Annotated in this window: 53 protein-coding genes; 22 read left to right on the forward strand and 31 right to left on the reverse strand. The window is 67.3% G+C overall.

The window, feature by feature from the left end; all coding sequences use genetic code 11:
* From ABY44_RS11960 to dapF, 8 genes are all read left to right on the forward strand, one after another.
* On the forward strand, positions 1-210 hold a 210-nt coding region (locus tag ABY44_RS11960), incomplete at its 5' end, for a hypothetical protein (RefSeq protein ID WP_431641230.1).
* Entirely contained in the window at positions 207-695 is a 489-nt protein-coding gene (locus ABY44_RS11965) for a type II secretion system protein (RefSeq protein WP_060174044.1), read from the forward strand. The genes ABY44_RS11960 and ABY44_RS11965, both read left to right, overlap by 4 nt.
* Positions 670-1,065, forward strand: a complete 396-nt coding sequence (locus tag ABY44_RS11970; RefSeq protein ID WP_047902183.1) for a type II secretion system protein — start codon at positions 670-672, stop codon at positions 1,063-1,065. Before ABY44_RS11965 ends, ABY44_RS11970 begins: the two co-directional genes overlap by 26 nt.
* Positions 1,052-1,585 carry a type II secretion system protein gene (locus tag ABY44_RS11975; protein WP_027790287.1) on the forward strand — a complete coding sequence of 178 codons (534 nt, stop codon included), beginning with the start codon at positions 1,052-1,054 and terminating at the stop codon, positions 1,583-1,585. Before ABY44_RS11970 ends, ABY44_RS11975 begins: the two co-directional genes overlap by 14 nt.
* A 13-nt stretch (positions 1,586-1,598) precedes the next feature.
* Positions 1,599-2,282, forward strand: coding sequence for a response regulator transcription factor (locus ABY44_RS11980; protein WP_027790286.1), 684 nt, complete (start codon positions 1,599-1,601; stop codon positions 2,280-2,282).
* Positions 2,283-2,444: 162 nt separating this feature from the next.
* Positions 2,445-2,996: a cytochrome b gene (locus ABY44_RS11985; protein ID WP_053059963.1), complete on the forward strand. Its 552-nt coding sequence runs from the start codon at positions 2,445-2,447 to the stop codon at positions 2,994-2,996.
* Positions 2,997-3,066: 70 nt separating this feature from the next.
* Entirely contained in the window at positions 3,067-3,489 is a 423-nt protein-coding gene (locus ABY44_RS11990) for a hypothetical protein (RefSeq protein WP_155637978.1), read from the forward strand.
* Positions 3,490-3,759: 270 nt separating this feature from the next.
* A complete protein-coding gene (gene dapF, locus ABY44_RS11995; RefSeq protein ID WP_060174046.1) occupies positions 3,760-4,590 on the forward strand; it encodes a diaminopimelate epimerase in 831 nt (276 codons plus the stop codon).
* Between the two features lie 219 nt (positions 4,591-4,809).
* On the opposite strand, the gene ABY44_RS12000 is transcribed toward dapF, so the two are convergent.
* Together ABY44_RS12000 and cblR are read right to left on the reverse strand one after the other, a co-directional pair.
* Positions 4,810-5,238 (reverse strand): PRC-barrel domain-containing protein, encoded by a 429-nt coding sequence (locus ABY44_RS12000; RefSeq protein WP_059693130.1) that lies wholly within the window; start codon positions 5,236-5,238, stop codon positions 4,810-4,812.
* A gap of 291 nt (positions 5,239-5,529) precedes the next feature.
* On the reverse strand, positions 5,530-6,243 hold the full coding sequence (cblR, locus tag ABY44_RS12005) for a cable pilus system response regulator transcription factor CblR (RefSeq protein ID WP_059693132.1): 714 nt from the start codon (positions 6,241-6,243) through the stop codon (positions 5,530-5,532).
* A 395-nt stretch (positions 6,244-6,638) separates the two neighbouring features.
* Between cblR and ABY44_RS12010 the strand changes: the two genes are divergently transcribed.
* The gene (locus ABY44_RS12010; RefSeq protein WP_060174048.1) at positions 6,639-9,173 is read left to right on the forward strand and encodes an ATP-binding protein; all 2,535 of its coding nucleotides are present in this window, start codon (positions 6,639-6,641) and stop codon (positions 9,171-9,173) included.
* 53 nt (positions 9,174-9,226) lie between these two features.
* Here the strand turns inward: ABY44_RS12010 and ABY44_RS12015 are convergent, their stop codons facing one another.
* From ABY44_RS12015 to ABY44_RS12045, 7 genes are all read right to left on the reverse strand, one after another.
* Positions 9,227-11,380, reverse strand: a complete 2,154-nt coding sequence (locus ABY44_RS12015) for an ATP-binding protein (RefSeq protein ID WP_060174049.1) — start codon at positions 11,378-11,380, stop codon at positions 9,227-9,229.
* Positions 11,381-11,435: 55 nt separating this feature from the next.
* A complete protein-coding gene (locus ABY44_RS12020) occupies positions 11,436-12,602 on the reverse strand; it encodes a CfaE/CblD family pilus tip adhesin (protein WP_060174050.1) in 1,167 nt (388 codons plus the stop codon).
* 66 nt (positions 12,603-12,668) lie between these two features.
* Positions 12,669-15,371 carry a cable pilus usher protein CblC gene (cblC, locus tag ABY44_RS12025; protein ID WP_059693139.1) on the reverse strand — a complete coding sequence of 901 codons (2,703 nt, stop codon included), beginning with the start codon at positions 15,369-15,371 and terminating at the stop codon, positions 12,669-12,671.
* 84 nt (positions 15,372-15,455) lie between these two features.
* The gene (gene cblA / locus ABY44_RS12030; RefSeq protein ID WP_060174051.1) at positions 15,456-15,956 is read right to left on the reverse strand and encodes a cable pilus major pilin CblA; all 501 of its coding nucleotides are present in this window, start codon (positions 15,954-15,956) and stop codon (positions 15,456-15,458) included.
* Between the two features lie 3 nt (positions 15,957-15,959).
* Positions 15,960-16,781 carry a cable pilus chaperone CblB gene (cblB, locus tag ABY44_RS12035; protein ID WP_060174052.1) on the reverse strand — a complete coding sequence of 274 codons (822 nt, stop codon included), beginning with the start codon at positions 16,779-16,781 and terminating at the stop codon, positions 15,960-15,962.
* 700 nt (positions 16,782-17,481) lie between these two features.
* Positions 17,482-18,612, reverse strand: a complete 1,131-nt coding sequence (locus ABY44_RS12040) for a 3-deoxy-7-phosphoheptulonate synthase (RefSeq protein WP_060174053.1) — start codon at positions 18,610-18,612, stop codon at positions 17,482-17,484.
* A gap of 230 nt (positions 18,613-18,842) precedes the next feature.
* Positions 18,843-20,159 carry a lipase family protein gene (locus ABY44_RS12045; protein WP_059693147.1) on the reverse strand — a complete coding sequence of 439 codons (1,317 nt, stop codon included), beginning with the start codon at positions 20,157-20,159 and terminating at the stop codon, positions 18,843-18,845.
* 405 nt (positions 20,160-20,564) lie between these two features.
* Here ABY44_RS12045 and ABY44_RS12050 point away from each other — a divergent pair, with 405 nt between their 5' ends.
* From ABY44_RS12050 to ABY44_RS12060, 3 genes are read left to right on the forward strand one after another with little or no spacing between them, the layout of a single operon-like run.
* Positions 20,565-21,119, forward strand: a complete 555-nt coding sequence (locus ABY44_RS12050; RefSeq protein ID WP_059693149.1) for a hypothetical protein — start codon at positions 20,565-20,567, stop codon at positions 21,117-21,119.
* A gap of 28 nt (positions 21,120-21,147) precedes the next feature.
* Complete coding sequence (locus tag ABY44_RS12055) at positions 21,148-21,570, forward strand: hypothetical protein (protein ID WP_060083866.1); 423 nt, start codon at positions 21,148-21,150, stop codon at positions 21,568-21,570.
* Positions 21,570-22,835, forward strand: a complete 1,266-nt coding sequence (locus ABY44_RS12060) for a hypothetical protein (RefSeq protein ID WP_060174118.1) — start codon at positions 21,570-21,572, stop codon at positions 22,833-22,835. The genes ABY44_RS12055 and ABY44_RS12060 overlap by 1 nt, the downstream gene beginning before the upstream one ends.
* Positions 22,836-22,925: 90 nt before the next feature.
* On the opposite strand, the gene ABY44_RS12065 is transcribed toward ABY44_RS12060, so the two are convergent.
* Positions 22,926-23,633 (reverse strand): YceH family protein, encoded by a 708-nt coding sequence (locus ABY44_RS12065; protein WP_027790275.1) that lies wholly within the window; start codon positions 23,631-23,633, stop codon positions 22,926-22,928.
* Positions 23,634-24,042: 409 nt separating this feature from the next.
* Here ABY44_RS12065 and ABY44_RS12070 point away from each other — a divergent pair, with 409 nt between their 5' ends.
* Positions 24,043-24,807, forward strand: a complete 765-nt coding sequence (locus tag ABY44_RS12070) for an SDR family oxidoreductase (protein WP_060174119.1) — start codon at positions 24,043-24,045, stop codon at positions 24,805-24,807.
* 13 nt (positions 24,808-24,820) lie between these two features.
* On the opposite strand, the gene ABY44_RS12075 is transcribed toward ABY44_RS12070, so the two are convergent.
* Genes ABY44_RS12075 through ABY44_RS12085 form a run of 3 tightly spaced genes read right to left on the reverse strand, consistent with a single transcriptional unit; the run spans position 24,821 to position 27,254 of the window.
* A complete protein-coding gene (locus ABY44_RS12075; RefSeq protein ID WP_060174054.1) occupies positions 24,821-25,528 on the reverse strand; it encodes an MOSC domain-containing protein in 708 nt (235 codons plus the stop codon).
* Entirely contained in the window at positions 25,525-26,421 is an 897-nt protein-coding gene (locus ABY44_RS12080) for a dihydrodipicolinate synthase family protein (protein ID WP_060174055.1), read from the reverse strand. Before ABY44_RS12080 ends, ABY44_RS12075 begins: the two co-directional genes overlap by 4 nt.
* A 50-nt stretch (positions 26,422-26,471) precedes the next feature.
* Positions 26,472-27,254 carry an aldolase gene (locus ABY44_RS12085; RefSeq protein WP_048023762.1) on the reverse strand — a complete coding sequence of 261 codons (783 nt, stop codon included), beginning with the start codon at positions 27,252-27,254 and terminating at the stop codon, positions 26,472-26,474.
* 133 nt (positions 27,255-27,387) lie between these two features.
* Here ABY44_RS12085 and ABY44_RS12090 point away from each other — a divergent pair, with 133 nt between their 5' ends.
* On the forward strand, positions 27,388-27,930 hold the full coding sequence (locus tag ABY44_RS12090; RefSeq protein WP_021158662.1) for a helix-turn-helix domain-containing protein: 543 nt from the start codon (positions 27,388-27,390) through the stop codon (positions 27,928-27,930).
* A 30-nt stretch (positions 27,931-27,960) separates the two neighbouring features.
* Entirely contained in the window at positions 27,961-28,698 is a 738-nt protein-coding gene (hutC, locus tag ABY44_RS12095; protein ID WP_048023760.1) for a histidine utilization repressor, read from the forward strand.
* A gap of 86 nt (positions 28,699-28,784) precedes the next feature.
* On the opposite strand, the gene ABY44_RS12100 is transcribed toward hutC, so the two are convergent.
* The 3 genes from ABY44_RS12100 to ABY44_RS12110 all read right to left on the reverse strand — a co-directional run bounded on the left by ABY44_RS12100 (position 28,785) and on the right by ABY44_RS12110 (position 31,454).
* Entirely contained in the window at positions 28,785-29,633 is an 849-nt protein-coding gene (locus ABY44_RS12100; RefSeq protein WP_060174056.1) for a phytanoyl-CoA dioxygenase family protein, read from the reverse strand.
* Between the two features lie 39 nt (positions 29,634-29,672).
* Positions 29,673-30,476: an ABC transporter substrate-binding protein gene (locus tag ABY44_RS12105; RefSeq protein WP_060174057.1), complete on the reverse strand. Its 804-nt coding sequence runs from the start codon at positions 30,474-30,476 to the stop codon at positions 29,673-29,675.
* A 318-nt stretch (positions 30,477-30,794) separates the two neighbouring features.
* A complete protein-coding gene (locus tag ABY44_RS12110) occupies positions 30,795-31,454 on the reverse strand; it encodes an ankyrin repeat domain-containing protein (protein ID WP_155637979.1) in 660 nt (219 codons plus the stop codon).
* A 185-nt stretch (positions 31,455-31,639) separates the two neighbouring features.
* Between ABY44_RS12110 and ABY44_RS12115 the strand changes: the two genes are divergently transcribed.
* On the forward strand, positions 31,640-32,500 hold the full coding sequence (locus ABY44_RS12115; RefSeq protein ID WP_027790266.1) for a LysR family transcriptional regulator: 861 nt from the start codon (positions 31,640-31,642) through the stop codon (positions 32,498-32,500).
* Between the two features lie 98 nt (positions 32,501-32,598).
* Here ABY44_RS12115 and ABY44_RS12120 read toward each other — a convergent pair whose 3' ends face one another.
* The 3 genes from ABY44_RS12120 to ABY44_RS12130 form a co-directional block, all read right to left on the reverse strand.
* Positions 32,599-33,072 (reverse strand): nuclear transport factor 2 family protein, encoded by a 474-nt coding sequence (locus tag ABY44_RS12120; protein ID WP_060174058.1) that lies wholly within the window; start codon positions 33,070-33,072, stop codon positions 32,599-32,601.
* A 67-nt stretch (positions 33,073-33,139) separates the two neighbouring features.
* Positions 33,140-34,324 carry an amidohydrolase family protein gene (locus tag ABY44_RS12125; protein WP_060174059.1) on the reverse strand — a complete coding sequence of 395 codons (1,185 nt, stop codon included), beginning with the start codon at positions 34,322-34,324 and terminating at the stop codon, positions 33,140-33,142.
* A gap of 84 nt (positions 34,325-34,408) precedes the next feature.
* Entirely contained in the window at positions 34,409-35,608 is a 1,200-nt protein-coding gene (locus ABY44_RS12130) for an amidohydrolase family protein (RefSeq protein ID WP_060174060.1), read from the reverse strand.
* 539 nt (positions 35,609-36,147) lie between these two features.
* Here ABY44_RS12130 and ABY44_RS12135 point away from each other — a divergent pair.
* From ABY44_RS12135 to ABY44_RS12145, 3 genes are all read left to right on the forward strand, one after another.
* On the forward strand, positions 36,148-36,792 hold the full coding sequence (locus ABY44_RS12135; protein ID WP_060174061.1) for a glycine zipper 2TM domain-containing protein: 645 nt from the start codon (positions 36,148-36,150) through the stop codon (positions 36,790-36,792).
* 212 nt (positions 36,793-37,004) lie between these two features.
* The gene (locus ABY44_RS12140) at positions 37,005-37,613 is read left to right on the forward strand and encodes a helix-turn-helix domain-containing protein (protein WP_060174062.1); all 609 of its coding nucleotides are present in this window, start codon (positions 37,005-37,007) and stop codon (positions 37,611-37,613) included.
* Between the two features lie 148 nt (positions 37,614-37,761).
* The gene (locus tag ABY44_RS12145; protein WP_027790260.1) at positions 37,762-38,271 is read left to right on the forward strand and encodes a GNAT family N-acetyltransferase; all 510 of its coding nucleotides are present in this window, start codon (positions 37,762-37,764) and stop codon (positions 38,269-38,271) included.
* A gap of 215 nt (positions 38,272-38,486) precedes the next feature.
* Here the strand turns inward: ABY44_RS12145 and ABY44_RS12150 are convergent, their stop codons facing one another.
* Positions 38,487-39,101 (reverse strand): hypothetical protein, encoded by a 615-nt coding sequence (locus ABY44_RS12150; protein ID WP_226230484.1) that lies wholly within the window; start codon positions 39,099-39,101, stop codon positions 38,487-38,489.
* Positions 39,102-39,513: 412 nt separating this feature from the next.
* Between ABY44_RS12150 and ABY44_RS12155 the strand changes: the two genes are divergently transcribed.
* Positions 39,514-40,872 carry an aspartate aminotransferase family protein gene (locus ABY44_RS12155; protein ID WP_060174063.1) on the forward strand — a complete coding sequence of 453 codons (1,359 nt, stop codon included), beginning with the start codon at positions 39,514-39,516 and terminating at the stop codon, positions 40,870-40,872.
* A gap of 132 nt (positions 40,873-41,004) precedes the next feature.
* On the opposite strand, the gene ABY44_RS12160 is transcribed toward ABY44_RS12155, so the two are convergent.
* The 5 genes from ABY44_RS12160 to ABY44_RS12180 form a co-directional block, all read right to left on the reverse strand.
* Positions 41,005-42,222, reverse strand: a complete 1,218-nt coding sequence (locus tag ABY44_RS12160; protein WP_060174121.1) for a serine hydrolase domain-containing protein — start codon at positions 42,220-42,222, stop codon at positions 41,005-41,007.
* Positions 42,223-42,299: 77 nt separating this feature from the next.
* Positions 42,300-43,496, reverse strand: coding sequence for a serine hydrolase domain-containing protein (locus ABY44_RS12165; RefSeq protein WP_060174064.1), 1,197 nt, complete (start codon positions 43,494-43,496; stop codon positions 42,300-42,302).
* Between the two features lie 58 nt (positions 43,497-43,554).
* On the reverse strand, positions 43,555-44,967 hold the full coding sequence (gene hydA / locus ABY44_RS12170) for a dihydropyrimidinase (protein ID WP_060174065.1): 1,413 nt from the start codon (positions 44,965-44,967) through the stop codon (positions 43,555-43,557).
* A 10-nt stretch (positions 44,968-44,977) separates the two neighbouring features.
* Positions 44,978-45,706 carry a maleate cis-trans isomerase family protein gene (locus ABY44_RS12175; protein WP_059693176.1) on the reverse strand — a complete coding sequence of 243 codons (729 nt, stop codon included), beginning with the start codon at positions 45,704-45,706 and terminating at the stop codon, positions 44,978-44,980.
* A gap of 51 nt (positions 45,707-45,757) precedes the next feature.
* Complete coding sequence (locus ABY44_RS12180; RefSeq protein ID WP_059693178.1) at positions 45,758-47,056, reverse strand: MFS transporter; 1,299 nt, start codon at positions 47,054-47,056, stop codon at positions 45,758-45,760.
* 172 nt (positions 47,057-47,228) lie between these two features.
* Here ABY44_RS12180 and ABY44_RS12185 point away from each other — a divergent pair, with 172 nt between their 5' ends.
* Positions 47,229-47,957: a GntR family transcriptional regulator gene (locus ABY44_RS12185; RefSeq protein WP_059693180.1), complete on the forward strand. Its 729-nt coding sequence runs from the start codon at positions 47,229-47,231 to the stop codon at positions 47,955-47,957.
* 7 nt (positions 47,958-47,964) lie between these two features.
* Here the strand turns inward: ABY44_RS12185 and ABY44_RS12190 are convergent, their stop codons facing one another.
* Positions 47,965-49,140, reverse strand: a complete 1,176-nt coding sequence (locus ABY44_RS12190) for a M20 aminoacylase family protein (RefSeq protein WP_200056992.1) — start codon at positions 49,138-49,140, stop codon at positions 47,965-47,967.
* Between the two features lie 49 nt (positions 49,141-49,189).
* Positions 49,190-50,422 carry a diaminopropionate ammonia-lyase gene (locus tag ABY44_RS12195; protein WP_431641242.1) on the reverse strand — a complete coding sequence of 411 codons (1,233 nt, stop codon included), beginning with the start codon at positions 50,420-50,422 and terminating at the stop codon, positions 49,190-49,192.
* A 180-nt stretch (positions 50,423-50,602) separates the two neighbouring features.
* Between ABY44_RS12195 and ABY44_RS12200 the strand changes: the two genes are divergently transcribed.
* The gene (locus ABY44_RS12200) at positions 50,603-51,079 is read left to right on the forward strand and encodes an Lrp/AsnC family transcriptional regulator (protein ID WP_027790255.1); all 477 of its coding nucleotides are present in this window, start codon (positions 50,603-50,605) and stop codon (positions 51,077-51,079) included.
* 83 nt (positions 51,080-51,162) lie between these two features.
* Here ABY44_RS12200 and ABY44_RS12205 read toward each other — a convergent pair whose 3' ends face one another.
* From ABY44_RS12205 to ABY44_RS12220, 4 genes are all read right to left on the reverse strand, one after another.
* Entirely contained in the window at positions 51,163-52,887 is a 1,725-nt protein-coding gene (locus ABY44_RS12205) for a tannase/feruloyl esterase family alpha/beta hydrolase (RefSeq protein WP_431641244.1), read from the reverse strand.
* A 28-nt stretch (positions 52,888-52,915) separates the two neighbouring features.
* Positions 52,916-54,055, reverse strand: coding sequence for a porin (locus ABY44_RS12210; protein ID WP_027790253.1), 1,140 nt, complete (start codon positions 54,053-54,055; stop codon positions 52,916-52,918).
* A 67-nt stretch (positions 54,056-54,122) separates the two neighbouring features.
* Complete coding sequence (mhpT, locus tag ABY44_RS12215) at positions 54,123-55,328, reverse strand: 3-(3-hydroxy-phenyl)propionate transporter MhpT (RefSeq protein ID WP_059651509.1); 1,206 nt, start codon at positions 55,326-55,328, stop codon at positions 54,123-54,125.
* Positions 55,329-55,601: 273 nt separating this feature from the next.
* A complete protein-coding gene (locus ABY44_RS12220; RefSeq protein WP_060068076.1) occupies positions 55,602-56,096 on the reverse strand; it encodes a MarR family winged helix-turn-helix transcriptional regulator in 495 nt (164 codons plus the stop codon).
* Positions 56,097-56,160: the final 64 nt, after the last annotated feature.

Consider the following 56,160-nt stretch of genomic DNA (forward strand, 5'->3'; position numbering starts at 1 on the left):
AAGGCCGAGGCCGCCGTCGTCGCGGCGGCGGACCTGCCGGCCGACGCGGCGGCGTCCGCGACCGAAAAGCGCGGGCTGCTGGCCATGGTGCGCTCGCTGATCGGCTCGCTGGTGTCGTTCATGGCGTCCGTCAACGGCGGCGCCGTGCCCGGATCGACCCTGCACGCCGACGCGTCCGGACGGCTGCCCAGCCCCTGGAGCGTCGCATGAGCGCCGCACGGCGCCGCCGCGCGCGCGGCTTCACGCTGATCGAGATGATGGTCGCGCTGACGCTGCTTGCGCTGCTCGCCACCGTCGCCTTGCCGCTGACCGATCTCGCCAGGCGCCGCGCCGACGAAACCGAGCTGCGCCGCGCGCTGGTCGTCATCCGGTCGGCGCTCGATGCCTACAAGGCGGCGGCCGGCGAAGGACGGATCGAGCACAGCGCCGACGCGAGCGGCTATCCGCCGGATCTGCGCACGCTGGTCGAGGGCGTCGAGGACAAGACGTCCCCGAACGGCACGCGGCTGTATTTCCTGCGCAAGATTCCCGCCGATCCGATGTGCGAATGCGACGGCAAGGCGCCCGACGAGATGTGGGAAACGCGCAGTTACGCGAGCGATCCGGCATCCTTTTCGTCGGGCGAGGACGTGTTCGACATCCGTTCCACCAACCGCAAGGAGGGCATCAATGGCGTCCCGTACAACCAATGGTAGACGTGCGCGTCGCACCGCCGGCTTCACGCTCGTCGAACTGCTCGTCGTCATGGCGATCATCGCAGCGCTGACCGCGTTCGTCGCGCCCGGCTATCTGAAGCAGGGCGACCGCGCGAAGGAAACCGTGCTGCGCCACAACCTGAATACGCTGCGCCAGTCGATCGACGATTATCGCGCCGACCACGGCCGCGACCCGGCCTCGCTCGAGGCGCTCGTCGAAAATCGCTACCTGCGTGAAGTGCCGCTCGACCCGGTGACGGGCAAGCGCAATTCGTGGCGCGCTCTGGCCGGCGACAGCGGCGGCGTGGCCGACATCAAGAGCGGTGCAAAGGGAAACGCGCTCGACGGAAGCAGCTATGAGACGTGGTAACCTGCGGCAACGCCCGCGCACCCAACGCGGCATCGCGTATCTCGGCGTGCTGATGCTCGTCGCGGCGCTCGGCCTCGGGATGACCGAGGCGACGCGCATCTGGAGCACCGTTCAGCAACGCGACCGCGAAGCCGAGCTGCTGTTCGTCGGCGACCAGTATCGCGCGGCGATCGAACGCTACTACGGCGCAGCGGGGCAAAACCGCTATCCCGAGTCGCTCGACGCGTTGCTGGAGGATCGGCGGACCTTGCCGACCCAGCGCCATTTGCGACGCCTGTATGCCGACCCGCTGACCGGGTCGACCCGATGGGGGCTCGTGAAGGCGCCGGACGGCGGCATCATGGGCGTGTTCAGCGAAGCGGCCGGCCGGCCGCTGAAACGCCAGGGGTTCCCGGTCCGCTACGAGTCGTTCGGCGACCGCGACACGTATGGCGAATGGATTTTCGTTTACCTGCCGCCGGCGCCCGGCGACGGTGCTGCAAACGCGGCCGGCACGTCGGCAACCGGAGCCGCACACTGAAAGCGGAAACAACATGATCGTTGCAATCCTGGAAGACATCGTGACGCAGGCGGGTGTCGTGGCCCGCTGGCTGGAGAAGGCCGGCTACGAAACCGAGGTCCGTCACGACGGCGAGAGCTTCGTCGAACTGGTGCGCTCGACGCGCGTCGACGTGCTGCTGCTCGACTGGGACGTACCCGGCATGTCGGGCATCGACGTGATGCGCTGGGCGCGCGATTCGTTCGCCGACGCGCTGCCGATCATCATGATGACGCAGCACGACGGCGAGGACGACATCGTGTTCGGCCTCAACAATGGCGCCGACGATTATCTCGTCAAGCCGCTGCGCGAACGCGAACTGATCGCGCGCGTGAGCGCCCAGGCGCGGAAGTACTATCCGGAAACGCAGCGGGCGAAGATCGTCGAGGTCGGGAAATTCGCGCTCGACACCGGTACGCACGTCGCCACCGTGGACGGCGCGCCCGTCGAACTGGCCCGGCGCGAGTTCGATCTCGCGCTGATGCTGTTCGAGAGTGTCGGCCGGATCGTGTCGAAGGACATGATGATCAAGCACGTATGGGGCGTCGTCGACCGGAAATACGACGCGACGCTGGCGACCTACGTGAGCAAGCTGCGCAGGAGTCTCGGGCTGCGGCCGAAGAACGGGCTCGTCATCACGACGATCTACAACTACGGGTATCGGCTCGAGCGGACCTGAGCCGTTCGCAGCCGAACGCGGCCCGCGCGGCCGCGACGGGCAGGCGCCGCGCGCGTTGAGAAATCCTTCATGAACTTTTACGTCGCGCGGCACGGTCAAGATAATTCTCATCTTTAAATCATGTCGATCAACCGATCGACACCCGATCAAGGATGTTGAATCATGTCTTCCGTTTCCCTGCCGCACGTGCGGCACCGATCACCGCAGGTCCGCCGATACGATCGGCTCTCCCGCGCGATGCACTGGATCTTCGCGGCCATCATTCTCTACACGATGGTTGCCGGCATCTCGCTTCACTTCATCACGCAACCGGCGATCTGGGGCTTCGTGTCGACGCTCAACATGTCGCTCGCGACCTGCCTGATCGCGCTGTTTCCGCTGCGGTATCTCTGGTCGTTCTTCCGCAAGGCGCCGCCGGATCTTCAGTCGATTCCGGAAAAGCAACGTGCGGTCGCGCACCTGGTGCATTCGCTGATCTATGCGCTCATCGCCGTGGTCCTCGTAAGCGGCTACCTGATGGTGCCCGAAGGGTACTGGCTGTTCTGGACGGTATTCGTGAAGACGCCGTTTTCGGCAGGGCCGGTGACGGAGCACTGGTTCGCCCTCCACAAGATCGCCTGCTACACGCTGGCGGCCCTGGTGGCGGCGCATGCCGGTGCCGCGCTCAAGCATCATTTCGTGTCGAAGAACGATGTGTTGAAGCGCATGCTGTGATCTCGCATTGTGTCGACATCCCTCCATCTCGCAGGGCGCGGCCCGCGAATCGAGCTGCCCTCACGGAAACGTGAACGTCAACTCGGCGGCGCCGCTACGGATGTATTGCGCGCGCAGCGGAATCGTCGCCATGTTGCCCAAGCGTTTCATCGGTTACTGCCCGGCACTCACCGGATCGCCACAGGCAATCCACTCGCCGGTCGATGCGTCGGTCATCACGAGGTTGAAGCCCTGCGCCACCGCGCGGGCTGCCGGCGCGGTCAACTACAACAGCGTCTTGTCCGCGTTCGGTTGTGCGGCCTTGTCGCGCAAGCCGGTGGTCGGCTTCGCGGAGGCCGCGCAATTGCCGAGCGAGATGCCGTTCGACAACACGTCGCCTTTGTCCGGAACGGTGACCGATCCGCCGATGCCGAGATTGCCTGCTCCCGTATGGCTGATCGGCAGCTTGCACGGATTCGGCGGCGTGGCGGTGGCCAGCACGTCGTCCGGATGAAATCACCGAATCCCCTGGAATAGAGGCGGTTTTAACGAAAAAGCCATCGTGTGAATGGGCGCTCGAGGTCCTGGCGTCGTCCCTCGACGCGGCGATCGCCGGCCCCCCTCCATGCAGCCCGACAGGAACGCAAAGGAAGGAAACCCCGCAGCCGCCCTATCGACGCAGCAGCGACAAGAACAAATTCATGCAAACCGCCGGTCCGGCATGCGATTGATCGGGAACGGCGAGTCACGTACAGTGTTCGCCTGTCTCCATTCCGGAACCGCCATGCCGATCGGATTTCAGAAGATGAACGCAAACGGCGACGACTTCGTCATCGTCGACCTGCGCGGTCAGGATCAGGAACACGTGCCGCGTATCGATCGCGACCTCGTGCGGCACATGGGCGACCGGCACCGCGGCATCGGCTTCAACCAGCTTGCCGTCGTGTCGGACTGCGACGACGCGGCGGCCCGCGTCGCGTTCTGGAACGCCGACGGCTCGCCGCTCGACACGTGCGGCAGCGCGACGCGCGGCGTCGCGCGGCAACTGATGCGGGAAACCGGCATGGCGTCGCTCGTGCTGCGGACCCGCCGCGGTTATCTCGTGTGTTCGCGGGAGACGAACGGCCTGATCACCGTCGAGATGGGCACGCCGCTCACCGGCTGGCGGGACGTGCCGGTCGCCGACGCACTCGACACCCTCGCGCTGCCGCTGCCCGGCGCGCCGGCCGCCTGCAACATGGGCAACCCGCATTGCACGTTCTTCGTCGACGATCTCCACACGATCGACGTCGCGGCGCTCGGCCCCGCCATCGAAACGCATCCGCTGTTTCCGCAGAAAACCAACGTGCATTTCGTTCAGGTCATCGATCGCACGCATGTTCGCCTGCGCATCTGGGAGCGCGGCGGCGGCGTGCCGCTCGGTTCGGGATCGTGTTCGTGCGGTGCGGTCGTCAACGGCATCCGGCGCGGGCTGCTCGACGATACGGTGCGGGTGACCTGCGACGGCGGCGACGTCACCGTTCGATGGGACGGCGCCGGCAGCGTGCTCCTGAGCGGGCCGGTTTCGTTCGGGTTCGACGGGGTGTGGGTGGACGAAGAGAAGCCGGCGATCTGATCGCCGGCATGTGCGGCATTCACGGCGTGTGGCGGCGCACCGCGCCGATTCGCGCGCGATGCGCAGCCGCATCGTCATCGATCGTCGGGGCAATTCGCCCGGAGCCATGATGCGAGGCCGAGCCCCCGCCGACTTGCGCCGACTCGCACGGCCATCGACGAACGGCGGTCGCCGGACCCGGCGCGGTGCGCGCCGGGCTGCGATACATCGAATCGACGATCAGTGCTTTTCGTCGACCTTCTTCGGCTTCGGCGGCGACGGCACCTTCGCGTACTGGAACGCCGGCGTCGCCTTCAGCGCTTCCTTCGTCGCGCCCGGCAGGTAGATGTTGCCCTTGCGCACGTCGAGCGACGCGATCGGCACCGCGACGTCGTGCGCGGCCACGCCGAGGAAGCCGCCGGCCGACACGATCGCCGCGGACACCGAGCCGTCCGGCGCGACGATCAGGTCGCGCACGGTGCCGACCTTCTGGTTGTCGTCGTTGTAGACGGCCTTGCCGAGCACGCTCTTCTTCACGCTCCAGCCTTCGAGCAGCGCCTGCGATTGCTCGACTGTGACGCTGATCGGCTGCGCACCCGCGATCTGCGCGTGCGCGCTGACGCTCGAGGCGAGGACGGTTGCTGCGATGAGGGTCTTGTAGAACTTCATGTGTATTGCACTCCGGTTCGGTTGTTGTTGATTCCGGGGGCGAAGCGAGGCAGGCGCAACGGCCGATCGGTGAGCACCCCGCGCTTCGTCGGTGGCGTGGCGGCCGGCCGCACCGCCACTGCGTGCGTGCATGACGGACCGGCATGGCCGGGCCGCAGCGTGCAACACGACGTTCATGGTAGCCGCATTCGACGGATCATGCGTTCGGGGTGCAACGTGGCAGGTGGGGCGATCCGGACCGAGATCAACGAACGCGCGGATATTCGATGCCGCGCGGCGGCGGCCTGTCGATCAAACCGTCCGGCTTTCCTCGATCAGCTTGCGGGATGCGAAAAGTTCGGCATCACTACGAATGCCGAGCTTGCGAAACGCCGATTGCTTCTGCGCGCTGATCGTCTTGGGGCTGCGGGAGAACTTCGACGCGATGTCGGATACGGACATGCCGGCGAGAAAGCAGCGCAGCACCTCGTGCTCGCGCGGGCTGAGGCGCAGCTCGGCAGACGATGCCGATTCGGGCGGCAGCGTGCCGTCGCCCGCCGCCTTCGTGTCGGCCATGCGCGGGTCGGGCGTCGCGCTCGATTCCATCCGGGCGGCCAGTTCGGCGCTGATGTACGAACGGCCGCCCGCGACGACACGGATGGCATGCGCAAGCTCGCCGAGATCCTCGCTCTTGCCGAAGAAGCCGAGCGCCCCCGCGCGCATCGTCATGTTGACGGTCGCCGGCGTATCGCTGCTCGATGTCATCAGGATCCGGCATTTCGGGAAGCGCGTATTGACGAGCTTGACGAGATTGAGGCCGTCGATCTCGCCGGGGCCGAGCGTATAGTCGAGCAGCACGACATCCGCGTGATTCGCTTCGAGCCAGCGAATCAGGTCGCGCGACTTCGCGAAACTCGCCGCCACTTCGATGCCGGTTTTCTCCGTCAGGTAACTGGCGATCCCGTGCTGGACGACGGCGTGGTCGTCCAGGATCACGACCCGGATCGGCTGGTGCTTTGGCCTCATTGCTAACCCTTTCTTTATTTCGGTACGACCGTAGCCGGCTGTGCGTTACTGCTTGTCGTCGCAAGCGGCCATCGATGTCATCGGTTATTGGAGTTAGCTTACCGGCTTTCCGGCTAATTTTTAACCCTGTCGGCTAAACGGGGCCGAGGCTTTTCGGCCTGGTCCCCCGCCGCAGGGCGGCGTTGCGCTTCCCTGGCGCGCGACCTATGATGGCGAGCCCGTTTTTCGGCGGCTCCCGGGTTCGTCGGGGCGACCGATGCGGACCCGGCCGCCGCGCGCCGCGATGGACGGGAACCACGACGCCGGAGCGGGCCGGCGCCGCCGCGGCCGCTCCGGTATCGCGGCCGGTTCGGTTGCAACCCGAACGATAACGCAAGCGAGGAAAGGACGTGAGCATGGTGAGTTTGAAGGGTTGCGCCGTCCTGATCGGCATGATGATCGGGTTGCTGCCGGTGCCCGGAGACGCGGCCGATGCGCCGCGGTTTACGGCGGAGGAAAAGGCCTGGATCGCCGCGCATCCGGTGGTGCGCACCCGCGTCGATTCGAGGTGGCGTCCGTTCGAATTTCGCGAAAACGGCAAGGTCGTCGGCGTGGTGCCGTCGTTTCTCGACGCCATCGCGCGGATCAGCGGGTTGCGCTTCGAGTATGTCGACGACGTCACTTGGCGCGACTCGATGGACGCATTGCGCTCCGGCCGGATCGACGTCGTTCCCGACGTGACCTGGCGCGGCGCGTCCGATGCACTTCAAATGCCTGGCCCCGGCACCGCCTCCGGTGCGACGGCGGGCGGCGGCGCCACATTGCTCCGCAGCGACCTCATCGTCAGCCGCCCCTATTTCGTCGGCACCGTTTTCGTCATTGCGTCCGAACGCCAGAACCTGTTCGTCGACTCCCGCAATCTCGCCGGCCGGCGTGTCGCGATCAAGGGCGGGGGCGCACTGGAAATCGCGATCCGCCACGGCGACATCCCCGTGACCCTGCTGACCTACGACGACGAACGCGACGCGCTCGAGGCCGTCTCCCACGGTGACGCGGACGTCGCCATCGGCCCCGACATGTCCATCCTGCCGCTGCTGCAGCGGCAATACCGCGACAAGCTGTTCGTAACGGGCGGCCTGCCGGACAGCCCGTATGCGCTCGCGATCGCCACGCGCCCCGACATGCCGGTGCTCGCCTCGATTCTCGACAAGTCGCTCGCGGCGATCCCGGCGCGCGACGCCGAGCACATCGCACGTCAATGGATCGAATCGGCCGACTATGGCAAGCCGTCGCTGCACTCGATCCTTTACTACCGGCGCTGGCAGGTCACCGCGGCCGGGGCCGGCCTGCTCGCGCTGGCCGCAATCGCATTCGTTTCCTGGCGCTCGCGCGTCGCGGCGGTGCGCAGCGAGCGCGACAAGGCAATGTTCTTCGCCTTCATCAGCCACGAGATCCGCACGCCGATGCATACGATCCTGTCGTCGCTGGAATTGCTGCAACGCTCGGCGCTGCCGCCGAAGCAGGCCGGTCGCGCGGACGCGGCGATGGCCGCATCGGAATCGCTGCTGACGCTGCTCGACGATATCCTCGAATACTCACGCCTCGAATCGCACAACGTGACGCTCGCGCCCGAGCCCACGCATGTCGAGCCCTGGGTGCGGCGCAGCGCCGACATGGTGCGCTGGCGAATCGACGAAAAGAAGCTGAGCCTGGCGCTCGAACTCGCGTGCCCGCCCGGGCTGTGCGTGCTGATCGACCCCGTGCGCACGCGGCAGATCGTGCTGAATCTGCTCGTCAATGCGATCAAGTTCACGTCGGCCGGTTCGGTTGCGCTGCGCGTCGACTATCTCGACGGCAAGCCGGACCATGCCGGCTCGCTCGTGATCGAGGTCCGCGATACCGGCATCGGCATTCCGCCCGAACGCCAGCGCCGCATCTTCGAGCCCTACCAGCGTGTCGAGCATACGGGTAACCGTCGCGTCGGCGGCAGCGGATTGGGACTGTCGATCTGTCGCGAACTGGTCGACCTGATGAAGGGCGTGATTACCGTCAGCAGCAGCCCCGACAAGGGCACCATCTTCACGGTGATCGTGCCGGCACGGCGCATCGCTCACATTCAGGCATCCGACACGACCGGGGCACAGAAGACGACGTCCGACCCGTCGCCGCCGGCGCACGGACTGGCGCCAGTCGAAGCCGACACGCGGCAGCCGGCCGGGAGCGGCCCGATGATTCTCGTCGTCGACGATCACGAAGCGGTTCAACATGCGATCGAACATCAACTCGACGCGCTCGCGTGCCGCTCGGCGGTTGCCTGCACCGGCGAGCAGGCCCTCGCGCAGTTCGAGCGCACGGCATTCGACATGGTGCTGCTCGATTGCGACCTGCCCGACATCGACGGCTATACGGTCGTGCGACGCATGCGCGACAGCGAACGCCTGCTAGAACGGGCGCGCACGCCCATCATCGCGATCTCGGCGTCGACCGGCGACGCGCATCGCGAGCGGTGCTTCGACAGCGGCATGGACGGCGTGCTGGGCAAGCCGCTGCGGCTCGATGCGCTGCGCCAGATGATCGACCTGTGGTGTCCGGCCGGCACGGCGAACGAAATCGCGCCACCGGCGCAGGACACGCGGTCGGCACAAGCCGATTTCCGGGCGATCTATCGGCAAAGCGTCGACGCGGATCTGGCGGTGCTCGGCGATGCGCTGTCAAATGACGATGTCGATCGCGCGCGTCATGCGTCGCACCGCATCAAGGGTGCCACGGCCGTTGCCGGCCATGCGGCGACGAGCGAACTGGCAGCCGAACTCGAGCGCCGGCTGCAGTTCGCATCCGGCCCCATGCCGCCAGGCATCCGGGCGCTCGGCGACGAACTGTTGCGCCTGCATCGCACCGACATGGCCGGATCGGACGCCCGCGGGCACGATTCGGGCAATGCCGAAACATAGATGGCCCGCGTGGCCGGAAACCCGGGCCCCGGCTGCCGGCGCGCGTCGCGGCCCTATGGCGCGGTCGACGCAACCGGTGCGCCATCCGCATCGGCCGGACACCACGTCGCGATCGCCTGCCGGAGCGTTTCGAGCCGCAGCGGCTTGCCCAGCACGCCGTCCATGCCGCTTTCCAGGCAACGCGCCTTGTGCGCATCGCCGGACTCCGCCGAAATCGCAATGATCGGAACATGCGTGGCCTTTCGCGCGGTTTCCTCCTGACGAATCATTCGCGCGAGTGCATAACCGTCGATGTCGGGCAGATTGCAATCGAGCAGCACCATGTCGATCCGGCCCTGCGCGAGATGCCGCAACGCATCGTCGCCCGCGCCGGCGACGATGCCGACACAGCCGAGCGCGTCGCATTGATCCTGCAGCGCGGCCCGCACGGCTTCGTGATCGTCGACGATCAGGACACGCGGTGCGCCGCGATGCACCGGCGCTGCCGCTGCGTCGGCCAGTGTCGGCGCCGCCGCGGCGGCCGGTGTCGACGGCACGCCGTCCACTGCCGTCGCCGGCAATTGCACCGTGAATACCGTTTCGACGTGCGGCGTGCTTTCGACCGCGATCGAGCCGTGCATCAACTCGACGAGTTCCCGGCAGATCGCGAGCCCGAGCCCGCTGCCGCCGATCCCCTGTTGCGGCGCACGATCGGCCTGCCAGTAGGTGTCGAAGACCCGCCCGAACCGTTCGGGCGCGATACCGATGCCGGTGTCGCGCACTTCGAGGTGCAACACGCCGTTGCGCCCGTGGCGGGCCGCCAGATAGCGGACGCGCAGCGTAACGGCGCCGGCCGCCGTGAAATTGATCGCATTGACGAGCAGATTCAGCGCAATCTGGCGCACGCGAACCGGATCGATCAGGACGTGCAACGACGGCGCCCCCGAAATCTCGAGCCTCAGCGCCAGCGCCTTTCGCTCCGCACGCCAGCGCACCATGTCGACGGTTTGATGAGCCCACGCCTCGAGCTCGGTCGTTTGCGGAGCCAGCGTCACCTTGCGCGATTCGAGGCGCGAATATTCGAGGATGTCGTCGAGCAGCGTCAGCAGCGTTTCGGACGCCGATGCGGCCGCCTCCACGCGGCCGGCCTGCAGCACGGGAAGCCGCGAGCGCTGCAGGAATTCGAGCGACGACAGGACCGTCTGCATCGGCGTGCGGATTTCGTGACTGACGAAAGCCAGGAACATCGCCTTGTCGCGCTTGCTGCGGATGGCCGCCGCACGGGATTTCCACATCAGGTAGGCGAGCACTGCGAACGTCAGCAACGTCAAGGCGATGGCCAGCACCACCGGCGCACGATAATGCACGATCGAGCGGATCGTCGGCTTGCCGTAGTCGCCCAGCTCGATCGAGTCCCGCGTGATCTCGGCCGTCTCGCTGACCGGAATGGCCGCGAGCGACTTGTCGATGATCGACGCGAGCACCGGCAGGTCGGCGCGCGAGAGCATCGCGAGCGACACCGGGCGGTCGGCCAGCATGCCGGACATGTAAAGCTGCCCGGTGAATTGCCGCCGCACGATCGGCAGGATCGTGACGTCGATACCGAGCGCGGCATCGGCTTCGCCGTTGGCGACCGCGCCAAGCGCCAGTTCCTCGGTGTCGAACGTGAGCACATGGAGCGGCACGCCACTGTGGCGGACGAAATACTCGACCGCGCCGTGCCCCTTGATCGCGATGCGCCGCCCCTTCAGCCGTTGCAGACCAAAGATCATCGCGGAATCGTTGCGCGTCACGACGGTAAGCCGGCCGACCAGGTAGGGCGCGCTGACCAGCGCACCGGCGCCGATGCGGTCCGGAACCAGCTCGCGCCAGACACCCGGCAGCAAATCGACCTTGCCTGACGCGAGCGCCTTGTACGCGTGTCCCCATTCGGTGCCCGGCACGGTCTGGAACGCGAGTCCGGTCATCTTCGAGATCGCGCTCAGATAGCCTGCGACAAGACCTGCGTGTCTGCCGTTGCGCATGTACTCGATCGGGTGCCAGTTCGCCTCGACCGCGATATGGACGACCGGGTGGTCGCCGATCCAGCGCAGCTCCTCTTCAGTAAAGATCGGCTTCCAGCAGGCGGTCGCGGCGCCCGTGCCGACCGAGAAGGTCAGCAGCATCGTCGTCAATACGTGGCGAAGCATGCGCCACACCGGGCGATGCGCGGAGAACCTTGCTTCCATGATCGATTCGTTTGGGGTAAAGGCGCTCGGCGCCGCTTCACGGGCGCCGAACGCGCTAGAGACTGGCTGACGACGGCGTAAACGTGATCGTCAGCTTGTTGGTGTACTTGCCCGGACGCTTCCAGGCCGACTGGAATTCCGGTGTCTCGAGTGTCAGTGGCGTCGGCGTGCAGACGACCGGCACCGAAATGCCCGGCAGCGATACCGAGCGACCGGCGCTGTTGTTCACGCCCTGGAGCCGCACCGTCTCGTTGTTCGGCAGCACGATGTTCTTGCCTGCGTACGTCAGGCTCACGTTGTAGTCGATACGCGATTCGTACGCGCCGCTCTTGTCCGATGCGAGCAGCACGGAATACTGGCCCTTGTCGCGACGGTCGACCGTCAAACCGTCGCTCGCCGACACGTCGAACCACGTGCTCTGCGAGTTGTAGCCGTCGTACAGGCACATATCGACGTTCGACGTGCCCGACATTCGGCTGCCGTTCGGCAGCTTGCGCAGCTTGAGGTCGACCGTGGGCGTCGCGCTCGTGAACTCCGGCAGATAAACCTGGATGTTGTTCTTGTCGGTGACGTCCAGCTTGATTGACGCCACGAAAGTGGCGATCTTCGGGTTGATTCCGCCGACGTCCCATTGCCTCAGGTTCAGCTTCAGGTTCGCCTTCCAGGTTCCGCCCGACGGGAGCTTCTTCAGCTCCGCGACGGGGATCTTGACGAAAATATTTCGCCCATCCCAGCCTATGGCTGGGCAATTTGCCACGGTAGCGGATTGCGCCATCTCGATTGGCGTTCGCCCGGCCGACAAGCCTTCCGATATGGCGTTGCCGTTGCAATCGTGGTGGCGACTGTATGCACTTTCTCCTTGAAGCTCCAGCACGGCCGTGGCGCCCGTCTTTTCCTCCTTGAACGTAAGCCGGATCGTGGTCGAACTGCCCGCCGCGATCCAGACCGGTTCTTTCGGACACGCACCTGTCGCCGTGGCGGTGTCCGATTCGCACGTCCACGAATTCCGCCCCCATCGCTTGAAATCCGTCGTGTCATAGCCGCCCGACGCGTAGTTGAATACCACGACGTCCCCCGTCGGCGCGCCACGATCCAGCGTGGCTTCCACAGTATCGTTGCGGTTGGCCGGCTGCTGGGAGGCCGCCGATGCATCGAACGCGATCGCGCTCGACGCGACCGCCAGGACGATTGCCCGACAGCGAATTCGACTGATCTGAATCATTTGAATGACTGCTTCCTTGTGTACTCGAAATCGCGGGTCGCGCCGCGCGGCATCCGTGCGTGCGCGTCATTGCGCCGCGTTGATTACGTCCAATGCCTGCGCCCGCATCGACATCACGTAGCGATGCTCCAGCAGCTTGCGCACGCGAGCCTGCTTGCGCAGCGACGCCGGCAGCGCATCGGGTCCGGCCACTTCGCAGCGCACCTTGCCCACCATCATCAGCACGTCCTGCTGCTGCTTCACGTGCAGCGGGCAACGCATCAGCGTCGGACCATCCACAACGAACAGCTCGTTTTCCTTATGATCAAGCTCGGCAATAAAGCCGCCTTCGTTGTCGATCAGCGGCATCGCGCCATTGAGGATCACACTGTCCGACAGCGGCATGCCGCCCTTCGAGAATGCCTGGCCGACATAGGTGTACGTCACCTTCGCTTCGACTTTGCGCAACGCGAGCTGCCCCGGCACCATGAACAGCGTGCGCTTGCCGAGCCCCTCGGTCACGCTCGTCGCGCCCGCGGACGCCTGCGCGCCCGCGTCGTTCACTTCGGTCGTCACGGGCGTGAATGCAGACACCGGCAGCAGCGCGCGCTGCCCGAACCCCACCTTGATCCGCGCGCTCGAATCGCTGCGCACCTCGGCCGCCATGCCGCTCGCATCGTCGCGCTTGCCGACCCGCACGGCGAACCCCGCGAGCGGATCCGACTGCGACGCGGATGCGCCGAGGAACACGCCCTGCCGCGCCACCGCGAACGACGACGAATAGCTCGCCGTCACCGATGGATTGTTGCCGCCGCTGTCGCGGCTGTAGCTGTTCGCGACCGACGCGGCGACGTCGCCGTAGCGCCCCTTCCAGCGGCCCTGGACCGTACCGGTCAGGCTCTCGGTGCCATAGCCCGACACGCCGATCGCGACTTCCCGGTAGGTGTCGCCCTGCCAGTTCCAGTTGCGGTCGAGCGTGTAGTTCGTCGTCGTGCTGTTGCGATCCGTTCGAACGTCGACGCCCGCCGACGTGTAAGCGGACGCGCGCCCGAGCTGCCTCGCGGGTTCGGCCATCGACAGCGTCACGCCGACGTAACCGCCATACTCGCTGCGGGCACCTGTGCTGCGATTCGCGTACGCGCCGACGCGCAGGTTCGTGCTGACCTTGCGCCATGTGAAGGATCGCGATAGCGATGCCTGAAGCGCACGCGACACCTGGTCGCCCTGGCGAAAGACGGGTGTCGCCCACGGACGATCCGGCGTGTCCGGCTGCCAGTCCTGCGACCGCCCGACGCTCTTGTTGTACGTGTAGCCAAGCATCGCCGACCAGTTTCCCATCGGAAACGACACGGTCGCGTTCAGCATGTCGTAGCAACCGATGTCGCGATACGACACGGCTGGGCCGTTGCACGCCGCGCCGCGCATCTGGTAGCGGTACACACTCCACGACACGCCGTCGGCGAACGAAATCTGCTGGGTGTTGCCGCGCGAGCCGTCGTTCCCGAAGAAGAACGAACCGCCGGCGGAGAGCACGCCCAGCGGAAATGCATGGCGCCACTCCAGCGCCGTCTCGTTGTACACGTGCCGGCCGACGCTCGCGACGCCGCTTGTCAGCGCCATTTCGCGCGACAGCGGAATCCGCACGCCGGCTGCCGCTGCCATGCCGTCCGGCGCGTCCCGGTCGGACGGGCGGCCGGCCTGCGCGAACCATTGTCGTGTGCGCGAATCGACACCGCCGCCCGTCTTCGTGAACGGCGTTGTCTGCGTGCGCACCTGCACGCCGTTCTCGAACACGCGCAGCGTCAGCGGATACGTGCCTTCCGGAAAGCGAGACGTATCGAGCGCATTGACGCCGGCCTTCATGTAAGACGTGCCCAGCAGCTCCTTCCCGCGGTACGCGTCGATACGCGAATCACGCGGCAACAGCAGCGTGACCGGCGTGCCCTGCTGCGCAACTTCCGGGTTCACGTAGGCCAGCGTCGTGCCGACACGCATGCCGTCGAGCGTGCCGACCGGCAGCATCGTGAACCCGAAGTTGCCGCCGAGCGCACTCGCGAGGTTGCGGTTGTCCATCCGGCCGGCCTGCGCGTAATGCTCGGTGCCGAGATCGTGGCGGTAGTAGAGATCCTGAAGCTGGACGTGGCTGTCCGATCCTCTCGAATAGCCCGTATGGGTGAAGTTCCAGTTCCCGCCGATGAAACTCTTCGGCGTGATGCCGAGCGCCCCCGTGCCCGACACGGACAGGCTCTCGTAGCCGCGCCCGCCCGACAGGTTGATCGTCTGCTGATGGATAAGCGCGTTTTCCGTCATCGGAGACGGCTCGCGAAACCGCTGGTCGCGCTCTTCGACGCTCACCCAGTCGCGCGACAGGAACAGCTCGATGTTGCCTTCGCTTTCGTCGTAGATCACGGCCGCGCTGTCGGTGTCGACATACCCGCAGCCGTTCACGCCCGCCGGCCCCGCGCAGGCGAGGTTGCCGTTGCGCGCCATCGACTTCGACAGCGCGTCGCCGATCGTCGACACGTCCGTCGCCGGGTTCAGCTGCGAGCCGAGCGCCTGCAACAGGCGGGCGGAATCCTCGAAACGCACCGCATCCGGCGTCACGAACACGCGGAACAAGCCGAGCGGCTTACCCAGAAAGTTGACGTTGATGCGCTCGTCCTGCCCCGTCACGATGTCCTCGAACCCAGGCGGCACAACCGAAGCGGCGTGTGCGACGGACACGATGTCCATCACACAGATAGCGCCCAGGCATGCGACAACGGTCTTCTTGAGGTCGAATGGAATCATGCGGGAATAAGGAAGATTTCCAAAGGAGTGCTACAAAAAACAGGGCGCGCCGTTCAGGCGCGCCCGTCGATACCGCGCAGGAGCTTAGCTACCCGATGCCGCGCTCTGCGTGACGATCACGCTGACGAGGCCTTGATAGCTGCCGGCAGCCGTGATGGCACCGGCCGTCTTCTGTCCGATCGACAGCGGCAGCACGTTCGAGCCCTGCGCCAGTTCGCCGGTAAAGATCTCCGACGCCTTCAGCGTCGTCGCCGTGGTGCTCAGCGCGGTGGTGCCCAGCTTGACCGCCAGCGGAATCTCCTTGGCGCCCGGGCTCGTCTGGTTCTTCAGCGCCGGCTCGGCCGCGAGGCGGATCTGCAGATCCTTCGCCTTGTCGTTCGTGAAGATCTTCGTGTTCACTTCAGCCGCCTGGAGACCCGAGCCCGGCAGATACTGCATCTGCATGGTCGTCGGCAGCGCCGAACCGTCCGCCGACAGCATCTCGAGCGTCGTGTCGACGTTGGCGGTGACGGTGATGTCCTTCTGCACGGCGTGAGCCGACATCGACATCAGGGCGGCGGCAGCGATCGGAACGTATTTCAGCATGGGTTAGTCCTTCTGGTTGGTTGAAACAATGGTATGACCCGACAGGGTCTCGTTATTCGCGCTCGGCGCGTTCATCGCGTCGACGGAATGCGTGCGCACAACCTTCTGCTGTACACCTGCCATTCCCCCCACTCGATATCGGATTCGCACATAAGGTGCGGAATGCAGCCCCTCCAGCCTGAAGTGCTGGCCCGGATAGACACTGCGGTCGAATTTCGTCCATTGGCACGAAGCATCGTCCTTCTCGGACCGGCACGCGCCGGCCTCGAGCAAACCGATCCGCACGTTGCCGGTATTGGCCAGCACGCCATGCGACACGTCGAAATCGGGCACCGGCGTTTTCGGCAGCACACGAATGAGCGGCGCCCAGACGAGGCTGAAGTCGACCTTGCCGGACACATCGCCGGTCGCCGCGGAATCGTCGTCGGACGGCGCCGCCACCGGCTGCAGGTAGACGCGATACAGCACCTCCTTCTTCGGCACGCCCAGCGGAATCACCCTCAGGAGCCGCGTGCCGCCGGCCGGCAACGCGAACCTGGCCGGCGAGATCACGATCGCGTCGTCACCGGAATTCATGCTGGCCTCCTCGCGCTCGTGATCCGTCGCCGGATCGATCACGCGCTTCGCGATCGCCTTCACGTACTGCGTCGCATCGGACTTCGAATAGATGCGCAGCTCCGCGGCCGACTCCTTGCCGCCCCCGATCGATGCCGCCATGGGATAGACCAGCATGTTTGCGCTGACGACCGATGAGGCAAGCGACATGGCAATTGCGACAAGCAACACCCGATACGGGTGGTATCTCTCGTTGAAAATAATTTGCATACCTTATCTACACGGAATCAATTTCGCGCTATTTCACGCATTAGCGAGCCATCACGCGTCGCTCGACGCAAATTCCAGGCGGCTTCCCAATGACTTGCGACATGCCTGACATGGCTCAGCCAGTCGTTTCCACCGCGGATACGGGCCGGCGTGACACCAGAGCCGCCGCGTCGTCGGCGACGAACGCGGCACGAGTCATGAAGCCCTTCGTCGACTTGGGATGGAAGCGGCAGCCCGATCTTTCCGGCGACCGCGAAATCTCCAGCGCGTTTGCGTATGAGGTGCCATGTCAAGCACCCCGGCTATCCCAACGCATTGCTTGATTAGGATTCTGACTAATCAGGGGGGCACGGAATATAGGATTCGTCCTAAATTTGATGCTTCTGCACCAATCGACAGGGCTAATTCGCCTATAAAGGCCTAACTACCCGCGATCCGCATAGTGAGATGGAACGTGATGGTCTGCAGGGCAAACTCGTTCGCGAGAAGTTTCCGAAGCGAGCCATATCCGAGCCGCCGAGCGCGGCTATCGGACAATCGAGGCGGGAAGACGCGCGGGCAGGATGCTCGTCGCGCGACGTGACGGCGAAAACGCGGGCGAGCGCGTATCTGGCGGAATGAAGCACTTGCCCGGCACCCATCTTCGTTGACGCACCACCTCGCCTATGACGACGGCGGGCGTCAACCCGCCGCCGTTATTTCACGCATTGCGCGAATACACTCGCCGATGTCGCACGGCCTCCGCCAGCACGTCGAGCACCGGCTCCGTCTGCGTCCAGCTCAGGCATGCATCCGTGATCGATACGCCGTACTTCAGCGGCACGCCCGGCTTCAGATCCTGCCGCCCTGCCTCGAGATGGCTCTCGACCATCACGCCGACGATCCGGTGCTCGCCCTGCGACAGTTGCCGCGCGAGATCCTGCGCGACGTCGATCTGGCGGTCGTGCGACTTGTTCGAGTTCGCGTGCGAGCAGTCGACCATCACCTGTTCGCGCAACCCGGCCTTGCGCAGCACCGCACAGCATGCGTCGACATGCGCGGCGTCGTAGTTCGGGCCGTTCTTGCCGCCGCGCAGGATCACATGCGCGTCGTCGTTGCCGCGCGTCTCGAAGATCGCGGCCATCCCCATCTTCGTCATCCCCATGAACGCATGGCTCGCGGCCGCCGCGACGATCGCGTCGGACGCGACCTGCACGCCGCCGTCGGTGCCGTTCTTGAACCCGATCGGGCAGCTCAGGCCCGACGCGAGCTGGCGGTGGCTCTGGCTCTCCGTCGTGCGCGCGCCGATCGCGCCCCATGCGATCAGGTCGGCGATGTACTGCGGGCTCAGCAGGTCGAGGAATTCGGTCGACGCCGGCAGGCCCAGTGCGTTGATGTCGAGCAGCAATTGCCGCGCGGCACGCAGCCCTTCGTTGATGCGGAAGCTGCCGTCGAGGCGCGGGTCGTTGATGTAGCCCTTCCAGCCGACCGTCGTGCGCGGCTTCTCGAAGTAGACGCGCATCGTGATCAGCAGGTCGTCCTTCAGCGCATCGGCGGCGGCCTTCAGCCGGCGTGCGTAGTCGAGCGCCTGGTCGTGATCGTGGATCGAGCACGGGCCGACGACGAGCAGCAGCCGGTCGTCGCGGCCGTGCAGGATGTCGCCGATCGCACGGCGCGTACCCTCGACGAGCGTCTGCGTGGCGGCCGGCACCGGCAGCTCGTCCAGCAGCAGCGCGGGCGAAATCAGCGGGCGCACGGCGCCAATGCGGACGTCGTCGATGCGCGTGGTGTCCTGCGTCGCGTCGGCGCTGCCTACCTCGCGATCGTGGGAAGGATTGTCGAGGTTCTGCATGGTGATTCTCCGGGGGACGTCTGTAATGATGAGCAGGCTCGATTATGGCACCCGGGCGGGGCGGCGAAGGGTTCCGGCGGGAGGGCCGGGCGCGGCAAAGGCCGCGTTGACGCGACCAGGGTCAATTCCGGAATGAAAAAAGGCGACCCGTGAAGGGTCGCCCGGCCATGCGCCGCGCCGCGCCGCGCCGCGCCGCGTCGCGTCGCGCGGTGCGGTGCGGTGCGGTGCGGCTAGTGCAGCGTTTCTGGCGCCAGCGAATTGCTCGGCAGCAGCGACGTCAGCCAGCAATTGCTCGGCGCGGCTTTCCCGTTGAAACGGTCGTAGAGCCACGGCAGCATGCCGGCCACCCACGGCACGATCGCCCCGGCATGCTCGAGCGGATACTCGTTGTACGTGACCGGCGTGCCGCTGGCGCAGAACTTCTGCGCGAGGGCGCGCACGTCGTACGCGAGCATCACGCCGTCGCCCACCTGGCTGCTGAAGGTGCCGTCCAGCGCGCCCGCGGTGCCCTGGCCGATGAACATCGGGATCGTCGGCGATGCGGCCAGCCCGGCATTCACCTTGTTGGCATACGTCACGTACGCGGGAATGCTGTTGATGTCATTCGCGTATTGCGGCTTGAACAGCGTGCCCCAGCGCAGCCCCGTGTATTTCGGCAGGATGTACGCGAGCGACTGGCTCTGGATGTCGTTGAACACGGCGACGCCGGTATCGCTGAGATAGGGCGTCAGGTCGAAGCCGTAGCCGCGCGACAGCCCGGCCAGCGCGGCCGCGGCCACGCCGCCCCACACGATGCTGCCGTCGACATAGCGCAGGTTGTGCGCGGGGTCGACCAGCACACCGCCTTCCGCCGCGCCGACGAGCTGCCGGTTGATCTCGGGCGCATAGCTCGGCGCGAGCTGCGCGGCCCAGTTCGTCGCGATCGCGCCGCCGGAATAGCCGATCATCGCGACCTTGCTCGACGGACTCAGGCCGGTCGACGGCGTATTGAGCGCCGCGCGGATCGAATCGAGCGTCGTCATCCCGTATTCGGGGCCGGCGGCGAAGTCGGCCGTCTGGCCTTCCGTATCGGGCACGATGACGTTGTAGCCGAGCAGCAGCAGCGTCGACAGCGGAATCGATTCCGCGCTGTAGAGCAGCGTGCCGACGTTGATGATCTTCGTGACGTCCCGATCGCCGGCGATCACCTGCGACGGCTCGTCGTACGGGTTCAGCGAATCGTAAGCCGACTGGTACGAGATGGCCCGGCCGTTGCTGACCTGGCTCCGGATCACCGACGTCACGTTCACGACCGGCTGGTTCAGCGCGTTATTGGTGCGATACAGCAACTGCTGCGCGGTCAGCGCAGTCGGAATGCCGGCCACGTGATAGGTGACGTTGCGCGTCTTGAGCACCGTGCCCGGTGGAATCGATGCCAGCGGCGTGGTGCCGGTGTAGGTATAGAACGGATCGGACACGGCCGGTGCGCCGGCGCTGGCCGGCGATGCGGCGACCGCCAGCGCGGCGGATACGGCTGCCGCGGCCAGCATGAAACGTCTGGAGGACATGGTTGGGGCCCCTGGGATAACCTGCTTTCATCGAAGGAAGTTCGGCGGTGTTGCAGACCATCGTGTGCGCCGCGTCAAAACCGTTTCCGTGCCATCGACTGTCTCCTGTGAAAGAATGATCCGGCCTGTTCCGAGTTCGTAGTTTTAGTAGGAGTGCAAACCGGATTAATTGAAGCACATCGAGAACGCGCTCGACGGGCGTTTTCCATTGTTTGAAGGTAAACGTCTAAACCCGCCGCCGCACGATGCGGAGCGCGCCGGCCATTCGGCCGACTGTCCGCGTTTCGCGGAAGTACCGTACGATCACGGCTGTCGGGTACCGAAGCGGCCGCGTCGTGCGATGCCGGCCGCACGGCGCACCGCCTGCCTGTGACCGATCGTTTCCTGCCCAACCGACACGCCACGATGACCGTCTCCGAACTGCTCCGCGCCATTCGCCAACCGTATGCCGACCTGCTCGCGAAAGCGGCCGCACAACCGGCCGTGATCGCCGAACCGGCCTACCGGCGTGCCGACGGCACGCTCGCCACCGAAGGGCCGCTCGCGCTGCCGTGCCGGGCCGACATCATCGCGACCGAAGGTGAATCGGCCGGCCAGCCGGCGATGGTCGATTCCGCCACGCAGCTGGATTTCGAGCCGTTCGCGTTCGATCTCGACACGGCGGCCGTGTCGATCCGCCCGTTCGTGTGGGACTGGGCCGCGATCGAGGCCGACGGTCTCGACGAAAGCGCGGCGGCCGACGCGTTCAAGGCATGGTTCTTCGCGTGGTTCGATGCCGACGACGAGAACACGCCGGCCGAAGACGGCCTGCACGGGATCGTTCACTACCTGTCGGAGCCGGTTCGCGCGGAACAGGGGTGGCGCGTCAATGCGGATCTCGGCTCCGCGCCCGAAACGGCCGTGGAGGATCTGCTGTTCCGGCTCGTCGATGCGGGCGCTTCGCGGATCAGCATCGGTTGACTGGCCGCTCCGTTTCCCTTACGCCATCATGAAAAAAATCTTCGCAACCGTGCTGCTTTGCGTGTCGCTTCCGGCACTCGCCAAGGTATCCACCGACGTGTTCTGCTTCAGGTCGGACGGCGACAAGCCCGTGCGCTTCGAGATGCGCACCTACTATGACGATGCGGTCAAATGGTCGGGCGGCATGGTCCGGTACGCGCAATCGAAAACGGCCCTGCCGCTGGTGATCGAACATGAGGAGGATGAAGTGCTCGACGAAAGCCGTCCGCACCAGTACACGACGACCTGGGTCGAAATGGTCGGCGGCAAGGTCAACGGGCGCTACGAAATGATGACCCAGGGCGCGATGGTCTATTCGATGACCTACACCAACGCACGCACCGGCAAGCAGACCGCGTTCGGCCGCGCGCTGGATGTCGACGCGTCCGAACAGACCGGGTGCCGCTGGTGATGCGCCCGCTGATCCGGATCGCGTGGGTGCTGGTCGCGCTGCACGCAGGCTTCGCGCATGCCGCGCCGCGCACGGTCTACGAGGGCACGCTGCAAGGCACCGGCACCGTCGTGATGGAACTCGACGATCGCCCGGCCGCGGACGGCTCGATCTCCGGCCGCTACTTCTATGCGCAGCACGGCGTCGACATTCCGCTGCACGGCACGCCCGCGCAACTGGTCGAACCGCTCGTGCGAACGCAGTTGCCCGACGATGCGCGCGACGCGTCGGGATTCCGCGAGCAAGCCGATTTCGATCATGCCGCGGCCACCTGGCAAGGCACGCGGGACAAGGCCGGCTATCGCGGCCGCTGGACCGATGCGCGCTCCGGCAAGACGCGCAGCTTCACGCTGCGGCGCGTCGCTGAATACGATCCCGACGCGGTTGCGCCCGGGTCCGTCGAAGCGATCACCAACAGCATCGCCGGCGGCGTCGGCAGCGGTATCGCAAGCGGCGTGGCCATCGACATGCGGCAGGCGCCTTATGCCACGCTGAAGCTTGCCGGGCACGCGCAGCCGGCCGGCCCCGAGATCGGAGACGGCACCGTCGCGTACCGAATGTGGCGCGACCCGCGCACGAAGCTCATGTATCCGCGTCTGAGCCGCCATCCCGATCCAGCGGTCATGGCACGGGTCAACCGCCTGCTCGAACAGCAGCACTGGCAGATGAATCTCGCCGCGCTCGAATGTGCGTCGACCCGCTATTCCGACGACGGGCCGTCCGCCGGTTCGCTCGGCGGCTACGACGACGAACAGGTGACGGTCACGTGGCTGTCACCTGCGGCACTCGGCATCGTGGAATCGGGCAGCACGTACTGCGGCGGCGCTCATCCGAACAATCACTACGATCCGGTCACGTTCGACCTGCTGCGTGGCGCGTATCTCGACTGGAATCGCGTGATCGACGCCGCTACGACGAGCAAGGACGGCGCCCCGGCAACGAGCCCCGCGCTGGTGAGTTTCATTACGCAGTTGCGCGACAAGGCAACACACGGTCTGCAAGTGACAGACGGCAAAGACGTCTCGCTGTCGTGCGCGGATGTGTTCCCCGAGTATCTGGCGTTCGAACTCGACGCACCCGGCAAGCTCTCGTTCGTCGTATCCGGAATCGGGCACGCGATGGGCGCCTGTCTCGGTCCGCAACTCGATGTGCCGTTCGCGGCGCTCGCGCCGATCCTGAGGCCGGGCGGCGCGCGTTATCTCGTACCGGGCGTCAAGCTGAAGTAACGCGGCGGCGCGGGCGTTATCCGCGTCGCACCCCGGCCCCACCGCGTGGCGACGGGGCCGGGCGACGCGCATGCATCGCCGTCATTTACGTCAGGACGCGTCGCCTTGCGCGTCGACGTCGATGCCGAGCTCGCCGGCCATTCGCAGAACCAGCGCATTCAGCCGCGCCACTTCATCCGCGAGGCGCTTCTGTTCGGCCTTCAGCGCTTCGAATTCCGAAGGCGGCACGGAATCCGCCCCGCCGGCATCCGCACCCGCGAAGTCGGCCACGTTCACTTCGCCGCACATCAGGTGCATCCAGCGGTTCTCGCGCGCGCCCGGCGCACGCGGCAACCGGACGACGAGCGGCTGCGCGCGCGCCGCGAGTTCGTCGAGGAACGCCTCGACCGACGAGATATCCGCGAAACCGTGCAGGCGCGCGCTGTTCAGGCGCAACTCTGCGGCCGTCTGCGGGCCGCGCAGCAGCAGGATCGTCAGCAGCGCGATCGCCTGGCTCGGGATGCCGAGCACGCGGTTCACGTTGTGCTCGAAACGCGGCACGCGGCTGCTGCTGCCTTCCATCACGAGGCTCAGGTGCTTCAGCCCGTCGAGCGCGGTCGTGACTTCGTCCTCGCTGACGTTCATCACCGGCGAGCGCGCGGTTTTCTGGTTGCAGCCCGCGGTCAGCGCATTCAGCGACAGCGGATAGGTGTCCGGCACCGTGTGCTGTTTCTCGACGAGCACACCGAGAATGCGGGCCTCGAGGGGCGTGAGTTCGCGAAGGGCGCGTGGCGTGGGCGTATCCGGCGTGGTGGTCATGAGTGGCGTCGCAGCGTGCAGCAGGTGAAGGGAAACAGTCGCGGCCCGTCCGGCATCGCGCACGGGCGAGCCATATGATAGCTCGCGTCGCACGGCCCGGCGCCACTCGCCAGCCGCCGCGCGCACTTGCCGCAGCCGGCTTTCGTCCGGCCTGCCTGCCGGCCGGTGCCGCGCGGCGACGGATGCGCACCGTGCCGGCGATTCCGCCGCCTCGCACGCGGCGGCGTTTGCGCGACACGCATGCCGGCGCTACGATATGCGTCACCCCGACGTCCGCGGCGCGACGCGAGCGCTCTCGCACGCATCACCACGCATCGCCCGTCCCGCACGCCATGCCGCCATGCATGCGCGTCGCCCGTCGACGCCGCTCATCCGTTCATCCATTCACCCCTTCGACCCGCTCACCGCCATGACCGCATCCTCTTCCGCACCGCACGTGCGCGCCATCGTCACCGGACACACGCGCGGCCTCGGCGCGTCGCTCGCCGAACAGCTGCTGCTGGAAGGCATCGCCGTGCTGGGCGTGTCGCGCAGCCGTCATCCGACGCTCGCGTCGCAAGCCGGCGACCGATTCACCGAAATCGAACTCGACCTGTCGGACACGCCGGCCGTCGCGACCTGGCTGGCCGGCGACACGCTGCGCCGCTTCGTCGACGGCGCGTCGATCGTGCTGCTGTTCAACAACGCGGGCATCGTCGATCCGATCGGCCCGCTCGCCGCGCAGGATCCGGCGATCGTCGCACGCGCGGTCGGCGTGAACGTCGCGGCGCCGCTGATGCTGTCGGCCGCGCTCGCGCAAGCGGTATCGGCCACGACCGAATGCCGGATCCTGCACGTGTCGAGCGGCGCGGCGCGCAACGCGTACGCGGGCTGGAGCGTCTACTGCGCGACCAAGGCCGCGCTCGATCACCATGCGCGCGCGGTCGCGCTCGACGCGAACCGCGCGTTGCGGGTCTGCAGCGTCGCGCCGGGCGTCGTCGACACGGGCATGCAGGCAACGATCCGCTCGACCAGCGAAGACAACTTCCCGATGCGCGAGAAATTCGACCAGTTGAAGTCGAGCGGCGCGCTCGCGACGCCCGAGGCAGCCGCGCGGCAGTTGATCGGCTATGCGCTGAGCGATGCGTTCGGCTCGGTACCGACCGCCGACGTGCGGGAACTGCCGAGCCACTGAGCCACGCCGGACGTCAACGTCCTTCGAGCCGCTTCGTCCAGTCTTCGACCTGCCGCTCCGCCCGGCGCTTGTCGAGCATCCTGCGCCAGCCGGCCGGCAGTATCGGGACCTCGCACAGCGCGTCGAGCGCGGCCATGTCGAGCGTGCGCCGGTACAGCACGTCGAGCACCGCCGACAGCGTCCATTGCGGATAGGCGCGCCGATACAGCGCCAGCACGTCGCCCGGCGCCACCCAGCCCGCCTGCAGCACGCGGTAATACCAGCCGGTCCGGCCGCTTTGCTGCACGAGCGCGGCCATCCGCGGATGATCGAAGCGCGCGTTGAGCTTCCAGCACGGCTGCCGCGACTGCGACACCTGAAGCACGGCGCCGCCGAGCGTGAACTCGTCGCCGAGACACACGTCGTGCTCGGTCACGCCGTGCGTCGACAGGTTCTCGCCGAACGCACCCGGTTGCGCGAGCACGCCGCGCGCGCCGATCTGCGCGGCCCACCATGCGTAGTGATCGTGCGCATAGTGGTGCACCGCCTTGTCGGGGCCGCCGTGATGCCGCGCATCGGCCTGCTCGTCGCCGGCAAAGCCGAGCGCGCCCAGCCACAAGCGCGATCCGACCGGCTGCTTGTCGATCGCGCTGGCGTGCGGCGTACCGGCCAGCGGCCGGCTCGTGCCGATCCGCACCGCGCCGATAGAGGCCGAGATCGCCGGCCATGCCACGTCGCTCATGTCGTCACACCGTCAGGCAATGCCGCGAGCAGGCGTTCGAGTTCGCGCGTACGCGTGTCGCCGAGCGGCATCAGCGGCTTTCTCGGTTCGCCCGCATCGAAGCCGCACAGGCGCAGCCCGGCCTTCACGGTCACCGGCAGCCCACCGTTGACGATGAACTGCAGCAGCGGCAGCTGCGCCTGAAAGACCGTCCGGGCGCGCGCCAGGTCGCCCGCGCGCATCGCGTCGAACAGCGCCAGCGGCAACGCCGCATTCAGGTTCGGCGCGGCCGTGCACCATCCGGCCGCGCCGGCCGCGAGGGCGGCGAGCGCCATCGGGTTGCTGCCGTTGTAGAACGGAATCGCGCCGTCGCTCAGTTGCGCGAGACGGTGCATCCGCCCGATGTCGCCCGTGCTCTCCTTCACCATCGTCACGTTGTCGACGGTCCGGCAGATCGTCGCGATCAGGTCGGGCGACATGTCGACGCCGCTCGTCGCGGGGTTGTTGTACAGCATGATCGGGATGCCGATGGCGGCGCCGATCGCGCGATAGTGCGCGACGATCTCGTCGTGACCGAGCTTCCAGTACGACACCGGCAGCACCATCACCGCATCGGCGCCGGCCTGCTCGGCGAAGCGCGCGCGGCGCACCGCGCCCGCCGTGGTGAGATCGGAAATGCCGACGACGGTCGGCACGCGCCGGCGCACCGCGCGGATCGACGCGGTGGCGACCGCCTCCCATTCGGTATCGGACAGGTACGCGCTCTCGCCGGTACTGCCCAGCGGCGCGATCGCGTGGACGCCGTCGGCAATCAGGCGCTCGATCAGCGCGTCGAGCGCCGTGAGGTCGACGCCGCCGTCGGCGGAGAACGGTGTAACCGGGTAGGCAATGATGCCTTTCAGCAGGATGGACACGATAGGTAATCCTCAGTGATGGTCGGACACGGCAGCGGCGAATCGCCCGCTCACGCGACGCAGTCCCGATGCGTGCGCAATGCCCTGCGCGCGTAGTAGTCGAAAGTCACCGCATCGCGCTTCGGCTTCGAAATCCAGTCGTGCGCTTCGCGCGCCAGCGCCGGCGGCACCGGCCTGATCTCGCCGGCCGCCATCGCGAGCAATTGCAGCTTCGCGGCCCGTTCGATCAGCAGCGCGAGGATGCATGCTTCCTCGATCGTCTTGCCGACCACGAGCTGGCCGTGATGCGACAGCAGGATCGCGCGCTTGCTGCCGAGCGCCTTCGAGATGATCTCGCCCTCCTCGTTGCCGACCGGCACGCCGGGCCAGTCCTTCAGGAACGCGCAATCGTCGTACAGCGGGCAGGTATCCATGTGCGACACGACGAGCGGCTGCTCGAGCATCGACAGCGCCGCGACATGCGCCGGATGCGTATGGATGATGCAGTTCACGTCCGGGCGCTCGCGATAGATCCATGTATGGAACCGGTTGGCCGGATTCGGGATGCCTTCGCCGTCGACGACGTCGAGATCCTCGTTCACGCGCAGCAGGTTCGCGGCCGAGATCTCGTCGAAACCGAGCCCGAGCCGCTGCGTGTAGTACGTGCCGGCGTCGCCCGCGCGGCAGGTGATCTGCCCGGCCAGGCCGGAATCGTGGCCGGCGTCGAACAGGATCCGGCACGTGAGCGCGAGCTTCTGCCGCGCAGACCAGCCGCTGTCGCCCACCTCGTTGTCGAGACGCCGCTCCGCCAGTGCGACCAGCGCCTCCTTCGTCAGATTCAGCGTTTCCGCCATGTTCACCTCCTGAATGGGCCGGGTCGGTCACGCCGTTCGCGCCGCTTTCCCGGGAACACGTGACACACGATACACCACAGGACACTTTGTGTCATGCGTTACAATCGGTTTTTCGAAGGACACCTGGCGCCCCATGACGATTCGCCTGAAGCTGCTCAGAAAACAGAAGGGCTGGACGCTCGACGTGCTGGCCGACGAGACGGGCCTCACCAAGAGCTACCTGTCGAAAGTCGAGCGCGGCCTGAGCGTGCCGTCGATCGCGGTCGCGCTGAAGCTGTCGAAGGCACTGAATGTCGATGTCGAACAGTTGTTCTCGGAAAGCCGCAACCGCGAGCTGATCACGGTCACGCGCGCCGGCGAGCGCACGGCGATGGGCGCGGCGGCCGACAGCCACGCGCACCGCTTCGAGAGCATCGCGGCCGGCGTCGCGCCGAAGAAGATGCTGCCGTTCGTCGTGCATCCGCCGCACGAATTCGTCGCATCGACGTTCCGCGAGCACGAAGGCGAGGAATTCCTGTTCGTGCACAAGGGGCGCGTCGAAATCGAATTCCCGAACGAAACGGTGCAACTCAAGACCGGCGATTCAGTCTATTTCAACGCACTCATCCCGCACCGCACGCGCAGCCTCGGCGCCGCGCAGGCGGAGATCCTGGTCATCGTCAGTCACGACGACTAGCCTCGCCACCTCTTCGCGCAAGGATCCCCGATGGTCACGAAGGCCACCGCACCGTTCCAGCAGATCAAGACGCTCGTTCGCCAGAACGTCGACTCGGGCGACTGGCGCCCCGGCGACCGCATTCCGTCCGAGCTCGATCTCGCCGCGCAGTTCGGCGTCGCGCGCATGACGGTCAACCGCGCGCTGCGCGAGCTGACCGAGGAAGGCGTGCTGAAACGCATCGCGGGCGTCGGCACGTTCGTCGCCGAGGTGAAGCCGCAGTCGAACCTGCTGATGATCGCGCACATCCGCGACGAAATCCGCGCGCGCGGGCACGAATACCGCTGCCGCGTGCTGAGCCAGTCGAGCGAGCCCGCGTCGTTCGACGTCGCAGCCGCGTTCGGCCTGCCGGTCAATACGCCGGTTTTTCACGTGGTGTGCGTGCACGAGGAAAACGGCCGCCCGATCCAGCTCGAGGATCGCTACGTGAACCCGGCCGCCGCGCCCGGTTTCATCGACCAGGATTTCCAGGTCGAACCGCCGTCCGAGTACCTGTACAACAACGTGTCGCACTACGAACTGGAAATCGAGCACGTAGTCGATGCATCGCTGCCGACCGGCGAACAGGCGCGGCTGCTCGACATGCGCGCCGACGAGCCGTGCCTCACGCTCACGCGCCGCACCTGGACGAACGGGCTGCCCGTCACGTTCGTGCACTTCCTGCATCCGGGCAACCGCTACCGGCTCGGCTCGCGCTTCAAGCCGGGCGCCGGGCGCCACCCGACCTGATCCTTCGTCACGCACCGGCACGCACAAATGCGCGCGGCGGCCGTTTCGTCGGGAAACGGCCGCCGCGTCCTTCACGCCCGCCGGCGTCAGAGCGCGCCGGCCTGCCCCGCGCCACGCGACCACACGACCGGAAACAGCGGGTGATCGAGCGGCGCGCCGTCGGGCAGTTGCTCCGCGAGCCCGGGAAAATCGGGCGACGTCTTCCAGCGGCGCGGCGCGTGACGGATATCGTCGCCGACGAAGCGGATCGAGAACGCGCGCCGACGGTTCTGCGTACCGCCCGACGCGTGCAGCGTGAGCATCCGGAAGCACACCATGTCGCCGGGCTCGAGCGCCCAATGGCGGATCGGGAAGGCCGCGCGGTCGCCTTCGATGTCGGGCAGGTCCGCGAGGCTGCCTTCCGGAAACCACTTCGCTTCCTTGTCCATGAACGTGCGCGGCATCAGCCACGGCCCGCGATGCGAGCCCGCGACGAACTCCAGCGTCGATTCGAGCGGCACCGGATCGACCGGAATCCACATGCTGACGTTGTCGTCGCCCTCGATGTTGTAGTACGGCTGGTCCTGATGCCACGGCGTGCGCTGCCGCGTGCCGGGCTCCTTCACGAGCAGGTGGTCGTGATGGAGCCGCACGTTCTCCGTGCCCATCAGCGCGGCGGCCACCGACGGCGCCGGCGAGCGCACGATGAAGTCGCGATACGCGTCGTTTTGCTGCCAGTTGCAGAAATCCTCGAAGAACCAGCCCGGATCGTCGGGCCGGCTCGCGACTTTCGCGCGCGGGCTCGGCTGCGCGAGATTCGCGTCGATGCCGGCGCGCAGCGCGGCGACTTCGTCGGGCGAGAAGATGCCCTTGATGCAGACCGCACCTTCCTCGCGGAACGCGGCGATCAGTTCGGGCGTCACGGCTTGCGCGACGCGATCCTCGATACTCGTCATGGTGTGCCTGTCGATTGAATGAATCACGGAATCACCGAATCACGGTGCCGAAGTCAGCTGCTGCTTCGCACCGTAGATGTCGAAGTCGAAATATTTCGCGGCGATCTTCTGGTACGTACCGTTCGCGCGGATCGCGACGATCGCGTCGTTCAGCCGCTTCTTCATCGCGTCGTCGCCCTTGCGCACGCCCATCGCGACGCCGTAGCCGGTGATCCGCACGTCGGTTACGTCGGGGCCCGCGAACGCATAGCCCTTGCCGCGCGGCGTCTTCAGGAACGAATAGCCGGCCTGCGTCTTGTCCTGGAAGGTCGCGTCGAGGCGGCCGTTGACGAGATCCTGGTACACCTGGTCCTGGTTCTGGTACGAGACGATCGTCACGCCCCTGGTCGCCCATTCGGCCTTCGCGTACGCCTCCTGCGTCGTGCCCTGGTCGATCCCGACGCGCTTGCCCGCGAGCGACGCGGCGGTCGGCAGCAGCTTCGAGCCGACCGGCGCGACGAGCGCGCCCGGCGACGCATACAGCTTGTTCGAGAAGTCGATCTGCTTGAGCCGCTCGTCGGTGGCCGTCATCGCGGACATGATCACGTCGAACTTGCGCGCGCGCAGCGCCGGAATCATCCCGTCGAAGCCCTGCTCGACCCAGACGCACTTTGCACGCAGCTGCTCGCAGATCGCATTGCGCAGGTCGATGTCGAAGCCGGCGAGCGAGCCGTCGGGCTGCTTCGCCTCGAACGGCGGATACGTGGGATCGATGCCCCAGCGGATCGTCGACGTGTCCTGCGCGAACGACACGAGCGGCGCGAACGTCAGCGCGGTAACGAGAAGCCTTGCAGTGCGGTTCATGGCGTGTCCTTGATGGTCTCGACGCGGCGCGCAAGCGCCGGCGTCCGGTGGGTGGCGTTGCGCCGGAACGCCCGGCGCGGTGCGCGAAAGACTGGGACTTCGATGGAACTGCGATGCAGTCTAGACCGCTCAAATTTCGAGCGCAAGCGGGGGGAAGGCAGAATGCGCGGATTAAGGTCGGGAGACTGCGAGAGGCCGGAAATGACGCCCTAAACACACGCGCATAGCGTGGATTTACGAGATTTTCGGGTGTTTACCCTACGAGACACGCGCCCGCCACAGGGCGCGTTTTTCCGGATTTCCGTGAAATAACGATGTCTATACAGGCACCCGCTCGATCGCCGCATACCCGCGCCGCCGCGCATGCCGCAGCGGCGTCTCGCCGTTCGAATCCGCGAGATCGACGTTCGCGTGCCCGTCGACGAGCAGTTGCACGATCCGCACATAACGCTCGCTGCCATCGCCGAGCATGATCGCCTCCAGCAGTGCGGTCCAGCCGAGCCGGTTCACGTGGTCGACGTTCACGCCCGCGTCGATCAGCGTGTGCACCGTCTCCACATGGCCGCGCTCCGCTGCCGGAATCAGCGCGGTGCCGCGATACCGGTTCGTGCTGCTCAGGTCGGCGCCGTGCGCAAGCGTCATCCGCAGGATGTCGAGATGGCCGCGCGCACCGGCGTACAGATACGGGCTGTCCTGTATCGCATCCTTCGCGTTGACGTCCGCACCCGCGTCGATCAGCACGCGCGCCGCCTCGACGTGATTGCCGTGCGTCGCGAGCAGCAGCGCCGTGCGGCCCTGCCCGTCGCGCGAATCGATCGGCGCGCCGCGTTCGAGCAGCGTGCGCACTTCGCCCGCGTCGCCACGGTCGGCCGCGCTGCGCAACCGGCCCTCGAGCGCGCCGCCGTCGGCGGCGGCCACGGCCGACGTGAGCGTGGTCAACGCAAACGAGCCGATGATCGCGATCCGTTTGCAAAACATCCGGTGTCCTCCTTGGGTGCGGCGCACGCCGATGCCCGGTCGATGCGTTCCGTCAGGCGCCCCCGCGACACCACCCGACGCCGCGCCGGGTCCGGCGAAACCGCGATTGCCCACGGCATCCGGCCATGTTAAAAGTCGTCGCATGCATTTGAAAACGAAATGTTCGAATCCACAGAAGTGCAGAAATGAATAGACCCCTGTTCGACATCGACCTGCTGCGCGCGCTCGTGATGGTCGCCGACTGCGGCAGCTTCACGACGGCGTCCGCGCGCCTGCACTCGACGCAGTCGACGGTCAGCCAGAAGGTGCGCCGGCTCGAGGAAATCGCCGGGCATCGCCTGCTCGACCGCGGCACGCGCGACGTGCGGCCGACCGACGCGGGCGTGACGGTGCTCAGCTATGCGCGGCGCATGCTCGCGTTGAACGACGAGATGCTGGAAGCGCTGTCGGGTGCGACGGTCGCGCTGACGATCCGGCTCGGCGTGCCCGACGATTTCGCGGCGGGCCGCACGACGCATGCGCTCGCCGCGTTCAAGCGCGAGCATCCGCAGGTGAAGCTCGAGGTGATGTGCGGGCTGAGCCGCGACATCAGCGCCGCATACGACCGCGGCGAACTCGACCTCGTACTGATCAAGCAGCGCCGCGACAGCCGCGAGGCCGTCGTGCGCTGGCCCGAGAAGCTGCGCTGGATCGACAGCGCCGCGCATCCGTCGATCGATCTCGACCCGGTGCCGATCGTCGTGTTTCCGCCGCGCGGGCTCTATCGCGACGACATGATCAAGGCGATCGAGGAGCGCGGCCGCCGCTGGCGGATCAGCTTCACGACGTCGAGCCTGAGCGGCATCCAGGCCGCCGTCGCCGACGGGCTCGGCATCAGCGTGCTGCCCGCGCGCGTGGTGACGGACGAGCACGTCGTGCTGACCGCGAAGCAGGGTTTCGCGCCGATCGAACACATGGACATCGCGATCCTGCATCGGCCGACGGCCGACCCGATGGTCAGCGAACTGACGAAGGCGCTCGCGGCCATGCTGGAGCACGAGGAGTAGTAGGAAAGAAAACGCCGGATGCGGCAAGCAAGCAAGCGAACGAACGCCGCGACACCGCCGGCACGGCCGATGCGACGCGATCGCGCGCCCGATCCCCGTCAGAACATCGTGTTCCCGTTCGCGGCCTGCTCGGGCACGGGTTGATTGACGTCCCAGTGCTCGACGATCTTGCCGTTCTCGAGCCGGAAGATGTCCATGATCGCGCTGCCGCGCGTGCCGGGTTCGCGCACCGCGTGCACGTGCAGGATCACGTAGTCGCCGTCGACGAACGAGCGCTTGATCTCGCTGTGCGACCGCGGATACCTGTCGCGCAGGAACGCGACGAATTGGCGGAAGCCGTCGCGGCCGTCGGCCGCGTTCGGGTTGTGCTGCACGTAACGATCGCCGACATACGCGAGTGCGGCGTCGGCATCCTTCTCGTTCAGGCCTTTTTCATAGAATGCGAGCACCGTGCGCCGGTTCGCTTCCTGCTGCGCGTCCGTTGGCCCGGCCGCAACCGCATGCGCGGCGCTCGCGGCGAACAGGGCCGCCGCCATCCATCGTGCGGCCCGTGCCGCGGTCGTACGTCGCATCGTCTTCTCCCGGGAAATCCGGCTGAAAACCGGATCATACCGGGGCGATGCTTCACCCGGGTTTTGCTCAGACCAGCGCGCCGTTACGCGCCACGATCTTCCCCGACGACACGACGAGCCGCCGCACCGGCCGTGCGACGACGGCCTCGGCGAACGTCAGCGCGTCGACCAGCACGACGTCCGCGCGGCTGCCCGGCTGCAGCCCGTAACCGTCGAAGCCGCAACCGCGCGCCGCGCCGTGCGTCACGCAGTCGAGCGCGACCTCGAGCGCGTCGTCGCGGCGGAAATCGTTGCGCATGCCGATCAGCATCGCGCGTTCGAGCATGTCGGGCGACCCGTACGGCGTCCACGTATCGCGCACGCCGTCGTTGCCGCCGATGACCGTCACGCCCGCCGCACGGCACGCGGCCACCGGCGGTACGGGCACCGCCGCCGGCGCGGTCGTGACGAGCCCGACGCCGAGTTCCGCCATCCGGGCAAGCAGCGCATCGCGCTCGCGTTCGGCGATATCGCCCAGACAGAACCCGTGGCTGATCGTCACCTTGCCCTGCATGCCGTGCGTCGCCGTGCGCTGCAGGATCAGGTCGAGCGAATACGCGCCCATCGAGCCGCGCTCGTGCAGGTGGAGGTCGAGCCCGCGGCCGTGGCGTTCGGCGATCGCGAACAGCACGTCCACCGCCTCGACCGGATCGCCTTCGATCGCGCACGGGTCGAGCCCGCCGAGCAGATCGGCGCCGGCGGCGAGCGCGTCGGACAGCAGTGCGTCGGTGCCGGGCCGCTTGAGCACGCCCGATTGAGGAAACGCGACGATCTGGATTTCAACCTGCCCGCGCAGCGTCTCGCGCGTCGCGAGCACGCCGTGCAGATGCCGCAGCCCGGCTTCGGTATCGATATCGACGTGGGTGCGGATACGCGTCGTGCCGGCCGCGAGGAATGCGCGCGCCAGCGCGAGCGACGCGACGCCGGCGTCGTGGCCGCTCGTCGCGCGATAGTGGCGCTCGTTCTCGATCCGGTCGACGAGGCGCGGGCCGACCTCGTTGCGATACCACGGCATCCCCCAGTGCGTCTTGTCGAGGTGCGTGTGGCCTTCGACGAGGCCGGGCAGCGCGAGCGCCCCCGCGCCGTCCTCGATCGCGCAGCCGGCGGGCGCGTCGAGCGACGGGCCGATGCGCGCGATGCGATCGCCTTCGATCAGGATGTCGAGCGCGGCGTCGGCGCTCGGGCGGACGTTGCGGATCAGCAGGTTCGTCATGTCGGTTCCGGTGTGGTCAGTCAGTGCGGTCGGTACAGTCGGTGCATCGGAACACGGCGCGTGCCGTGCCGCCGGCCGGGTCGGTCAGCGCGTGAAGCGCAGCGCAGGGGCGAACGGCGCGCCCGTGTCGCTTTCGCCGCGGCGGAATACCCAGCGCTCGGCCGGCACGCCCGCGACGGCCGCCGCCGCATTCGGCGCACGCACCGCGACGAACGTCGCGTCGCAGCCGACAGCGATTCCATAGTTCTCCTTGCCGATCACGCGCGCGCCGGCATGCGTCGTCATGTCCAGCGCGATGCCGAGCGCCTCGTCGGTGTAGAAGCCAGACCGATAGCCGACCATCATCGCGCGCTGCAGCATGTCGCCGTTGCCGTACGGCCACCATGCGTCGCGGATGTTGTCGTTGCCCGCGAACACGTGCACGCCCGCGTCGCGCAGCGGCTGTACCGGCGGAAACTCGCAGTCGCCCGGCGCATTCGTCAGGATCGACACGCCGGCTTCGGCCAGTGCCGCCGCGGTGCGCCGCACGTCGTCGTCGCTCACCTGGCCGAGCGCGTATGCATGGCTCACGTTCACGCGCCCGCCGAGCCCCGCCGCGCGCGTGCGCGCCGCGATCCGCAGCAGTTGCGCGATGCCCGTCTCGCCCGGCTCGTGCAGGTGGATGTCGATCTTCGCGCCGCGCTTCTCGGCGATGCCGAACACGATGTCGAGCTGGCCGTCCGCGTCGCCGTCGAGTGTCGTCGGGTCGATCCCGCCGACCACGTCCGCGCCTTCGCGCACCGCTGCGTCGAGGATCTCCGCGGTGCCGGGGCACGTGACGACGCCGGCCTGCGGGAACGCGACGAGTTCGATATCGACGATGCCGCGCCATTGCTCGCGCGCGGCCATCACGGCCTGCAGGTTCGACAGGCCCGTCGTCGCATCGACGTCGACGTGGCTGCGCATCGCGACCGTGCCGAACGCGGCGGCCTGCGCGATCAGCGCATTCGCGCGCTCGACGATCGGCGGCGCGGCCGCGAGCTGGCGCTTCTCGACCGCGAGCCGCTCGCGCAGCGTGCCGACCGTTTCGTGCGGCACCCAGCGATCGCCGACGAAGCTCTTGTCGAGGTGGATGTGGCCATCGACGAAACCGGGCAGCACGACGCGGCCGTCGAGGTCGATCGTTTCCGCGCCGGGCGCGGCCGCATGATCGGCACCGATCGCGGTAAAGCGGCCGTCACGGACGACGAGGTTGACGGGCTGGCCGCCGGCGTCGACGGCGTTGATGAAGATACGATCGGTCATGGCTCGGAATGTGGGGCCGGCGCGGCACGTCACCGGCGCGGACAGGGGAAGGAACCGCAGCCGGCACGGCGCAACCGTTGGCAGGGAGTCCGGCCACGATATCGGACAGCACCGGCCGAGGCCAATTAAATGTCGCGATGCCGCGCATTCGATTTCGCGATGCGCGGCGCAAAGGCCGTGCCAGCCACGTGCGGCTGCGGGGTCCGATCTCGTCGGCGACGGCCCGCATGCCGATGGCGCGTCGGGTGACGTCGCCGAAGCCGAAGTTTCGCGCGCCGGCATCGAGAGGCCGACTGCCTCGCAGGATAAGCCGCCGGATCGCTGTCTATCCGCGTGATCGCAGTTGCCGAACGGGCGCCGCCGCCCTCGCCGGGCATTGCGCGATCGCCCCGCCCGGGCGGCGATTTACGCGGCAACAGACTTTACACGTTGTTACCCGGCCGCACCGGACGCGCCACCTGCCATTCCTTATACTCACGCCGAGTTCGCCACCCGTCCTGGAATTCGTCCGCGAACCCGTTGCCGATGCAGGAATCATCATGATGCGCATGCCTTCCACGAAGACCGTTCTGTTCGCCTCGCTCGTCGCCGTCGCGGCGCTTCCGCTGACCGCCTGCGTCGCGCCGGGTTACTACGGCGCGCAGCCGGGGTATCAGCAACAGCAATACGCGACGCCCGGCTACGCGCAGCCCGCGTATTCGCAACCGGGCTACGTGCAGCAGCAACAGCCGTATCCGAACCAGGCGCCGCAACCGTACGATCAGTACGGCAACCAGCAGCAATACGGGTCGCAGCCGTATGACCAGTACGGCAATCAGCAGCAATACGGCAACGGCTACGGCACGCAGTACGGCACGGTCTCGAACATCCAGCCGGTCAACGGTTCGGTCGGCCCGTCGGGCGTGGCCGGCACCGTCGTCGGTGCGCTGGTCGGCGGCCTGGTGGGCAACCAGTTCGGCCGCGGCCATGGCCGCGATGCGGCGACCGTGATCGGTGCGCTCGGCGGCGCGGTGGCCGGCAACCAGATCGGCCAGCAGATGGGCGCCGCGCAAGGCCCGAGCAGCTACCGGATCGACGTGCAGGTCAGCGACGGCACGATGCGCTCGTTCGACGTGCAATCGCCGGGCAACCTCCGGCCGGGCGATCGCGTGCAGATCAACGGCAACCAGCTGGCGCGGTATTGATTCGGACGCGGTGCGCCTGACCTGATCGGGCGCATCTTCGCGCGTTTGACGTCGGGGCCGGTTCGGCGCGACGGCGTACCTGCTTCACCCCATCCTTATCCTTCGTCCCGGCGCGGCGCACATGATGCGCCGCCGACATTGCCGCGACACCGTCGCCCTCAACGCCCCCGTCGCGCGATCGCTCACCCGCATCAACGCCCGCGCTCCCGCGCCTGGCCATCACACCCGCTCGATGCCGAGCCCGACGCGCGTCGACCGCGCGGCTGCGCGACGCGCGCAAGTCACGCGGCCTGACGCTCGCGCAACTGTCCGAGCGTTCCGGTATCGCGGTGTTGACGATTTCGAAGGCCGAGCGCGGCGACATTGCACTCACCTACGACAAGTTCGCGGCGCTCACGCATGCGCTCGCGCTCGACTTCGACACGATGTTCGGCCGGCCCGCGCCCGCCGGCGCGATGACGCCGTCGTTCACGCCGGCCGGCCAGCAGATGGTCTACGACACGCCGAACCATGCGTACGGGATGCTCGCGAACGACTTGACCGGCAAGCGGATGGTGCCCGTGCGCGGGCGGATCCATGCGCGCAAGCTGTCGGACTTCGCCGACTACATCCGGCACAGCGGCGAGGAGTTCGTGTTCGTGCTGAGCGGCGAGCTGGAGCTGCGCTTCGAGAACGGCCACGCGTACCGGCTCGGCGCCGGCGACAGCCTGTACTTCGACAGCGCTGTCGGGCACGTGTACCTGAGCCTCGGCGACACCGATGCCGAGGTGCTCGCGTGCTGTGTCGACGGCGACGCGCGGCGGCCGCGCGACGCGATCTGAACGCAACGGCGCGGCCACGGCGAGCGGTGCGCCGAACGCCGACACGCGCAATCCGGATTCCCGTTAGGATCAGTACGATGCATCCCGCGGCCATATCGGCCATATCGGCCCGCGCCGGCATGCACGACCCTCAACCGGAATCCCCTCGATGACGATCACGACTCGCCTGCTCGACGCGGCCGACGCCGCCCGTTTCCAGACCGTTCGCCTGCGTGCGGTCGACACCGCGCCCACTTCTTTCCTGCCGACGCCCGACGAAGAATCGCAGGTGCCGGTCGACGAATTCGCGATACGCATCACGCCGACCCACGAACGTGCCGTGTTCGGCGCATTCGACGGCGATACGCTCGTCGGCATCACCGGCGTGCGCCGCGATGCGCGCGCGAAGATCGCGCACAAGGCGACGATCTGGGGCGTGTTCGTCGATCCCGCGTATCGCGGGCAGGGCATCGCGCAGACACTGCTCGAAAACGCGACCGCGCATGCGGCGCAGGCGTGGGGCTGCAAGCAACTGATGCTGTGCGTGAACGAGGTCAACGCCAACGCGGAGCGGTTGTACGCCTCGCAAGGGTTCGTCCGGTTCGGCACGGAACCGCGCTCGCTGTTCGTCGACGGGCGGTTCTACGACGAACACCACATGATCAAGACGCTGGCTTGACGCGTCCGGTCTGGCGATCGCGTTTGCCGGCCGCGCCCGGACGCAAACGCTCGCCCCCTCTCGCCCATGCGCATGCCGGCATGCCTGCCCGGCAATCGTCTCGTTCGTCGGCGCCGACTACTGGCGGCGCCTCCCCGACGAGATGTTGTGAATATTTATGCGCAAAAACTTTTATTGAAAAACGCGCGCCAAGCGATGCCCACCGGGTCGATTGCTCACTCACCCGTCGCCGCGATCGTTCCCGTCGCCGGCTCGCGCCCTGCGGAGGCGGCCGGCTCGAAGATCAGCACCATGTCGCCACGGTAACGTCCATTGGCTGGCGCCGCGTCGCCGGCAGCCCGCGCTTGCGCGCTGACCTTCACCTGACGGGTTTCGTCATAACCGTCGAAGCCGTCGTGCCCACGCTTTCCCAGCGTGAGCACGCGAGCGGCGTCGACAGTAATTTCGGCGTCGGCCGCGCTGCCCGCCAGCACGACCTTCGCGTTGGTCAGGTCGTCGCGGCCATTCGACAGCCTTAGCGGCTGCAGCAATGTGACGTTGATGTCTGGATTCGTCGTCCGTACGCGGATCGGCAGCGTTGCGCCGAGGGCCCGCTGGTCGCGATCCGTCGCGGTCAGTTCGACCACGTCGTATGCGGCGTTGTCCGGCCTCGAAACGAACAGGCTGTCGCCAATGTGCGCGGTCAACGTGATCCGCTTGACGACGGCTTGCGGCGACGTCGGGCCGGCGTGGGCAATGCCGGCCAATGCGCCGCATGCGACGAGTGCGGTGAGATGTGTTCCGATCTTCATTGAAGTGCTCCGTTTTCCGGATGGTTGTCGTTCGGGCACCTGATTCCGTCATCGCAGGAAAATCCGGGATTCATTTATCCCAAAATTAGCCGGCAATATCCCCGTGGAATTCGATATACCCAGCCGCATACGCGAACGCGCCGAGTCGGCGGATGCCATCTCGTACGCCGCCAGGATACGATCGCCAGCCTTTACCGGCAGGCTCCGACGCGCTCCTCTCGTCACGGCATGCAATAACGATAGGTCACGGAACGTCCACTAAAAATCCATGGAAACCTGCACGGTTCTTTCAGGATTCCATTCACCAATGCCATCTCGGAATCAAATAGGACACGGGAGTCGATCGCACCAATTTCCGCCCGCCCCCAACCCGCCTCGGTAATTCCGCCTCTGTTCAGCCCCCTGCCGGCCGCGCTATCGTTTCTCCTTCTTCACAGCCCAGGAGCTGCCTTTGCCTTCCCGCCACGGAGTCGACCTCATCCGCGCCCGCGCGCTGTTCGATCGCGAGCGCCAAGCGTTCACCGAAGCCATGCCGGTCTCCCGCGCCCTGTCCGCGGAAGCGTCCGAGCACTTGCTGTTCGGCGTGCCGTTGCACTGGATGCAGGACTGGTCGACGCCGTTCTCGCTGTATGTGAAGGAGGCGCGCGGCGCGACGTTCACCGACGTCGACGGCCATCGCTACGTGGATTTCTGCCTCGGTGATACGGGCGCGATGTTCGGCCATGCGCCCGAACCCGTCGCGCGTGCGCTCGTCGAACAGGCGACGCGCGGTTACACGACGATGCTGCCGAGCGAGGACGCCGCATGGGTGTCGCGCGAACTCGCGCGCCGCTTCAAGCTGCCGGTCTGGCAATTTGCGCTGAGCGCCAGCGACGCGAACCGCTTCGTGCTGCGCTGGGCGCGCGCGGCCACCGGCCGCAACACGATCGTCGTGTTCAACGGCTGCTATCACGGCACGGTCGACGACGTATTCGTCGATCTCGTCGACGGCCGCCCGGTGCAGCGCGACAGCCTGCTCGGGCAATCCTACGACCTGCTCGCCAACACGCGCGTCGTCGAATTCAACGACCTGGCCGCGCTCGAAGCCGCATTGAAGGAGGGCGACGTGGCATGCGTGCTGGCCGAGCCCGCGATGACGAACATCGGGATGGTGCTGCCTGACCCGGGCTTCTGGGCGGCCGCGCGCGAGCTGACGCGCCGCTACGGCACGCTGCTCGTGATCGACGAGACGCACACGATCAGCAGCGGCCCGGGCGGCTACGCGGTCGCGCATGATCTCGACGCGGACATGCTGGTGGTCGGCAAGCCGATCGCGGGCGGCGTGCCGTGCGCGGTGTACGGGTTCAGCGCCGAATTCGCGGAACGCGCGAAGCAGGCGAAGCTGAACGCGCCGCCCGGCCATTCGGGCATCGGCACGACGCTCACCGCGAACATGCTCGCGATGCATGCGATGCGTGCGACGCTCGCCGAAGTCGCGACCGACGCCGCGTATGCACACATGTTCGAACTCGCCGCGCGGCTGGCGACGGGGCTCGAACAGGCGATCGCGAAACACGGGCTGCCGTGGTGCGTGACGCGTATCGGCGCGCGCACCGAGTTCCAGTTCGCACCCGTGCCGCCGCGCAACGGCACGATCGCGGGCGCGCAGCTCGACAGCGAACTCGAGCACATCGTGCACCTGTACCTGCTGAATCGCGGCGTGCTGATCACGCCGTTCCACAACATGATGCTCGTATGTCCGCAAACGACGGCCGACGATGTCGACCGGCTCGTCACGCAATTCGACGCGTGCCTGGGCGAACTGGCGTGATGTGATGCATCGCCCGTCCGGCCCGCCCGCAGCAGCGCGGCCGGACGCACGCCCGGCGCGACTTCCGCAGATCAGTCGGCGCGCGCACTCGCTTCCGGTTCCACACGCTGCGCCTCACGCGTATCGCCGTGGCTACTTCGGCAGATCCGTCGGATCGACCTGCGTGCCGGGCACGCCTGCGGAGCGCGCACTCACTTCAAGCTCGTCGCGCAGCGCCGCACGCGTATCGGCGCCGCCCGGGCCCGGCCCCGACGCCCGCCCGCCATCGAGCGCCGGCAGGATGTAGCCGTTCACCATCCGGCGGAACAGCTTCACGTTCTCCGCATCGCGCAGGCCACCGTCAATCGGCAGCACGCCCGTCATCACGATCACCGTGTTGCGCTTCGGCAGCACCGTGATGAATTGCCCCTTGAAGCCCATCGCGTCGAATTCGGGCTCGCTTTCGACGATGTTGTTGATCCACCAGTAGTAGCCGAAATGCGCCGACACACGCGGCGACGTCATCTGCGCGATCCACGCCTGCGGCACCACCTGCCGCCCCTGCCAGCGCCCACCGTCGAGCACGAGCATGCCGATCTTCGCCATGTCGACCGCGCGCAGCCGCAGCCCCCAGCCGGCCGACACGAGCCCCGTGCGATCCGCGCGCTCCCATGTCGCGCGCTTCATGTCGAGCGGGGCGAACAGACGCGCCTGCGCATAGCGCTCGACGGGTTCGCCGGCCGCCGCGCTCAACATCGCCGACGCGAGGATCGGGTTCACGTCGGTGTAGTCGAACTGCGTGCCGGGCGCGACCTTCGGCGCGGCCGAGACAGCAAGCTTCAGCCGGTCGGGCGCGGTGTAGTAGATCGGATCGTCCTTCGGGCTGAAGTCGTAATGCAGTCCGCTCGACATCGACAGCACGTGCTTCAGCTCGATGCCTCGCTTGTCCGCGAGCGCGCCGCCGAGGTCGGGGCGCCACGCGGCGAGCCGCGCGGCCACCGGCTCGTCAAGATGCACGGCGCCCTGATCGACCAGGATGCCCGCGACGAGCGACGTCACGGCCTTCGTCACCGAGTACAGCTCGTAGGTCGAATCGCGCGACGCGTTCGCACCGTAGCGCTCGAAGATCAGCTTGCCGTCCTTCACGACGAGCAGGCTGTAGACGTCGAGCTTCTGCTCGCGGATCCAGCGCGACAGCTCGACGAGCTTGCGCGAATCGACGCCGGCGTCCTCCGGCGCAGCGGCTTCGATACCGGTTTCATGCAGTGGCGGCAGTGCATCGGCCGCATGCGCTGCCGCCAGCGTCGGCACCGGCGCGAGCGCACCGCTGCCGATCAGCAGCGTCGCAAGCCGCGCGAGCAGCCGGCGCATGAAAGGCGCGGCACGCGATGCGGGCCGCCGCGAATCGGGCCATGCATCCGGATTGGCGATCATGTTCGTCATCTTTATCAAATCTCCGGCGCATCGTTGAATGCGGCGGCCGTGCCGGGCACGCCCTTCGTCTCGCGGCTGCGCGCCAGCTCGTCGCGTAGCGCCTGCGTCGTTTCCGCGCGCTCGACCGGCGGCTGCGCCGGCGTCAGCGCGGGCAGGATGTAGTCGTTCACCATCCGTCGATACAGGTTCAGGTAGGCTGCGTCGCGCAAGCCGCCGTCGGTCGGCAGCAGGCTCGTCATGACAACGACCGCGCGCTGCGCGGGCAGCACCGTGATGAACTGCCCCTTGAAGCCCATCGCGCCGAATTCCGGCGTGCCGTGTTCGACGACGTGACTGATCCAGCAGTAGTAGCCGTAATCGGCCGCGGCCGGCGACGGCGTCGTCATCTGCCGGATCCAGCCTGCCGGCACGATCTGCTTGCCGTTCCAGCGGCCGTTGTCGAGCAGCAGCATGCCGATCTTGGCCATGTCGACCGCACGCAGCCGCAGTCCCCAGCCGCCCGCCACCGCGCCGGTACCGTCGGCGCCACTCCAGCGGTAGTGCGCGAAGCCGAGCGGCTCGAACAGCCGCGAACGCGCGAACGCGTCCTCGCGCTCGCGCGCGGCGATCGACACGGCCGTGCCGACCAGCACCGGGTTCACGTCGATGTAGTCGAACTGCGTGCCGGGCGGCCGCGCCGCGCGGCTCGTCACCGCGACTTTCAGCCGGTCGGGCGCTTCGTAGTACAGCGGATCGGTGCCTTCGCGCGTCGTGTAGCGCAGCCCGCTCGACATCGACATCAGGTGGCGCAGCTCGATGTCCCGCTTGTCCGCGAGTTCGCTCGCGAGATCGGGCCGCGCAGCCGCGATCAGCGGCGTGACCTTCGTCGACGGGCCGAGCTTGCCCTCGCCGTCGAGGATGCCGGCGAGCAGCGCGGTGATCGTCTTCGTCACCGAATACAGCTCGTAGTTGTGATCGCGCGTGAGGCCGTCGCCGTAGCGCTCGAACACGATCTTGCCGTCCTTCACGACGACGAGGCTGCGCACGGTCATCCTGTCGCGGCGCAGCCATTCGGACAGCCGCACGAGCGGCGCCGAATCGACGCCGGCCGATTCGGGTACGACGCTCGGCATGTCCTGCGGCGCGCCGCCGGCGGCCAGCGCCGGCCCGCCGCATGAACCGGCGACGATCGCTGCGGCCGCGATGCCACGCATTGCGTTGGAAATACTCATCCTTGCTCCTGCTGAAACCGCGCCCGCCGCGTGGAACGGGCGCTCACATCGATGGACGTCAATCGAGGCACGGCTTGCCGGCCGGCACGAACTGCCCGCGCCCCGGCTCGGCCGCGAGCAGGCGGCCATCCTCGACGAGCAGCTCGCCGCGCGACAGGCAATGACGCGGCCAGCCCGTCACCTCGATCCCTTCGTAGGGCGTGTAGTCGACCGCATGATGCAGCGACGCATTCGCGATCCGCACGCGCTTGTCCGGATCCCACACGACGATGTCCGCATCGGCGCCGACCGCGATCGTCCCCTTGCGCGGATACAGCCCGTACAGCTTCGCGGGGCGCAGCGACGTGAGCTCGACGAACTGGTGCAGCGACAGCCGCCCGTGACGCACGCCGTCGAACAGCAGCGGCAGCCGCGTCTCGAGCCCCGGAATCCCGTTCGGGATATGGTCGAACGAAACGGCCTGCCCGCCCGGATGCTTGCCGCACGGATCGTCGTAGCTGAACGGCGCATGGTCGGACGAGAACACCGAGAATACGCCCTGCTTCAGCGCCTTCCACACGGCCTGCTGGTTCGCCGGATCGCGCGGCGGCGGGCTGCATACGCACTTTGCGCCTTCATAACCGTGATCGTCATGGCCGAGATCGGCGGCCGTCAGATACAGGTATTGCGGGCACGTTTCGGCGAGAATCGGCAGCCCGCGCGACTGCCCCCAGCGGATCTGCTCGATCGCCTCCGCGCCCGACACGTGCACGATCAGGATCGGCACGTCGACGAGTTCCGCGAACGCGATCGCACGATGCGTCGCTTCGCGCTCGACCACGGCCGGCCGCGCATGCGCATGGAAACGCGGTGCGACGTGGCCGTCGCCGAGCAGCCGCTCGGTGAGCCAGCCGATGCAGTCCGAATTCTCCGCATGCACCATCACGAGCGCGCCGTGCTCGCGCGCGACCGACAGCACGTCGAGCATCTGGCGGTCGTTCAGCTTCAGGTCGTCGTAGGTCATGTACACCTTGAACGACGTGTAGCCGTTCGCGATCAGCCGCGGCAATTCTTCCGCCAGCACGTGCGGCGTCGGATCGGCGACGATCAGGTGAAAGCCGTAGTCGACCAGCGCACGCCCTTCGGCACGCCGGTGATAGTCGTCGACGGCCGCCTGCAGCGACTGCCCCTTCGCCTGCGCGGCGAACGGGATCACGGTCGTCGTGCCGCCGCACAGCGCCGAGCGCGTGCCGGACAGGAAATCGTCGGCCATCCGCAGCCCGTCGGGCATCGGCTGGTCGAGATGGCAGTGCGCATCGACGCCGCCCGGCATCACGAGCATGCCGCTCGCATCGAGCTCGCGCGGCGCGCGCGGCAGCCCGTGACCGAGCATGGCCACGCGCCCCGCGCGGATGCCGATGTCGCACGAGAACCGGTCCGCCGCCGTGACGACGTCGGCGTGCCGGATCACGAAATCGAGATCGTTCGACATGGCGCCCGCCTCAGATCACTTCGCTGAAGAGACGGCCCCAGCCCTTCACCTGCCGCGTGTCGTAGTCGGCAAGCTGCAGCGACTTCCACACGACGGTCGAGATCGTGTCGTAGATCGGGATGCCCGTTTCCTCCTCGAGCGCCGGCACCAGGTGCGCGGCGTTCAGGTTCGTGCAGAAGATCGAGATCGCGCGCGGGCCGGCCGCCGCGACTTCGCGCACCATGTTGCCGATCTCGTCGCCCGTCACTTCGGAGAACGAGAAATTGACCTTCAGGTTCAGGTGACGCTCGGCGATGCAGTTCAGCCCCGAACGGCGATAGTTGTCGACGATCTTCGTCTGCACGTCGTCGAGATACGGCGTGACGAGGCCGAACTCGTGCGCGTTCGTCTTCTTCAGGATCTCGTTGAGCGCGAGCACCGACGTGGTGGCCGGAATGCCGGTCGCCGCGGTGATGCGCTCGCACAGCCGCTCGTCGGCGTCGAAGCCGAGCCAGCCCGACGACGTGCCGTTCCATGCGATCACGTCGACCTTCGCGTCGGCGAGCAGCAGCGCGGCCTGGATGATCTTGTCGTCGTCGAACTGGCCGAGCGCCTGGCCCGTCAGCGAGATCTCGGTGACCGGAAAGCGCGCGAAGTGCGCGGACACGCCCGGCAGGCCGGCGACCATCGCGCTCGTCAGCGGTTCGAGCGACGTGTTGGAGGACGGGGTGAGCATGCCGAGCAGGGTACGTTTTTTCATGACGGGTTTCTCTCTACCAGTGAATGCAGTCGATGCAGTGAAAGGGGTCGGTCAGACGGGGAGCTTGTTTTCGTAGTCGATCGCGCTGGAGCACACGAGCAGGCCGACGCCGGCCGCCGCGAACACCATCAGCGCAAGGAAATAGGAACCGGTGAACTGCACGATCGCGCCGACGACGATCGGCACGGTGATGCCGCCGATGTTGCCGCCGAGGTTCATCAGGCCGCCGAGGAAACCGATCTTGTTGCGCGTGCCGAGCGACGACGGGATGCACCAGTACAGCCCGCACCAGCGAAGGAAGAACAGCGTCGACGACAGCAGCGCGACACACACGACGGCGTCCTTCACATACGCGACCGAGAAGATCGACACGGTGGCGATCACCGCCGCGATGCCGAACAGCGTGCGCATCACGACGTTCGGGCGGCCGCCCGCGGCCTTCCACTTGTCGGCGATCCAGCCGCCGAGCAGTTCGCCGACGAAGCCGCTGAAAAAGATGATGAAGGTCGAGCCGCCCATCTGCTTGATGTCGAAGCCGTGCACCTTGTGCAGGTAGTTCGGCATCCACGTGAGCAGCCCGTAGAACACGCTGTTGAAGCACATCCAGCCGAAGAACATGCACCACACCGAGCGGTACTTGAAGAAGTCGCGCGAACGGCCCGACGCGCCGGCCGGCTCGGCCGCGAGATCGCTCGCATGCGACGCCTCGATGTATTCGGCTTCGAGGTCGTTGACGCCCGCATGCTCGCGCGGCGAGTTGCGGATGTAGTGCCACGCGAGCAGCCCGGCCAGCACGGTGCCGATGCCGGCCACCGCGAACGCGAGCCGCCACGAGCCGAGCACCGCGATCAGCCCGGCGATCAGCACCGCGCCCAGGGCCGCACCGAGCGGCGCGCCGCCGTCGAGCAGCGTGGCGCCGCGGCCGCGCTCGGTCTGCGTCATCCAGATCGCGTTGAGCTTGCCGCCGGCCGGGTAGATCGGCGCTTCGGCCGCGCCGAGGCCGAGGCGCGTGAGCAGCAGCGACGGTGCATTCGTGCACAACGCGGCGATCGCCTGGAAGAAGCCCCAGAACACGGTCGCCGTCGCGATCACGATACGCGGCTTGAACCGGTCGGCCAGCATCCCGCCCGGGATCTGCATCACGGCATAGGTCCAGAAGAACGAGCTGAGGATCAGACCCTCCATCGCGGGCCCGATATTGAACTCCTGCGAGATGTAAGGCATGGCGACGGACAGCGATGCGCGATCGACGTAGTTGATCGCGATGAGGCTCAGCATCACGACGAATATCTTCCAGCGAACAGCGGATTTGCCGACCGTCAGGGCGGCGACACCGGAGGTTGAAGACATGGACGGACTCCAGGAGTGGACGAGGATGATCAGGACGTCGCGCAACGTGGAGCCGAGTATAGGATTAGAAATTTATAATTACCGTTAGCGTAAACGCTTGGTTTGATTGAGATTCTTTTATCACGATGTTGGTGCAGGGTAAGCCCCGATATCGTGATAAGCTCGCACCATCATGAGCCAGACACCCCGCAATCCCCTGCTTCTGCGCACGCGCGGCATGGCCGCCGAGATCGCCGCGCGCCTGCGCGTGATGATCGACGAGGGCGAATTGCCGCCCGGCGCGCGGATCGACGAAAAGGAACTCAGCCTCGCGTTCGACGTGTCGAAAACGCCGCTGCGCGAAGCGCTGAAGGTGCTCGTCGCGGAAGGCGCCGTCACGCATCGCCAGTACATCGGCTATCGCGTCGCGTCGATCGACCTCGACGACCTGGTCTCGACGTTCGAGCTGCTGCACGGGCTCGAGGCGATGGCGGGCGAGTTGCTGCGCAAGCGGATCGGCACGGCGACGCTCGCCGCGCTGCAGGCGAAGCACCGGAAAATGGTGGAGTGTCATGAAGCCGGCAAGCGCATCGAGTATTTCCGGCTGAACCAGCAGATTCATCAGATGATCGTCGACGCGGCCGGCAACCCCGTGCTGTCGGGCATCTATGCGTCGCTGATGTCGAAGGTGCATCGCGCACGCGGCGCCGCGAACACGGACACGCTGCGCTGGGCCGAGTCGCTGCACGAGCACGAGGACATCATGGCCGCGCTCGCCGACCCCGACCATGCGGTGCTGCCGCAGGTATTGCGCAGCCATTCGGAAAACACCGCGCGCGAGGTGCTCGCGATCCTCGATCGCACGGGCACGGCCGACGCGCCGGAACAGCGCTCGGCCGGGCGCGTGAAGGCTGCCGGCTGACGATCCGCTAGGCTGCCTGCAACGCCCGCCGCGCCACTTCCGCGAAATACCGCGCGCCCACCGGCAGGATCGCGTCGTTGAAGTCGTACGTCGCGTTATGCAGCGGCACGCCGCCGAGGCCACCCGCTTCACCGTTGCCGATGAACACGAAATTGCCGGGCACCGCCTGCAGGAACGCGCCGAAATCCTCCGAGATCATCATCGGCTGCACGTCGGCATTCACCGCCTCCGCGCCCGCGACCTGCGCCGCGGCCCGCACCGCCGTGTCGACCCACTCCGGCGAATTCACCGTCGGCGCGAACTCGTGCGTGTACTCGAACGTGCACGCCGCGCCGTGCGTGCGGCAGATCCCTTCGCTGATCTCGCGCATCCGCGTTTCCAGCAGCGCCTGCACGTCGCGCGAATAGCTGCGCGTGTCGCCCTTGATCGTCACCGTCGACGGCAGCACGTTGCGCAGCCCGTCGGTGATGAACTCCGTGCACGAGATCACCGCCTGCTGACCCGGATCGAGATTGCGCGACACGATCGTCTGCAGCGCGAGCACGACCTGCGCGCCGATCACGATCGGATCGATGCCCATGTGCGGGCGCGCCGCATGCGTGCCGCGCCCGTCGATCCGGATCACGAAGTTGTCCTCGCTCGCCATGATGCCGCCCGCGCGCGTCGAGAAGGTGCCCGCGCGCATGCCCGGCATGTTGTGCGCACCGAAAATCGCGTCGACCGGGAAGCGCTCGAACAGCCCGTCGGCCATCATCGCCTTCGCGCCGCGGCCATGCTCCTCGGCCGGCTGGAAAATGAAACGCACGGTCCCGTCGAAATCCTTGCGCTCGGCCAGCAGTCGTGCCGCACCGAGCACCATCGACATGTGGCCGTCGTGCCCGCACGCGTGCATCTTGCCCGGCGTGCGCGACGCATGTTCGCGGCCCGGCGCGTGCTCGGCGATGTTCAGCGCGTCCATGTCCGCGCGGATGCCGATCGCGCGCTTGCCGGTGCCGGCCGTCAGGTTCGCGACGAGCCCCGTGCCGCCGATCCCGCGATGCACGTCGAGCCCGAGTGTCGTCAGGATGCGCGCGACGTAGTCCGACGTGTTCACTTCCTCGAAACCCGTCTCCGGATGCTGGTGCAGGTGGCGGCGCCAGGTCTTCAGTTGCCCCTGCAGCGTGCTTTCGTCGATTGCGTCCATTGCGTTTGCCTCGTCGGTCATAGTCGGTCGTCGTCGGTCGTGATGTCGTTCAGGCCGCCACCGTCGCGCGGTCCAGCCAGTCGCGCTGCCGCGCGAGCACGGCGTCGGCCGCCTCGCCGACGCAGCTCCGGTACACGGACGGCGCCGTCGCGCCTTCCGTATTGATCGCCAGCACACGCGAATGCGCGTCGAGCCCCACCTGCCGCGCGCGTGCCGGGTCGCGCATCAGCACGTCCAGCCCCGCGACGCCGGCCGCGCCCGATTCGCCGGCCACGACCGGCACGTCGCGTTCGCTGCCGGCCGCGAGGCCGCGCATCGCCTGCACCGCGTCTTCGTCGTCGATCAGCATGAAATGGTCGATGCACATCTCGAGGAAATCCCACGCCAGCGGCGACGCCTCGCCGCACGCGAGCCCGGCCATCACCGAATCGACGCTGCCGGTCGCCTTGGTGGCGCGCCCGGCCAGTGCACTCTGGTACAGGCAGTCGGCCTGGCGCGGCTCGACGACGATGAAATGCGGCCGCTCCACGCCGTCGCGCTCCCACAGATAACTCGCGACGCCCGCGGCGAGGCCGCCCACGCCGCCCTGCAGCAGCACGTGCGTGAACGGCCGCCCGCCGTCCGGCGCCGCCTGCGCGGCGGCCTCGGCGGCGATCACGCCGTAGCCCTGCATCACGTCGCGCGGAATCGCTTCGTAGCCGTCGTACGACGTATCCGATACGACATACCAGCCGTTCGCCTGCGCGAGCTGTGCCGCGCAGACCACCGATTCGTCGTAGTTCCCCGCGATGCGCACGATCCGCGCGCCGTACGCGGAGATCGCGCGCTCACGCTCCGCATCGACGTTCGCGTGCAGCACGATCACGCACCCGCAGCCGATCGCGCGCGCGGCGGCGGCGAGCGCGCGGCCGTGATTGCCGTCGGTCGCGCTGATCACCGTCAGGTCGGCCAGTTCCGCCGCATAGCGGCCGGTGACGAGCCCTTGCGGATCGAGATCCTGCTGGCGGCGCAGCCGCTTCACGAGCCGCACCAGCGCGATCGGCGCGCCGAGCGCCTTGAAGCTGCCGAGCGGCGAGCGGCACGACTCGTCCTTCACGCTGACGCTCGCGACGCCGAGCCGCGCGGCGAGATCCGGCAGCACGCGCAGCGGCGTGCGCGCGTGGCCGACGAGCGGCCAGTGCGACAACCACGCGCCGCTTTCGTCGGCCGACGCGATGTTCATCACGCGGCGCAGCGCGTGGGGATAGGCAGCGCGCGATGCGCGGGGGTTGGCGATCAGCATGGCGAAAGGCTCGGGAACAGGGCCGCGCCGGCGGCCCGTCGGGTGGATCGGATCGGGCAAGCGCGGGTTGCGTTCGCCGTCGGTCCGAAAAATAATATTGCGCATCCCGGTCAATAAAATCGCCGAATCGACCGCCTAGACGCAAAAATTTCTCATTCTTTCGAGGTTTCAAGCGCCATCATGACCACCCCACTCGATGCGTTCGATCGCAAGCTGCTGATGGAAATCCAGCGCGACGCGCAGACGCCGCAGAGCGAACTCGGCGCGCGCGTCAACCTGTCGACCGCGGCCGTGAACCGGCGCCTGAAACGTCTCGCGGACGACGGCGTGATCGAGCGCTACACCGCCGTCGTCGCACCGGACAAGGTCGATCATCCGCTGACGATCGTCGTCAACGTCGAGGTCGAAAGCGAGCAGATCGACCAGCTCGACGCGATGAAACGTGCGTTCGAGCGCTGCCCGCAGATCCAGCAGTGCTACTACGTGACGGGGGAATGGGATTTCGTGCTGATCGTCGCGGTGCGCAACATGGATCAGTACAACGCGCTCACGCGCGAGCTGTTCTTCGCGAACAACAACGTGAAGCGGTTCAAGACGCTGGTGAGCATGAGCCGCGTGAAGGTCGGGCTCGAGGTGCCGGTCGATCCGGGCGAATGAGTGAGTGAACGAGTGAGCGATTGCACACATGAAGCGGCCGGCACGCGATCGCGCGCGCCGGCCGTTTCCCATCGACGGCTACGTCAGCGGCAACTGAAGCTCGCCGCCGAATTCACGTCGCCCGAACCGTTGTAGCGCGCCACCTGCGGATACGGGCACAGCGGGCGCGTACGACCCGCGCCCCATGACGCCGGCACATCCGCACTCGGCACCGCGTTCGTCGCGTCGCGCGCGGCGGCCACCACCGTAGCGGGCGCCTGCCCCTGCTCGACCCACGCGACGAGCGGCGTCAGCAGGTCGAACTGGTCGGCCGCCGGCCCGCCCGAACAGTGGTTCATCCCCGGCACCGGATAGAAGCGCGCGAAATCCGACGCATCGCCGCCGTTCGCCTGTGCGAGCCGCGCATACCAGTCGCGCGTGTCGTCGAACGAGAACACCGGGTCGCCCGTGCCGTGATAGACGAGCAGCTTCGCGCCGCGCGCCTTCAGCGCGGACAGGTTCGTCTCGTCGGGCGGCGTCATGAACGTCCACGCGGATTGCGTGTACGTGCCGTTCGTCGCGAAGATCGCCGGTGCGTCGTTGTCCATGTCGAAGCCGAGCGCGAAACCGGGCAGGTTCGCGAGCGTCGCAGCGCTTTTGGGCGGCGTCGTGAACGTGAACGCCATCGCGGCCGGATCGAGCGTGATCGAATTCGACTGCTTCCACGAGGCCCAGCCGCCACCGGCGATGCCCGGGTCGTACGGAAAACCCGCGTAGAGTGCCGTGCCCGCGCTGTTGCGTGCGCCCGTGAACACGTTCTCGAGCGCGGTCTTCTGTGCGGGCGTCAGGCAGGCGCCCGTGCGCGTGCCGTTCGCGCAAGTGGGGACGTCCGACTCGACGCTGAAGTGCGCCTGGCACGCGGCGACGTCCTGCACCATCCCGTCGGCCGCGCCGTCGAGCGCATCGCATTTCTCGAGGATCTTCGCGCCGACGAACTGCCGCTCCGCGTCGGTGAAGCCGCTGCGGATGTCCGGCAGCCCGTTCGTCCCGGTCGCCGAGGCGATCTTCGCGAACTGCTGCGCGCCGTACATCTCGCCGATCGCCGCCTTCGGCAGATGAAAGCCCGGATCGCCCGCGATGATGCCGTCGTAGTCGGCCGGGTTGCGCACGGCGGTGACCATCGCGTGACGGCCGCCGTTCGAGCAGCCGCCGAAATAGCTGCGGTCGGGCGCCTTGCCGTACGCGAGCCGGATCACCTGCTTCGCCATCGGCGTGAGCGCGTCGACCGCACCGTAGCCGTAGTCGATGCGCGCCTGCGGATCGAGGCCGAACAGCGGATTCTGCGCGGCACTGTGCCCGGAATCCGAACTGATCACGGCGAACCCCATGTTCAGCGCATCGTTCAACGGCCCGCCGCCGCCGATCTCGCCGGTCGCGGTCACGACATTGCCGTCGAGCCCGCCGTTCGCCTGGTAGAAGAAGCGGCCGTTCCACGCCTTCGGCAAGCGCATCTCGAAGCCGATTGCGTAGGTCTTGCCGTCCACCGCGCTCACGCGCTCGTTCATCTTCCCTTCGATCACGCAGTGCTCGGCGACCGGCTTGCCGGCCACCTTCAGCGTGCCCGCGGCCGCGGTCGTCACCGACGTGAACGACGTGTTCGCGTACGCGAGCTTCGCGGCGAGCGCGTCGCAGGTCTGCGCCATCGCGGCCGGCGTCGCGGCGCTCATATGTGTCGGCGTGGCGTTGACCGAATCGTCGCCGCCGCACCCGGCGAGCATCGCCGCCGCGGACAGCGGCGCAATGCAAAGGAATGCAGATTTTCTGTTCAAGATATCCCTCGTTCGTCAGGCTGCTGAATCAGAACATGTGCCGTACGCCGACCATCGCGCCGAGCTGCCCCATCCCTTCGCCGGGCGTCGTGCCGGGCCCGCCGCCGCTGACCGCGTAGCGTGCATGCGCGCTGTTCCACAGATACGACGACTGCGCGTAGACGGCCGTGCGCTTGGTCAGCAGATAGGTCGCGCGCAGCGTGGCCATCGTCGCGCGCGTGTCGTGCGCGCTGTTGACGATCCGGTAGCCTTCGCCGTCGACGACGAAATCCGGCTTGACCGCATACGACGCGCCGACGAAGAACAGGTCGGAATGCGCGCCCGGCGCGGCCGGCGAACCGGTCGACACGCGCCGCCCGATCCAGCCCGCGCCGATCCGCGCGCCGGCCGCCTGCGCATACGCGCTCACGTGCGTGCGCGCGTCCTTGCCGCCGCTGCTCGTGAAAGGAACGGGCGCCACGCCGTCGAAGAAGTTGGCGGCCGCGCCGGTACCGCCGCGCTGCTCCTCGTACGACGCCGCCGCGCCGAAATACGCGCTGTCGTACTTGAGCATCACCGACCAGTTGCGGCACTGCGTGGCGTCGCCCGGCACCTGCCCCGCGCACGTGCCCTGCCCCGGCGAGTTGCCGGTGCCCGCGCCGTCGCGGCCGAATGAATACGCGGCGCCGAGCGTCACGCCGCGATACGTGCCGACGTAGGTCACCGCATTGTCGGAGCGGCCGTTCGGCACGTACGCGTCGAACGAGCCGAGGCCGTAGATGTCGGGGCCGATGATGTCCGCGCCCTGCAGCGCGAGATAGGTCATCGTGTACTGGCGGCCGAACGCGAGCGTGCCGAAGCCGCCCTTCAGCCCGACGAACGCCTGCCGCCCGAACAGCCGGCCGCCCTGCCCGAGATCGCCGCCGCGCACGTTGAAGCCGCTTTCGAGCGTGAACACCGCCTGGTAGCCGCCGCCGAGATCCTCGGTGCCGCGCAGGCCCCAGCGCGACGGCAGCTCGCCCGTCACGCCCGGCATGCGTACCACGTGGTCGCCGGCCGCGTTCGCGTGCGACACGAACTCGACGCCCGTGTCGATGATCCCGTACAGCGTCACGCTCGACTGCGCGTGCGCGCCGGTCGCGGCCAGCGCGCATGCGCCGGCCGCCAGCAAGGCTTTGGTGTGCTTCATGGTGTTCGTCTCCAGACCTGTGTCGTAATCGCGCTCTACCGGCGCTCGTGGTTGAAATGGGAAGAAATCAGTCGTGCGCCTGCGGGCGCCGGATCAGCATCAGCGCAGCGACGGCGGCGACGAGCGTGACGGGAATGCTCGCGCCGATCACGACCGACGCGCTGCGGCCCATGGCGAGCAGTTCGGCGGCGGCGAGCGGCCCGACCACCGAGCCGAGGCGGCCGACGGCAACGGCGGAGCCGACGCCGGTGCCGCGCATCGCGGTCGGGTAATAGATCGCGGCCAGCGCATACAGCACCGACTGGCCGCCGACGACGAACATCCCGGCCGCGAACGCGGCGGCGGACAGCCACAGGAGTCCGGGCGCGATCGCCAGCGCGGCAAGCGAGAGCACGATCCCCGCGTACATGCCGCCGACCACGCGCGACGGACGCAAGCGGTCCATCGACATGCCGATGCCGAGCACGCCGAGGCCGCTGCCGATGTTGAAGAAGATCTGCACGATCCCGGCCTGGCTGCGCGCGAGCCCCTTCGCGGCCATCAGCGACGGCAGCCAGTTCAGCAGGAAATACAGCACGATCAGCGTGCAGAAGTAGCTGAGCCACAACGCCAGCGTCGTGCCGGTGCGCGAGCCGCCGAACAGCGTCTGTCCGACGCTGGGGCGCGCCGCGCCCGATGCGCTGACGTCGAGGAACGCACGCGATTCGGGCAGCAGTGCGAGCAGCAGCGGCGCGAGCAGCAGCGGGCCGACGCCCCCGACATAGAAAATGTGCCGCCATTCGGTGTCGCCTGCGAGCAGCACGCCGATCAGCGACGCGATCACGCCGCCGAACGGAATCCCGCAATACATCACGGCCACCGCGCTGCTGCGCGAGCGTGCGTCGACCGCTTCCGACGACAAGGCAATGAGGTTCGGCATCGCGCCGCCGAGGCCGAGGCCGGTCAGCGCACGAACGGCGACCAGCATCGCGAAGCTCGACACCTGCGCGGTCGCGATCGACAGCAGCCCGAACAGGCAGACCGACGCGATCAGCACGTGCTTGCGGCCGACCCGGTCGGCCAGCCAGCCGCCGAGCATCGCGCCCGGCAGCAGGCCGAACGTGCCCGCGCTGAACGCGAGCCCCATCTGTGAAACCGAGAGCCCGAATTCGTGGGCCATGCGCGGTGCCGCGACGCCGACCGACTGCAGGTCGAGCCCCTCGAGCAATGCGATCGCGAAACACAGGCCGAGCGTCGTCGCGACGGCCGGCCTTGCGGCAACGGAAGTGTCCATGTCGTCTCCTAACCGTGACTCGCGCGGCATACGCGGAACGCATGCGCGGTGTCCTTGCTTTATCGTGATCGGGTCTCGTCTATTTATCAGGTAACCTGATTAAGAACCCGAAAGAAAATCCCGTCGAGGGACGGGATGATTTAATAACAGGTAACCTGATATTTCAAGTGTCGCGAGCGCGGTGTTAACCCGCAACCCGTTCGTGGCCCGCGCCATGCCGCGGCATGGCCCGGCGCGGCCGGAGAAACCGGAACGAAAGACGCGGCGGCGTGCTCAGTCGCGCAGGTTGCGCACGAACAGCTCGAGCGTGCGGTGAACCTGCGCGACGTCGTCGGCGCTCACGTCGTCGCCGAGCATCCGGCGTTCGAGCGGCCGCAGCACCTGCTCGCATTCGCGCAGGATTGCCGAACCCTCGTCGGTCAGGCGCAGCAGGATCACGCGGCCATGGCTGGGATCGGCCTCGCGCGTCACGAAGCCGCGGGCGGCCATCGCAACCATCACTTCGTTCGCGGATTGCGGCGTGATGAACGAACGCACCGCGAGTTGCGCATTGGACAGCGCGCCGCGCGCCTCGAGCACCGACAGCGCCGTGTACTGCGCAAGCGTCACACCGAGCGGCACGAGCGCATCGCTCATCTGGCGGCGCAGCAGCCGGTCGAGATTGCCGATCAGGTAGGTAAGCCGCTGCTGCGAACGCATGCGCGGCCTGGCTTCGCTGGCGCGGGCCGTGCGTTTCGTGCCGGCCGGTTTGACGGGTGTCGAACTCATGAACGTGTCGGAAGGAGGATCGCGGGCCATCTTACCTCACGCGGTCCGTATATCAGGCCGTAAT

The organism is Burkholderia sp. ZZQ-2 (assembly GCF_050768715.1).
GTDB classification, from domain to species: domain Bacteria; phylum Pseudomonadota; class Gammaproteobacteria; order Burkholderiales; family Burkholderiaceae; genus Burkholderia; species Burkholderia cepacia.

Excerpts from the sequence above, each read along its gene's own strand:
- ABY44_RS12125 (WP_060174059.1), bottom strand. The coding sequence starts at position 34,324 with ATGACGAACCTGCTGATCCGCAACGTCCGCCCGAGCGCCGACGCCGCG.
- ABY44_RS12110 (WP_155637979.1), bottom strand. The coding sequence starts at position 31,454 with ATGTTTTGCAAACGGATCGCGATCATCGGCTCGTTTGCGTTGACCACG.
- ABY44_RS12075 (WP_060174054.1), bottom strand. The coding sequence starts at position 25,528 with ATGAGCGACGTGGCATGGCCGGCGATCTCGGCCTCTATCGGCGCGGTG.
- ABY44_RS12145 (WP_027790260.1), top strand. The coding sequence starts at position 37,762 with ATGACGATCACGACTCGCCTGCTCGACGCGGCCGACGCCGCCCGTTTC.
- ABY44_RS12105 (WP_060174057.1), bottom strand. The coding sequence starts at position 30,476 with ATGAACCGCACTGCAAGGCTTCTCGTTACCGCGCTGACGTTCGCGCCG.
- cblR (WP_059693132.1), bottom strand. The coding sequence starts at position 6,243 with ATGAGGCCAAAGCACCAGCCGATCCGGGTCGTGATCCTGGACGACCAC.
- ABY44_RS12160 (WP_060174121.1), bottom strand. The coding sequence starts at position 42,222 with ATGCGCCGGCTGCTCGCGCGGCTTGCGACGCTGCTGATCGGCAGCGGT.
- cblA (WP_060174051.1), bottom strand. The coding sequence starts at position 15,956 with ATGCTGAAATACGTTCCGATCGCTGCCGCCGCCCTGATGTCGATGTCG.
- ABY44_RS12180 (WP_059693178.1), bottom strand. The coding sequence starts at position 47,056 with ATGTCTTCAACCTCCGGTGTCGCCGCCCTGACGGTCGGCAAATCCGCT.
- hutC (WP_048023760.1), top strand. The coding sequence starts at position 27,961 with ATGGTCACGAAGGCCACCGCACCGTTCCAGCAGATCAAGACGCTCGTT.
- ABY44_RS12210 (WP_027790253.1), bottom strand. The coding sequence starts at position 54,055 with ATGAAGCACACCAAAGCCTTGCTGGCGGCCGGCGCATGCGCGCTGGCC.
- mhpT (WP_059651509.1), bottom strand. The coding sequence starts at position 55,328 with ATGGACACTTCCGTTGCCGCAAGGCCGGCCGTCGCGACGACGCTCGGC.
- ABY44_RS12015 (WP_060174049.1), bottom strand. The coding sequence starts at position 11,380 with ATGGAAGCAAGGTTCTCCGCGCATCGCCCGGTGTGGCGCATGCTTCGC.
- ABY44_RS11975 (WP_027790287.1), top strand. The coding sequence starts at position 1,052 with ATGAGACGTGGTAACCTGCGGCAACGCCCGCGCACCCAACGCGGCATC.
- ABY44_RS11965 (WP_060174044.1), top strand. The coding sequence starts at position 207 with ATGAGCGCCGCACGGCGCCGCCGCGCGCGCGGCTTCACGCTGATCGAG.
- ABY44_RS12115 (WP_027790266.1), top strand. The coding sequence starts at position 31,640 with ATGAATAGACCCCTGTTCGACATCGACCTGCTGCGCGCGCTCGTGATG.
- ABY44_RS11980 (WP_027790286.1), top strand. The coding sequence starts at position 1,599 with ATGATCGTTGCAATCCTGGAAGACATCGTGACGCAGGCGGGTGTCGTG.
- hydA (WP_060174065.1), bottom strand. The coding sequence starts at position 44,967 with ATGTCGAACGATCTCGATTTCGTGATCCGGCACGCCGACGTCGTCACG.
- ABY44_RS12185 (WP_059693180.1), top strand. The coding sequence starts at position 47,229 with ATGAGCCAGACACCCCGCAATCCCCTGCTTCTGCGCACGCGCGGCATG.
- ABY44_RS12165 (WP_060174064.1), bottom strand. The coding sequence starts at position 43,496 with ATGAGTATTTCCAACGCAATGCGTGGCATCGCGGCCGCAGCGATCGTC.
- ABY44_RS12070 (WP_060174119.1), top strand. The coding sequence starts at position 24,043 with ATGACCGCATCCTCTTCCGCACCGCACGTGCGCGCCATCGTCACCGGA.
- ABY44_RS12055 (WP_060083866.1), top strand. The coding sequence starts at position 21,148 with ATGAAAAAAATCTTCGCAACCGTGCTGCTTTGCGTGTCGCTTCCGGCA.
- ABY44_RS12060 (WP_060174118.1), top strand. The coding sequence starts at position 21,570 with ATGCGCCCGCTGATCCGGATCGCGTGGGTGCTGGTCGCGCTGCACGCA.
- cblC (WP_059693139.1), bottom strand. The coding sequence starts at position 15,371 with ATGATTCCATTCGACCTCAAGAAGACCGTTGTCGCATGCCTGGGCGCT.
- ABY44_RS12195 (WP_431641242.1), bottom strand. The coding sequence starts at position 50,422 with ATGCTGATCGCCAACCCCCGCGCATCGCGCGCTGCCTATCCCCACGCG.
- ABY44_RS12085 (WP_048023762.1), bottom strand. The coding sequence starts at position 27,254 with ATGGCGGAAACGCTGAATCTGACGAAGGAGGCGCTGGTCGCACTGGCG.
- ABY44_RS12130 (WP_060174060.1), bottom strand. The coding sequence starts at position 35,608 with ATGACCGATCGTATCTTCATCAACGCCGTCGACGCCGGCGGCCAGCCC.
- ABY44_RS12100 (WP_060174056.1), bottom strand. The coding sequence starts at position 29,633 with ATGACGAGTATCGAGGATCGCGTCGCGCAAGCCGTGACGCCCGAACTG.
- ABY44_RS12040 (WP_060174053.1), bottom strand. The coding sequence starts at position 18,612 with ATGCAGAACCTCGACAATCCTTCCCACGATCGCGAGGTAGGCAGCGCC.
- ABY44_RS12220 (WP_060068076.1), bottom strand. The coding sequence starts at position 56,096 with ATGAGTTCGACACCCGTCAAACCGGCCGGCACGAAACGCACGGCCCGC.
- cblB (WP_060174052.1), bottom strand. The coding sequence starts at position 16,781 with ATGCAAATTATTTTCAACGAGAGATACCACCCGTATCGGGTGTTGCTT.
- ABY44_RS12090 (WP_021158662.1), top strand. The coding sequence starts at position 27,388 with ATGACGATTCGCCTGAAGCTGCTCAGAAAACAGAAGGGCTGGACGCTC.
- ABY44_RS12010 (WP_060174048.1), top strand. The coding sequence starts at position 6,639 with ATGGTGAGTTTGAAGGGTTGCGCCGTCCTGATCGGCATGATGATCGGG.
- ABY44_RS12000 (WP_059693130.1), bottom strand. The coding sequence starts at position 5,238 with ATGAAGTTCTACAAGACCCTCATCGCAGCAACCGTCCTCGCCTCGAGC.
- ABY44_RS12050 (WP_059693149.1), top strand. The coding sequence starts at position 20,565 with ATGACCGTCTCCGAACTGCTCCGCGCCATTCGCCAACCGTATGCCGAC.
- ABY44_RS11970 (WP_047902183.1), top strand. The coding sequence starts at position 670 with ATGGCGTCCCGTACAACCAATGGTAGACGTGCGCGTCGCACCGCCGGC.
- ABY44_RS12020 (WP_060174050.1), bottom strand. The coding sequence starts at position 12,602 with ATGATTCAGATCAGTCGAATTCGCTGTCGGGCAATCGTCCTGGCGGTC.
- ABY44_RS12200 (WP_027790255.1), top strand. The coding sequence starts at position 50,603 with ATGACCACCCCACTCGATGCGTTCGATCGCAAGCTGCTGATGGAAATC.
- ABY44_RS12045 (WP_059693147.1), bottom strand. The coding sequence starts at position 20,159 with ATGTCCTCCAGACGTTTCATGCTGGCCGCGGCAGCCGTATCCGCCGCG.
- ABY44_RS12120 (WP_060174058.1), bottom strand. The coding sequence starts at position 33,072 with ATGCGACGTACGACCGCGGCACGGGCCGCACGATGGATGGCGGCGGCC.
- dapF (WP_060174046.1), top strand. The coding sequence starts at position 3,760 with ATGCCGATCGGATTTCAGAAGATGAACGCAAACGGCGACGACTTCGTC.
- ABY44_RS12190 (WP_200056992.1), bottom strand. The coding sequence starts at position 49,140 with ATGGACGCAATCGACGAAAGCACGCTGCAGGGGCAACTGAAGACCTGG.
- ABY44_RS12175 (WP_059693176.1), bottom strand. The coding sequence starts at position 45,706 with ATGAAAAAACGTACCCTGCTCGGCATGCTCACCCCGTCCTCCAACACG.
- ABY44_RS12065 (WP_027790275.1), bottom strand. The coding sequence starts at position 23,633 with ATGACCACCACGCCGGATACGCCCACGCCACGCGCCCTTCGCGAACTC.
- ABY44_RS12135 (WP_060174061.1), top strand. The coding sequence starts at position 36,148 with ATGATGCGCATGCCTTCCACGAAGACCGTTCTGTTCGCCTCGCTCGTC.
- ABY44_RS11985 (WP_053059963.1), top strand. The coding sequence starts at position 2,445 with ATGTCTTCCGTTTCCCTGCCGCACGTGCGGCACCGATCACCGCAGGTC.